Genomic DNA, 56,724 nt, shown 5'->3' on the forward strand with positions numbered 1-56,724 from the left:
AGGCGCGCATTCTACGCTTTCCTCATTTGCTGTCAAGCGTTTATTTTGAAGTTTTTTGAGAGAAACTCGTTTAGCTTCTAACACTTGACACAACACAGTGGCTGGCAGTGCCTGCTACCGCGTTGGAATGGTGCGCATTATAGGGCGGCTTTTTTGTAGGTCAACCTTTAATTTCAATAATTTAGGTTTTCCGCAGAATCCCTGCAGCCGAGCAACAGCGTGCTCGGCCTGCACGCTAGCCAGCGCTACAAAACCTCTGCAGGGCACCTTGCCCACTACCCTGCTAATTGCGCACTATATTGCTCACCCCTCCCTCTCCAAGGAATGCCGCCCTTAAATGAACACCCAGCCCCGCAGCCTGGCCGCCACCCTCTTTCCGATAGGCTTGCTGCTGATTGCCATGGCATCGATCCAGTCAGGCGCTTCCTTGGCCAAAAGCATGTTCCCCATCGTTGGCGCACAAGGCACCACCACCCTGCGGCTGATCTTCGCCAGCATCATCATGCTGCTGATACTGCGCCCCTGGCGGGTTCGCCTGACCGCCAAAACCCTGCGCAACGTCATCATTTATGGCATGGCCCTGGGCGGCATGAATTTCCTCTTTTATATGGCACTGCAAACGGTGCCCATCGGCATTGCCGTGGCCCTTGAGTTCACCGGTCCGCTAGCCGTGGCGCTGCTGTCCTCGCGTCGACCCACCGACTTTCTTTGGATCGCATTGGCCATTGTTGGCTTGCTGCTCTTGCTGCCGGCCGGCCATGGCGGGCAAGCACTTGACCCCGTGGGCGCAGCCTATGCCCTGGGGGCGGGTGTTTGCTGGGCACTGTATATCCTGTTCGGGCAACGCGCCGGCGCCGAGCACGGCATCCAGAGTGCCGCCCTGGGCGTTGTGGTAGCCGCCCTGTTCGTTGCACCTATCGGCATCGCCCATGCCGGCAGCGCACTGCTCACCCCGGCGCTGATTCCCGTAGCGCTCGCCGTTGCAGTGCTGTCCACCGCCCTGCCCTACAGCCTGGAGATGGTTGCCCTGACGCGCATTCCGGCGCGCACTTTCGGCACCCTCATGAGCATCGAGCCTGCATTCGGGGCGCTGTCGGGCCTTTTGTTCCTTGGCGAAGTTCTGACAGTCACCCAATGGCTGGCGATCCTGGCGATCATTGCGGCCTCTGTGGGCACCACGCTGTCGATGCGAAAAGACACCAGCCCACCGATCGCCGCTGACTGATATGAGAAATATTTTCATTTGAGACCGTATTAATGATTGTCGCGATCGGCCCCGCTGATTAAGCTGTCACAGCATCACGATCTTCACGCGTTCTACTGAAGCGAACACTGGCGCTGAGGAAACTCAGGAAGAACCGAAGCGATAACGACAGGGTCTGACATCGGATTCGCCCTGCATATAAGGACAGGAATGAAACGTATTTTTCTCATCCTGGCCATCTTGGCTATTGCTGGATGTGCCGCCACGGCCAAGACCGAGGTCAAGAAGGGCAAAAAGGGCCTGCATATCAATTGCTCCGGCCTTTCATCCTCGTGGGACAAGTGTTACAGCAAGGCTGCAAGCGCTTGCAGCACCCGCGGTTACCGGGTGGTCGCACGGTCTGGTGACAGCGACGAAGAAGACGGTGACTATTTGTTCGGCATCAACCCAGCGGGCTACACCAGCCGCAGCATGATCGTCATCTGCAAATAGCAGCAAGGGCAGCGCATCGGCTGCCCTCTTTGCCGCGCTTTACAGCGGCGCGGTGCGCGCTTCGAGCCAGCCAAGCGCCTCCCCTTTCAACAACGGGGCCAAACGCTCGCGCACGTGGGCATGATAGCCATTGAGCCACTCCAGTTCGCATTGGGTCAGTCGTTCGGGCAGGAGGCAGCGGGTGTCGATCGGGCACAGCGTCAAGGTCTCGAAGTTCAGGAAGTCACCGAAGGCGCTCGTGCCTGCTTCGCGGTTGACCACCAGATTCTCGATGCGTACCCCCCATTGCCCAGGCCTGTAGGTGCCCGGCTCGATCGAGCTGATCATGCCCGCCTGCATGGCCGTATGGGGCGCCGGTGCCGCCTGGTAGGCAATCACTTGCGGCCCCTCATGCACATTGAGGAAATAGCCCACCCCGTGCCCGGTCCCATGCCCGTAGTCGACCTGGTCAGCCCAGATCGGCGCGCGCGCAATGGCATCGAGCAGGGGCGACAGGATGCCACGGGGAAACGTGGCCCGCGACAGGGCGATCATGCCTTTGAGCACGCGGGTACAGTCTTCCTTCTGCGCGTGGCTGGGAACACCCACCGGCACCATGCGAGTGATGTCAGTAGTCCCCCCCAGGTACTGCCCACCCGAATCGATCAGCAACAGCCCGTTGCCTTCGATGCGTGCATGCGACTGCTCGGTGGCGCGGTAATGCGGCATCGCACCATTGGCATTGAAGGCTGCAATGGTCGAAAAGCTCAGCGACACGAAATTCGCCCGCCGTGCACGTGCAGCACTCAATTGCTCGTCCACAGTCAGCTCGGTGACGACCTCTCGACCAAGGTTGGCTTCCAGCCAGGCGAAGAATTCGCACAATGCCGCCCCGTCTTCCTCCATGACCTGACGGATGTAGGGGAGATCAGCGTCACCCTTGCAGGCCTTGCTCAGGGTGGTGGGGTTCAGCCCCTCGACCAGCTCCACACCCACCGGCAAGTTGGCTAACAGGCTGCAGGTGACGCGTGCCGGGTCCACCAGCAGCCGGCTGCCTGCCGCCACGGCAGCCAGCGCCTGCCCTGCTTCGCTGTAGTCGCGCACTTCAACACCGTCGCTCGCCAGTACCTGGCGCAGGTGCGCATCCACCTTGCCTTGGCCAACGAACAGCATGGCCTGCTGCTGGCTGATCAAGGCGAAGGCCAGAAACACCGGGTTGTATGAGACGTCGCTACCGCGCAGATTGAACAGCCAGGCGATGTCATCGAGGGTGGCAATGAAGTGCCAGTCGGCCCCCTTGGCCTGCATGGCCTGGCGCAACTGCGCGAGCTTTTGCGCCCGGCTCGTCGTGGCGTGCGGCTGCAAATGCTGATAGACCGGATTGCCAGGCAGCCCCGGGCGCCCGTCCCACACCTCGCCCAGCAGGTCCTGGTCGGTTACCAGCCGCGCCCCGCGCGCCTTCAGGCGCTCTGCCAATTGCCGCGCCGAGGCCAATGCCATGACGGCACCGTCGACCGCCACGGTGCCGTTGGGCTCAGCGTGCTCTCCCAGCCACTCCAGCGCGCCAGGCTTGCCCGGCGACAGCTTCATCAGCTCGATGCCACTGCCGGCCAATTCATGCTCGGCCTGTTCCCAGTAGCGGCTATCGACCCATAGCCCGGCAAACGCCGAGGTCACCACCAGTGTACCCACCGAGCCATGAAACCCCGACAGCCACTGGCGCCCTTGCCAATAGCCGGGCAGGTATTCGGAGAGATGCGGGTCGGATGAAGGCACCAGCAAGGCATCGACGTGCCTTGCCGCCATGGCCTGGCGCAGACGCATCAGGCGCTGTGGCACGCTGTGTTCAAAGGGGGTCTGCACGTTCATGCGCTCTCCTGCGGCTACATCACGGTTGATCCAATAGGCGGATAATGGAGCAGGCGCCAAAGCCCTGCAATCGCCCAGGCGCGAACCGGAACCGTCCTACACAAGGACCGCCGATCAAGTAGTGCTGAACTTCCCCAGGGTCACGGCTTCACACACTGTACATTCGCCACACACAGGCAGCAGACCATGCCCAGTGCCTGCCCCGCTAAAACTGCAGTCGTGCTGCTCGACACTCGGGAACATACACCCGAGCATGAGCGGGCCGTGCACCTGAAGCTCGCCGAGGGCCTGGGACGCTTGCTGGGCTGCCCCCATGTGCAGCCCACGCGGCTGCCTGTCGCCACCGACAACTACTATTGCATCCCGACCGAAACCCTGACCGACACCGAGCAGGCTGCCAGCCTGGGCATTGTCAGTGAGTCAGATCTATTCGGCGGCTTGGTACCCTGCCCCTACATGGCCACCAAAGCCATTTCCCACCCGCTGCCTGCGGGAGCCTCCGGCCCTGAGGGCTGGACCGATGGCTTCGCCCGCCAGGCCGGCGGCGCCTTGCTGCGCGGTTTTACGGTGTTCAGCAAACCCGATGCCCGCCATGCTGCAGCCTTGCTGTTGCGCGCTGGCCCTGTGCGGGTCAAGCCAGTACGGGCCAGCGCAGGCCGCGGGCACCAGGTGATCACAGAACTGGATCAGCTGACCCCTTTGTTGAACGGTATGGACGACCAGCAGTTGGCGGTATGGGGACTGGTGCTGGAAGAAGACCTGAGCCAAGTGAAGACCTTCAGCGTTGGTCAGGTCAGGGTGGCCGGCCTGACCTGCAGCTACCATGGCACCCAGCAACTCACCCGTGACCATCAGGGCTGCGAGGTGTACGGGGGATCTGACCTGATCGTAGTCCGTGGCGACTATCAGGCCCTGTTGCAACGCCCCCTTGAAGACCACCTGCGGCTGGCCGTGAACCAGGCCATGGTCTACGAACAGGCTGCCGAACGGCATTTTCCGGGCTTTGTGGCGTCGCGGCGCAACTACGATATCGCCCGCGGCACCACTGCCTCCGGCCAGCCATGCAGCGGGGTACTCGAACAATCCTGGCGCCTGGGCGGTGCCAGCAGCGCCGAGCTGCTGGCCCTGCAGGCATTTGCCGACGACCCGGCACTGCAGCAGGTACGTGCGTCCACCCATGAAGTGTTCGGCAGCGCCGACCTGCCCGCGGATGCCACCCTTTTCTACCAAGGAAACGACAGTGAACTCGGACAACTCAGCAAATTTGCGCGGATTCGCGAGCATGGCCATTCAGAGTGAAACCGTCGAACTGCAGGTCGAGAACGACCGCATCGCCGGGACCTTGGTCAGCCCTGGCAGCAAGATGCCAGGTATTCTCTTCGTCCACGGCTGGGGTGGCAGCCAGCAACGTGACCTGGCTCGCGCCCGACACATCACCGGCCTGGGCTGCGTATGCATGACCTTCGACCTGCGCGGCCATGAAAAAACCCAAAGCCAGCGCCTGACCGTTACCCGTGAGCAGAACCTGCAAGACCTGCTGGTGGCTTACGACCGCCTGATCAGCCACCCGGCGGTCGACAGCAACGCCATCGCCATCATCGGCAGCAGCTATGGCGGCTACCTGGCCACCTTGCTGACCCGCGAACGCCCGGTGAAATGGCTGGCCCTGCGGGTGCCGGCCATGTACTGGGACGAAGAATGGGACAGCCCCAAGCAAGCCCTTGATCGTCAGCGCTTGAACGCCTACCGCCAGCGCCCCCTGGGGCCGGCCGACAACCGCGCCCTGGCCGCCTGCGCCGAGTTCGTCGGTGATGTGCTGCTGGTGGAGTCCGAACAGGACGACTATGTCCCGCACAGCACCTTGATGAGCTACCGCTCGGCATTCGTCAGCGCCCACTCACTGACCCACCGCATGGTCGACGGCGCCGACCACGCGTTATCCAGTGAAGAAAGCCAGAAAGCCTACAGCTCGATGCTGGCGGCATGGATCAGCGAAATGGTCATCGGTGCCCGCCTGGACCGCTACCCACACTACGCACCGTGGTACGCCTGACCCTCACCTACCTGGCAATGCAGGCCGCCATCGGCGCTGCGCACCAAGCTGCGCAAGGTCTGGTAGGCCGCAAAATTGACACCCCGTGCCTGGTGCCGGCGCAACAGCTCGAGGAAGGGTTCCTCGTTGAAATACTCGGCCGCCGCCGACCAGGCCTGGCGTGACTGCCATTGCAGGTACTGCAGCACCCGGCTGCCATCGTCGCTTGCCTGAATGCTGACGCCTTGCAGGCCTTCACAGCGCGCTGCCAACACTTCGCTGCGCACCACCAGCGCTTGAGCCAACGCCTGCTGGCACGGGCTCGGCACTTCATATTCGATCATCTGGGTGAACCACAGGGCTTGAGGCTTTGCCGACATCGACAGTCTCCTGGCTACGGGCGCATGCAGCGCGATGCCGAGCAGGGTAAAACCTCAAGTTAAGTCAAGGTCAAGCGGTTTGTGCACGCGCTACGCCGTTACCGCAAAGCGTCGCCGGTACTCACTCGGCGTCAACCCGGTGATGCGCTGAAAGACTTTGCGAAACGCCCCCGGATCCTGATAGCCAACCCCCCAGGCGATCTGCTCGACATTGCGCCGGGTGAACTCCAGCAACCGGCACGCGCGCCCTACGCGCACCTGCTGGCAGTATTCGGTGGGGCGCAACCCGGTGGCGGCTCGAAAACGCCGCAGGAACGTGCGCGCTTCCAACCCCGCGCAGGCCGCCATTGCAGCCAGGTCTGCATGCTGCCCGTCACTGCCCTGCAGCCAATGCTGCACTTTCAGGATGGCTTCGTCGCCATGGTCCAGCCGAGGGTTGAACAACGCCCCGGGCAATGCCGCGGTGACAGGTTCGACTGCCAGATAGCGGGCAGTTTCCCGCGCTACCGTCGCCCCCAGAAAACGTTCGAGCAGCCGCAGCCCCAGGTCGGTCCAGGCCATCAACCCCGCCGAGGTGACAATGTCGCCGTCGTCCAGTACCGGCTGCTGGGTCTGCACGCGCACGTTGGGGAACCGCTGCGCCAGCGCCTGCACGTAGTTCCAGTGGGTACAGGCCGGGCGACCATCCAGCAAGCCACTGGCGGCGATGAAAAACACGCCGATACACACCGACGCCAGCACCGCGCCACGCCCGTGCAACAGGCACAGGGACGGCCGATGCTGTTCCAGCAGGTCGCCATGCGGGGTCGATTCCAGGCTTGGCGGGATGATCAGGACACGCACACCTGCCAAGTCGACAGCCGGGCTGCCAGGGGCCAGCTGCAAGTGACCTGCGACGTCGGCCTGCCAGAAGCTGATGCGCACCTGCGGCAACGCGACAGCACCCAGTTCGGCTGCGACCCGATTGGCCACGGTAAAGAGGTCGCGCAGGCCATACAGGGCAGCCTGCTGTACCCCAGGGTAAAGCAGCAAGCCGATGTCCAGCCTGGCCGTGTTGTCAGTTTTCACCCGCATAGTGTCGTTCACGCCAATCCTCAGGTCGGGCCCCACAGCCTATAACTAACGCCAACCCACGACTACTGCCACAGGAGGCAGCATGAACAAGCACGCGCTGATCATCATCGACATCCAGAACGACTACTTCCCAGGCGGCAAGTGGCCCCTCGATGGGGCTGAGGCAGCGGCCGAAAACGCGGCCCGCGTGCTGGCCGCGGCCCGCACGCGCGGCGACTTGGTGGTGCACGTGCGGCATGAGTTCACCAGCGCCGATGCGCCATTCTTTGCCCCGGGTTCGCCGGGCGCCGCCTTCTACAGCAAGGTCCAGCCGGCTGCAGGCGAGCCGGTGATACTCAAGCACAAGGTCAACGCCTTTCTCGAAACTGGCCTTGAACAAACGCTCCGAACGCATGGCATCGAAGCCGTGACCATCGTTGGCAGCATGAGCCACATGTGCATTGATGCCGCTACCCGGGCAGCCGCCGACCTGGGCTTTGAAGTGACCGTGGTGCACGATGCCTGCGCGACCCTGGCACTGACGTTCGACGGCAAGCAGGTGCCAGCGGCCCAGGTACAGGATGCGACCATGGCAGCGTTGGCCTTTGCCTACGCCAAAGTCGTGAAGACGAGCGAAATGGTGGCCGAACAGGCTTGAGGTGCTCGGGGCGCTTTGCGCCCCATCCCGCCGGCAGATCGCTTGCAAACCACCACGGGGCGACGAACCTGCGGGGCCTCAGATCACCACATTACGCACAAACCGCACCGGCACAGTGCCATCGTTCCGGTAGGCGTACTGGCAATTGCTGGGAAATACCTGGAACTGCCCCACCTGCAGGCGATGTTCTATCCCCTCGATGATCAGGGTAAGTTGCCCTGCGCACACATAGATCTGCTCACTCCAACCCTCGGCATCGGCCTCGCTGGCATAACGCTCGCCCGGCGCCAGCGTCCACTCCCACAGCTCGACCTCGCGCCGCGCCGCGCTGGTGCCCAGCAAAACCGCCCGGCTCTGGGGGTGCTCGCCCGCCCAGGCCAGCTCTTCGATACGCCCTGGATCACGCAGGTCCGGCGCCTGGATCAGCGTACTGAAGGCCACCCCCAACGCCTCGGCGATCAAATCCAGGGTGGTCAGGCTGACATTCTTTTCCCCCGCCTCGATGGCCACCAGCATGCGCCGGCTGACCCCCGAGCGTTCAGCCAGCACCGCCTGGCTCATACCAGCGGCATTGCGCAGGCTGCGAACATTTAGGCTGACGTGTTGCAGCACCGAAGCACGGTGCGCGGATTCTTTGTGCACTATATTGCTCACCGTTGTGTATTGCGCAGTATACTGCCCACTTTGCGGCGATTGTGCGCCGCCTGACGCCGAGTGTGCAAGACCATGATCCAGCCCAGCAGCAAGCCGACCCCCACCGTTACCTTTCGCCTGAGCAAGGCCGAAGTCGTGCTGGTGTTCATTACCATGTTGTGGGGCGGCACCTTTCTGCTTGTCCATAACGTGATGAGTGTCAGCGGCCCGATGTTCTTCGTCGGCCTGCGCTTTGCGGCAGCGGCGTTGTTCGTGGGCGTGGTCTCAGCGCGGGCGCTGCCTGGGCTGACCTTCACCGAGCTCAAGGCCGGCATGCTGATCGGTGTCACGATCATGCTCGGCTATGGTTTGCAGACCATGGGCCTGCAAACCATCAGTAGCAGCCAGTCGGCGTTCATCACTGCGCTGTATGTGCCGTTCGTGCCCCTGTTGCAGTGGCTGGTACTCGGCCGCCGGCCCGGCCTGATGCCCAGCATCGGCATTTGCCTGGCGTTCGCCGGCCTGATGCTGCTGGCCGGCCCGGAAGGCGGCAGCCTGCATTTCAGCGAAGGCGAAATGGTGACCCTGGTCAGCGCTGTGGCGATCGCTGGCGAGATCATCCTGATCAGCCGCTACGCCGGCCAGGTCGATGTGCGTCGGGTCACCGTTGTCCAGTTGGCGACCGCGTCGGTGTTGGCGTTTTTGATGATCGTCCCGACCCAGGAGCGCATTCCCGACTTTTCCTGGCTGCTGCTGGTCAGCGCTATCGGCCTGGGCGCGATGAGTGCGGTAATCCAGGTGGCGATGAACTGGGCGCAGAAGTCGGTCTCGCCCACCCGGGCAACGCTTATTTATGCTGGTGAACCGGTGTGGGCTGGTATCGTCGGGCGTATCGCCGGCGAACGGCTCCCCGGCGTGGCGCTGCTGGGCGGCCTGCTGATCGTGATCGCGGTGGTAGTCAGCGAACTCAAGGTACGGCGGCGCAGCGAAGGCGCCGCTGTGGACGGCCAAGGGGTACCGGGTGAGCGGCAGGCAGGGCTGTGAAGCAGCCAACTGCAGCTATGCTTTGTAAAAAACTGTTATAAAAAAATCACTTGTCACAGTCTATTTGTAGGATTCTGCGACAGCTTGCGTGTTGGTGATCACCCCCCCCGGCACGTATGATCCTTGCAAACTTCTCCAGAATAGGCCGCTATGTCTTTGATAGTGCTATTGCTTCTGCCGTTCGTGGGCAGTTGCCTGGCAGCCGTGCTGCCGCACAACGCACGAAACGCCGAGTCCATCCTTGCCGGGCTCGTAGCCCTGGTCGGTACCGTCCAGGTAGCACTGCTTTACCCTCAGGTCGCCCACGGGGGCGTGATTCGCGAAGAGTTCCTGTGGCTGCCCAGCCTGGGCCTGAACCTGGTGCTGCGCATGGACGGCTTCGCCTGGCTGTTCTCGCTGCTGGTGCTGGGCATCGGCACGCTGGTGTCGCTGTACGCGCGCTACTACATGTCACCCCAAGACCCGGTGCCGCGCTTCTTCGCCTTTTTCCTGGCGTTCATGGGCGCCATGCTGGGCCTGGTGATCTCCGGCAACCTGATCCAGCTGGTGTTCTTCTGGGAGCTCACCAGCCTGTTCTCTTTCCTGCTTATCGGCTACTGGCACCACCGGGCAGACGCCCGCCGCGGCGCCTACATGGCACTGATGGTAACGGGCGCAGGCGGCCTGTGCCTGCTGGTGGGGGCGCTGCTGCTCGGCCATGTGGTCGGCAGCTACGACCTGGACAAGGTCCTGGCTGCCGGCGACACCATCCGCCAGCACGCGCTGTATCCAGTTCTACTGCCCCTCATCCTGATCGGCGCCCTGAGCAAGAGCGCACAGTTCCCCTTCCAGTTCTGGCTGCCCCACGCCATGGCTGCGCCAACGCCGGTATCGGCCTACCTGCACTCCGCAACCATGGTCAAGGCCGGGGTATTCCTGCTGGCCCGCCTGTGGCCAGTGCTCTCCGGCAGCGAGGAGTGGTTCTGGATCGTCGGCGGCGCCGGCGCCATCACGCTGTTGCTCGGCGCCTTCGCCGCCATGTTCCAGAATGACCTGAAGGGCCTTCTGGCCTACTCGACCATCAGCCATCTCGGCCTGATTACCCTGCTGCTCGGCCTGAACAGCCCGCTGGCCGCGGTCGCCGCGGTGTTCCACATCCTCAACCATGCCACCTTCAAAGCCTCGCTGTTCATGGCCGCCGGCATCATCGACCACGAAAGCGGCACCCGCGACATCCGCCGCCTCAGTGGCCTGATCCGCCTGGTGCCGTACACCGCCACCCTGGCCATGGTGGCCAGTGCCTCGATGGCTGGCGTGCCCTTGATGAACGGCTTCCTGTCGAAGGAAATGTTCTTCGCTGAAACAGTGTTCATCAGCTCCACCGCCTGGGTCGAAGCCGCCCTGCCGGTAGTCGCCACCCTCGCCGGCACGTTCAGCGTGGCGTATGCGCTGCGCTTTACCGTCGATGTGTTCTTCGGCCCTACGGCCCAGGACCTGCCGCACACCCCGCATGAACCGCCGCGCTGGATGCGTGCACCGGTAGAGTTGCTGGTACTCACCTGCCTGGTCGTGGGTATTTTCCCCGCACAGTCGGTCGGGCCGCTGCTGGCTGCCGCGGCATTGCCGGTGGTCGGCGGCACCCTGCCGGAATACAGCCTGGCGATCTGGCATGGCTGGAATGCGCCGCTGATCATGAGCCTGCTCGCCATGAGCGGCGGTATCGTCTTGTACATCATGTTGCGCAAGCAACTGCGCCGGGGGCGCTTCCCTTCCCCGCCGGTGATCGAGCGGTTCAACGGCAAGCGCCTGTTCGAATACGGCCAGGTGCAGTTGATGTTGCTTGCCCGGCGCATCGAGCGCCTGCTCACCAGCCGGCGTTTGCAGTCGCAGCTGTTCATGCTGGTGGTCGCCGCATTCCTGGCCGGGCTCACGCCCATGCTCTACAGCGGCCTGAGCTGGGGCGAGCGGCCGAAAATTCCCGGGTCCGGGGTATTCGTCGCGCTGTGGCTGATCGCAATCGCCTGCGCCGTCGGCGCTGCCTACCAGGCCAAGTACCATCGCCTGGCAGCCCTGACCATGGTCAGCGTCTGCGGCCTGATGACCTGCATCACCTTCGTCTGGTTCTCCGCACCCGACCTGGCCCTGACCCAGCTGGTGGTAGAAGTCGTCACCACCGTGCTTATCCTGCTCGGCTTGCGCTGGTTGCCTCGGCGTATCGAAGGCGTCTCGCCATCGCCCGGCAGCCTGGAGCGTGCGCGCATACGCCGCTTGCGCGACCTGCTGCTGGCAGTACTGGTTGGTGGCGGCATGGCCTTGTTGTCGTATGCCATGCTGACGCGGCCGACACCCAATGACATTTCCTCGTTCTACCTCAGCCGCGCACTGCCGCAGGGCGGTGGCACCAATGTGGTCAACGTCATGCTGGTCGACTTCCGCGGTTTCGACACTCTCGGTGAAATCACCGTGCTGGTGGCCGTGGCGCTGACCGTGTTCGCCCTGCTGCGACGCTTCCGCCCACCCAAGGAGAGCATGCAGTTGCCGGCCCAGCAGCGCCAGCTCGCGCCTGACGTGGTCACCGACCTGATCAACCCGCGGCATGCCACCGATACCGCACTGGGCTTCATGATGGTGCCAGCGGTGCTGGTGCGCCTGCTGCTACCTATCGCCCTGCTGGTCTCGATGTACCTGTTCATGCGCGGGCACAACCAGCCAGGGGGCGGTTTTGTCGCTGGCTTGGTAATGTCGGTGGCGTTCATCCTGCAGTACATGGTGGCGGGCACCCAATGGGTCGAGGCGCAGATGAGCCTGCGGCCGCTGCGCTGGATGGGCACCGGCCTGCTTTGCGCAACCCTCACCGGGGGCGGCGCCATGCTGCTCGGCTACCCGTTCCTGACCACCCATACCGCCCACCTGCACTTGCCCTTGCTGGGCGACGTGCACGTGGCCAGTGCACTGTTCTTCGATGTCGGCGTGTACACCGTGGTGGTCGGTTCGACCCTGTTGATCCTCACTGCGCTGGCGCACCAGTCGGTGCGTGCCTACCGCCCGGGTAACCCGGCAAAAACCAACCAAGCAGGAGCCGCCTGATGGAAGAAGTCATTGCAGTCGCCATCGGAGTGCTGGCCGCCTCGGGCGTATGGCTGATCCTGCGCCCGCGTACCTACCAGGTCATCATGGGCCTGTGCCTGCTGTCGTACGGCGTCAACCTGTTCATCTTCAGCATGGGCAGCCTGTTCATCGGCAAAGAGCCGATCATCAAGGACGGCGTGACCCAAGACTTGCTGCATTACACCGACCCGCTGCCGCAAGCCCTGGTGCTGACCGCCATCGTGATCAGCTTTGCCATGACCGCGCTGTTCCTGGTGGTGCTGCTGGCCTCGCGGGGCCTGACCGGGACCGACCACGTCGATGGCCGGGAGCGTGACGAATGAGCGACATGAGTCAACTGATCGTCGCGCCCATCCTGCTACCGCTGGTCACGGCGGCCATGATGCTGCTGCTGGGCGAAAAACACCGCCGCATCAAAGCCCGTCTGAACCTGCTGTCGACCCTCACCGGCCTGGCCATAGCCGTCAGCCTGCTGCTGTGGGTACGCACCCAGGGTCAGGCACAATCGATCGGCGTGTACCTGCCGGGTAACTGGCCAGCGCCATTCGGTATCGTGCTGGTGCTGGACCACTTGTCTGCGCTGCTGCTGACCCTGACCGGGGTCATCGGCTTCAGTGCCCTGTTGTTTGCCCGCGCCCGCTGGGACGGTGCCGGGGCCAGCTTTCACGCACTGTTCCAGATCCAGCTGATGGGCCTGTACGGCGCGTTCCTCACAGCCGATCTGTTCAACCTGTTCGTGTTCTTCGAAGTGCTGCTGGCCGCTTCCTACGGTCTGTTGCTGCATGGTTCGGGGCGCGCGCGCGTGCGTGCCGGCCTGCACTACATCGCCATCAACCTGTTTGCCTCGTCGCTCTTCCTGATTGGCGCGGCGATGCTGTACGGCGTGACCGGCACCCTGAACATGGCTGACCTGGCCCTGAAGATTCCCCTGGTGCCAGAAGCTGACCGTGGCCTGCTGCACGCCGGTGCAGCCATCCTGGCCATGGCCTTCCTGGTCAAGGCCGGCATCTGGCCGCTCAACTTCTGGTTGGTACCGGCCTATGCATCGGCCAGTGCGCCGGTGGCTGCGCTGTTCGCCATCATGACCAAGGTCGGCCTGTACGCCGTGTTGCGCCTGTGGACGCTGCTGTTCTCCGGCCAGGCCGGCGCTTCGGCCCATTTCGGCGGCCAATGGCTGGTGTACGGTGGCCTGGTGACCCTGGCGGTGGCCGCAGTGTGCATTCTCGCAGCACAGCGCCTGGAACGCATGGCAGCGCTGAGCATCCTGGTTTCGGCCGGCACCCTGCTCGGCGCGGTCGGCTTTGCCCAGCCCGCGCTGACCGGTGCGGCACTGTTCTATCTGGTCAACTCGACCCTGGCACTGTGCGCCCTGTTCCTGCTCGCCGAGCTGGTCGAACGCTCGCGCTCGGCCAATGAGGCACCGCTGGACGAAGAAGAAGATCTGATGCCGCCCCCGCTGGAGTCCCTGCACCCCCCCAAAGGTATCAACCTCGATGACGAGCAGAAGGCGGTGATCGGCCAGATCATCCCTTGGACCATGGCTTTCCTGGGCCTGAGTTTCATCGCCTGCGCCTTGCTGATCATCGGCATGCCGCCCCTCTCGGGCTTCGTCGGCAAGCTCAACCTGATCAGCGCCTTGTTCAACCCAAACGGCCTGGGCGGCCCCGTCGAGCAGCCCCTGAGTGCCCCCGGCTGGGGGCTGGTAGCGTTGCTGATACTCTCGGGCATGGCCTCGCTGATTGCCTTCGGCCGGGTTGGCATCCAACGCTTCTGGAAGCCCGAAGAGCGCCCGTCACCCGTACTGCGCCGGTTCGAATGCCTGCCGATCGTCATTCTGCTCGGCCTGTGCATCTTCCTCAGCCTCAAGGCCGAGCCATTGCTGCGCTACACCCAGGACACGGCCGCCAGCCTGCAGGCGCCAGATGCCTATATCGATGCCGTAATGGCCGCCCGGCCGATCCCTGGCCCGACTTCGCCCAGCGCCGAGGTGCTGCCATGAGCCGCATGTTCCCCGCCCCGCTCCTCTCGGTCTCGCTGTTCGGCCTGTGGCTGCTGCTCAACCTCTCGGTCAGCCCCGGTAACCTGCTGCTGGGCGCCGCCCTTGGCGTACTGGCGCCACTGCTGATGGCCCCCTTGCGGCCGCAACACGCACACGTCAAGCGGCCGCTGGTCGTCGCCCGGCTTATCGGCCGGGTCGGCGTCGATGTCATCATGTCCAACCTGCTGGTTGCCCGCGGCGTGCTGCGGGCCGGCAAGCAGCCGCCACGTTCGGCGTTCGTGCATATACCGCTGGCCCTGCGCGACCCGCACGGCCTGGCGGCACTGGCGATGATTACCACGGTGGTGCCTGGCACAGTCTGGTCGGAACTGGCTCTGGACCGCAGCGTATTGCTGCTGCATGTGTTCGACCTGGACGATGAAGCGGCCTTCGTCCAGCACTTCAAGGACACGTATGAACGCCCACTGGTGGAGATTTTCCAATGACAGGCCTGCTCGCCAACGCTGTCCTCGCCAGCCTGTTCATTTTCGCCCTGGCCATGGCCCTGGCGCTGTTCAGGCTGTTCCGTGGCCCGTCTGCCCAGGACCGGATCCTGGCGCTGGACTACCTGTATATCCTGGCCATGCTGACCATGCTGGTGCTGGGTATCCGTTATGCCAGTGACACCTACTTCGAAGGTGCCCTGTTGATTGCGCTGTTCGGCTTCGTCGGCTCGTTTGCCCTGGCCAAGTTCCTGCTGCGCGGTGAGGTGATCGAATGACTGAAACCTTGGTACTGCCATTCTGGCTCGAACTGATCACGGCGGTGCTGCTGATCACCGGCAGCCTGTTCGCCCTGGTAGGTGCAGTGGGCCTGGTGCGCCTGAAAGACTACTTCCAGCGCATGCACCCACCGGCACTGGCCTCGACCATCGGCGCTTGGTGCGTGGCACTGGCCTCGATCATCTATTTTTCGTGGTTGAAGGACGCGGCGGTGCTGCACGCCTGGCTGATCCCCATTCTGCTGTCGATCACTGTGCCGGTGACCACGTTGCTGCTCGCACGGGCAGCGCTGTTCCGCAAGCGGGTGGCGAAAGAGCCAGTGCCTGAAGAGGTCAGCAGCGGCTGCGACAGTGGCAACTGAAGGCCTGCCGCCTCACACCTGGCTCAGGCGCTGCAACTCGCGGCGCACCATGGCGGCGTAAGGTGGCGGGCCGAGCCTGTACAGCTCTGCCGCCACCCAGTTCAACCAGGCACCTTGCAATGCATCGCGCCGGGCCAGCATACGCTGCGCCTCGGCTACGGCAGCCGCATGATGCTGCCGATGAAACTCCGCCCGGCTGGCGGGCGCATCATCAGTTGCAGTCATTCACTGGCCTTGAAGGTGGTCAGCTCGCCCTTGCGCCATTTGGCAACTTTGCCGGTTACCGCTTTCAGCAACTTGCCCAGGCCTTCCTGTATCTGCTGCTGCGCGGCGAATACCAACATGACCCCTTGGCCTTCGCGAAACACGATGCCCTCGCCTTCCGGCACGGAAACGAAAGCGTAATCACCCACGCCATAGACATTCAACTTGATTTCCCGGAAGCGCATTTCCAACTTGCCGCCTTCGCGGCTGGGCAATACGGCAGCGCGGAAATGATCGCCAACTTTCAGTTCCAGGCGCTGTTTATCGTCTACCACCAACGCACTTTCTGTGTCGATTTCGGCCATGTACAGGCCTTCGGGATTCTGTTCGGTTACATAAATGAAGCGGCCCTGGAACAGTTGGGCCAATTTACCGCGCAAGTCGCCGAGTGCGAACAACGCATGGGTATCAAGTGTGCTGACTGCCAATGAAGTAATCCTCAACCGGTTACAACCCGCCCTCACCCAAGCTCGGGGAGGCACGGCCCTGTCTTATCGATAGGCGAAAAGAGTAATAAAGCGATATACGAAATGTCTGTGCCCGCCGACGATGCAGCGCGCAGGAAACTTTACTCTGGTTTGCCAGATTCGCCTTCAACCGAAGGCGTTTGGCCCATTCCCGGCACGGGAAACGTGATGCCTGAGATCACTCGCCAGAAAACACGGCCAAGGCGTGAGCCTGCAAGAAGGCAAACCCTGGTGCGCATTACTGTAGGACAAATATGCCCGAAAACACTGAAACCCGTCGAGAGGCAAACAACATTTTCAGGCGGCGAGCCCTTTCTTCAGTTGTTGCTGCCAGGCAGCCTGGCATTCCAACGCTTCCTCGCGCGTGGCAAAAGCGGTACCGCGCCGCTCACCGTTGACCAGCACCACCCAGCAGACACGCCTGCCCAGTGCCTGCATTGTGGCGGGCACACTTGAACCGATCATCACGGCCACATCGACTCGGCTATGCATCATTCCCTCCGGAATTTAAGTAGCACCCTAACGATATAGCCATGATACGCCTGCGCCCAAGGGGGAAACAGCGCCGCCCGGTACAGCTGTGTTACGCCTGCAGCAACAAAAACGGGGCGACAACAAACGCAAAAAGCCCCAGGGATCGCTCCGTGGGGCTCGGCACTGCGCGAGGGGTTACACCTGGCGCTGGTGGCGGTCGAGCTGCTCGTGGCGCTCTTGGGCTTCGATGCAGTATTTGGTGGTCGGGCTGATCAGCAGACGCTTCAGGCCGATGGGCTCACCACTGTCGTCGCACCAGCCGAAGCTTTCGTCGGCAATACGGTCCAGGGCCATTTCCAGCTGAGGCAGCAGGCGCTGGTCGCGGTCGATGGCATTCACCAGCCAGCTGCGCTCTTCTTCGACCGAAGCCACGTCGGCTGGGTCCGACGGCGTGTCCAGGCCTTCGATGGTGGTGCGGCTGAGCTCGATGCGTTCATGGGTTTCGACTTTCATCGCCTGCAGCAGCTCAGTGAAGAAGGCGAGCTGGTCGGCGTTCATGTAGTCATCGGCCGACATGGCCAGCAACTGTTCCTTGGTCATCGATTTCTCTATGAAAAAATGTGCATTTGGGCGATTCAGGTGCCGCCGACGCCTCGGCATCGGCAACGGAATTCTTCAAGCGCCAATCGGCACTCTTTTACAGGGGGCGGCAGTCTAAGGCGCCACGTCGCGTGGAGCAACTGCAAAAGGCTGCGAATTTGCTTTCCGGCACCAGAATCCGCTGGTCGGTGTCGAGCTGGCAGCTGGGGCCAGCGCCCAGATGGGTTGCGCGCCGAGCGGGTCGGAGCCGCCCAGGCGCGAACAGTTGGTCACACACTTCAATCAACGGTCGTTGAACTGTGCCTCACGCTTGGCAATGAAAGCGGCCATGCCTTCTTTCTGGTCCTCGGTGGCGAAAGCCGCGTGGAATACACGGCGTTCAAACCGCACACCCTCGCTGAGGGTAACTTCAAACGCCCGGTTGACGCTTTCCTTCACCATCATGCTCACCGGAATCGACTTGCTGGCGATGGTCGCCGCAATTTTCAGTGCCTCCTCCACCAGCTCGGCCTGCGGCACGATCCGCGCCACCAGCCCGGCCCGCTCCGCCTCTTCAGCGCCCATCAGGCGACCGGTCAGGCACAGCTCCATCGCCTTGGCCTTGCCCACCGCCCGTGTCAGGCGCTGCGTGCCGCCCATGCCCGGCAGTACGCCAAGGTTGATTTCCGGTTGGCCGAATTTGGCATTGTCGGCGGCGAGGATGAAATCGCACATCATCGCCAGCTCACAGCCGCCGCCCAGGGCAAAGCCGGACACCGCAGCAATGATCGGTTTGCGGCGGTTGGCGATGCGGTCGGCATCGCTGAACAGGTCATCGACGTAGATCTGCGGGTATTGCAGCTCGGCCATTTCCTTGATGTCGGCACCCGCGGCAAACGCCTTCGCCGAGCCGGTCAGCACCACACAGCCGATATTGGCATCGCGCTCCAGCTGATCGAGGGCCTGGTTGATTTCGCCGACGATCTGCGCGTTCAGCGCGTTCAGCGCCTGCGGCCGGTTGAGGGTGATCAGGCCGACCTTGCCGTGGATATCCAACAGGATGGTTTCGAATGCCATGCAATCTGCTCCTTCATAGGTTGCGCGCAATGACCATGCGCTGAATGTCGCTGGTGCCTTCGTAAATCTGGCAAACCCGAACGTCGCGGTAAATCCGCTCCAGGGGGAAGTCGCTCAGATAGCCATAACCGCCCAGGGTCTGCAAGGCGTGCGAACAGACCTTTTCGGCCATTTCCGAGGCAAACAGCTTGGCCATTGATGCTTCCACCAGGGCTGGGCGCCCGGCATCGCGTAGCGCAGCGGCGTGCAACACCATCTGCCGGGCCACCGCGATCTGGGTCGCCATATCAGCCAGGCGGAACGCCACCGCCTGGTGCTCGACCAACGCCTTGCCGAAGCTTTGCCGCTCGTTGGCGTAGTCACGCGCCACTTCAAACGCGGCCCGGGCCATGCCCACCGCCTGGGAAGCAATACCGATACGGCCACCTTCAAGGTTGGCCAGGGCGATCTTGTAGCCCTCACCCTCGGCACCCAGCCGGTTGGCCACAGGCACCCGCACATTGTCGAAGACGATCTGGCAGGTGTCGGAAGCATGCTGGCCGAGTTTGTCCTCTACCCGTGCCACCTGGTAGCCGGGTGAATCGGTGGGCACGATGAAGGCGCTGATGCCGCGCTTGCCGGCATCCGGGTCGGTTACGGCAAACACGATCACTACCCCGGCGTTCTGGCCGGAAGTGATGAATTGCTTACTGCCATTGAGCACGTAATGGTCGCCATCCAGACGGGCGCGGGTCTTCAGGCTGCTGGCGTCAGAACCCGCCTGGGGTTCGGTCAGGGCGAAAGCACCGAGCATCGCGCCGCTGGCCAGCGGCGCCAGGAACTGCGCTTTCTGCTGCTCGCTGCCAAAGTGCAGGATCGGCACGCAGCCCACTGAGTTGTGTACGCTCATGATGGTCGAGCATGCGCCATCACCTGCAGCAATCTCCTCCAGGGCCATGGCATAGGCCACGTAGCCGGTGTCGCTGCCACCCCAGGCTTCCGGCACCAGCATGCCGAACAGGCCCAGCTCGGCCATTTCGTCGATCGCCTCCCTGGGGAAGCGGTGCGCCTTGTCCCACTGTTCTGCAAACGGCTTGAGGCGCTCCTGGGCGAAAGCACGGACCGCGTCGCAAATCTGTTGTTGCTCGTCAGTTACCAGCATGGTTCACCTCAGTACAGGCATTCGACCGCCATGGCCGTGGCTTCGCCACCACCGATGCAGATGGCCGCTATACCCCGGCGCAGGTTGTTCTGGCGCAGGGCCGACAGCAAGGTCACCAGGATGCGTGCCCCGGATGCCCCGATCGGGTGGCCGAGGGCACAGGCGCCACCGTGGATGTTGACCTTGTCATGGGGCAGGTCGAGGTGTTTCATGGCCGCCAGGGTGACTACGGCGAAGGCTTCGTTGACCTCGAACAGGTCGACCTCGGCCAGTTTCCAGCCCGTGCGCACAAGCAGCTTGTCGATAGCACCGATGGGCGCAGTGGGGAACAAGGCCGGGGTATCGGCGAAGGCCGAATGCCCGTGAATCACCGCCAAAGGCTTGAGCCCCCGCTTGTCGGCTTGGGAGCGGCGCATCAGCACCAGCGCCGCAGCCCCATCGGAGATCGAACTGGCGTTGGCCGCGGTCACCGTACCGCCTTCACGGAAGGCCGGCTTGAGCTGCGCAATCTTGTCCAGCCGCGCCTTCGGCGGCTGTTCGTCGTCCTTGATGACGCGCGTTTGCTTACCCTCGGTGACCTCCACCGGAATGATCTCGGCGGCAAAACGGCCACGCTTGATCGCGTCCTGGGCGCGGGTCAGGGAGGCGATGGCAAACTGGTCCTGGGCCTCGCGGCTGAAGCCGTTGGCCTGGGCACAGTCTTCAGCAAAGGTGCCCATCAGGCGGCCCTTGTCGTAGGCATCTTCCAGGCCATCCATGAACATGTGGTCGATGATCTTGCCATGGCCCATGCGGTAACCACCGCGGGCCTTGTCCAGCAGGTAGGGGGCGTTGGTCATGCTTTCCATGCCACCGGCCACCACCACCTCGGCGGTGCCGGCCAGCAGCAGGTCATGGGCCATGATCGCGGCCTGCATGCCCGAACCGCACATCTTGTTCAGGGTGGTGCAGGTGGTGTGCTTGTCCAACCCGGCACCCAGCGCCGCCTGACGCGCTGGGGCCTGGCCCTGGCCGGCCGGCAGGACGCAGCCGAACAGCACCTGCTCGACACTGGCGGCATCGATGCCGGCGCGCTCGACTGCGCCACGGATGGCGGCACTGCCCAGTTGCGGCGCGGTCAGGCTCTTGAGGTCGCCTTGCAGGCCGCCCATGGGCGTGCGCACGGCGCTGACGATCACAATCGGGTCATTGCTGAGGGTCATGGTCATCCTCCTTATTTGGCAGCCATGCGCAACGCACCGTCGAGGCGGATCACCTCACCGTTGAGCATGCTGTTCTCGATGATGTGCCGCGCCAGCGCGGCATATTCCTGCGGGCGACCCAGGCGTGGCGGGAACGGCACCCCAGCGGCGAGGGAAGCGCGTACTTCTTCGCTCATGCCGGCCATCATCGGTGTTTCGAAGATGCCCGGGGCGATCGTCATCACACGGATACCGAAGCGGGCCAGTTCGCGGGCTACCGGCAAGGTCAGGCTGGCTATGGCGCCCTTGGACGCGGCATAGGCCGCCTGGCCGATCTGGCCATCATACGCCGCGATGGAGGCGGTGTTGATGATCACGCCACGCTCGCCATCCTCGCCGGCAACGCCTTCAGCCATGGCGGCGGCAGCCAGGCGCAGCAGGTTGAAGCTGCCGACCAGGTTGACGTTGATCACCTTGGCGAAGCTGGCCAGGCCATGCGGCCCCTGTTTGCCCAGCACTTTCTCGGCGCCTACGATACCGGCGCAGTTGATCAGCCCGTGGAGGCTACCGAACGCACTGACGGTTGCATCGACTGCTGCCTGGGCAGCCTGCTCGTCGCTGATGTCAGCCACCGCGAAACGGGCATGCTCGCCCAGTTCACGCGCCTTGGCCTCAACGGCCTGGGCATTGAGGTCAACCAGCATGACCTTCGCACCCGCCTCCACCAGCATCTGCGCAGTGGCAGCGCCCAGCCCGGATGCCGCGCCGCTGACGATGAAGTGTTTGTTCGCTATTTGCATGGTCGGTTTTCCTTTCAGGCGCTGGCAGGGGTGGCCTGCGGCGCTTGTTGTTTGGCGACTTCCTGGTTACGCAGGATGAAGCGTTGCAGCTTGCCGCTCGGGGTCTTGGGCAGGTCGCTGACGAATTCGATTTCGCGGGGGTAGGCGTGCGCGTACAGGCGCTGACGCACATGCTGACGCAATGCCTCTTCAAGTTCGGGGGTGCCGTGATAGCCGCTGGCCAACACCACGAACGCCTTGATCAACTCGGTGCGCTCCGGATCCGGCTTGCCGATCACCGCAGCCTCGATCACTGCCGGGTGTTCGATCAACGCGCTTTCCACGTCGAAAGGGCCAACACGGTAACCAGAGGTGGTGATCACATCGTCACTACGCCCGACGAAGCTGATGCTGCCGTTGCGGTTCAACTCGACGGTATCGCCGCTCAGGTAGTACTTGCCGACGAAGGCCTTGGTCGGCAAACCCTGGTAGCCAGCGAACCAGCATAGCGGCGACCGCTCGCGGTCGACCGCGAGAATGCCTGGCTCGCCGGCCGGCAGCTCGCGCCCCTGCTCGTCCAGCACCACGATCCGATGGCCCGGGATGGCGAAGCCGGCCGATCCCGGGTGCACCGGGTGCTGCAGGCCATGATGGTTGCACAGCACCATGCCCAGTTCGGTCTGCCCGTAGTGGTCGTGGATGGTCACCCCCAATTCGTCGGCAAACCAGCGAATCACTTCCGGGTTCAGCGGCTCACCGGCACTGCTGACAACGCGCAGGCGGCCTTTGACCGGTGCCGCGAAGGTATCGCCGGCCGCGATCAGCAAACGGTAAGCGGTGGGCGACCCGGCCAGGTTGGTGATGCCCAGCGATTCGATCACCCGCACACAGCTTTCGACACTGAACGGGCCATCGTAGAAGGTGGTGGCATGCCCCAGGGACAGCGGCCCGGTGACGGCGTAGTACAAGCCATAGGCCCAGCCGGGGTCGGCCAGGTTCCAGAAGTTGTCTTCGCGGCGCAGGTCGATGGCATCGCGCATGTAGCCCTGGAAGGCGACGATGGCACGCAACGGTACTTCCAGCGGCTTGGCCGGGCCGGTGGTACCGGACGTGAACATCAGCAGGAACGGGTCGTCGCCCGAGCGCATCACGGGCTCGCATTCAGGCGCGGCGCCGGCCAGGCACTGCTGGAAATCCAGTTCGCCACTGCGGGCGTTCACCGTGATGACCGTCGGGCAGGCGTGTACATCGTCCAGCTTGCCCCGGTTGACGCTGTCTGTGACAACGACACGGGCGCGGGACTGTTCAAGACGGTGCTCGATGGCCTTGGGCCCGAAGGCGGTGAACAAGGGCTGGTACACCGCCCCGATGCGCCAGGTGGCCAGGATGCTGACCAGCAACTCGGGGGTGCGTGGCAACAGCCCCGCCACCCTGTCGCCCGCCTGCACGCCTTGCGCCTTGAGCACATTGGCGAACCGGGCGGCCAGCATGTGCAATTGCTCGAAGCTGTAGCGGGCAGTGTGGCCATCGCGATCGACATGCAGCAGTGCCACCTTGCCATGGCCTAGGTGGCGGTCACAGCACTCGACACAGGCGTTAAGGGTTTCGAGGTTGCCGTGCAGTGCCCCAGCTACGGTGTTGCCAAGCTCGAACAGGCGGACAGCCTCGGCGTAATCACGCATCGTCGGACTCCTGGTTTGTTGTTTTTGGAGTTAACCATCGGTCCGACGATGTTCGCGCCGCGCGTCACCCGCGGCAATGGCCAAAGCTGTCAATCTGGGTGACCGGTTTGGCCGTGCGCAGGCCGTGCAATGCGCTCGCGCGCTACCCTGCGGCGGGTCAAGCTCTGTTCAGGCGTTCCCGGGTCAAGCGCAGGGCCAAGGCTTCCAGCGCCTCCTGGCGGTCGCGCATCAGTGTTCGGGCCTGGGCGTCGTAGGCACCACTGCCCAACTGCTGCATACGCTCTTCCAGCGCCTCCATGGCCTGCTCGAATTGCTGCTGGATCAGGGCGAAGTCCTGTGGGTGTTCGGCGCGCAACACCTCAATCCAGAAGTCCCGCTGGCTGATGTAGCGCGTGATGTCTTCACTCGCCTCCCCTGCCAGCACTGCATTGCAGGCACGCTCCAGGTCGGCTTCAGAGACCACGGCCAACGCACCGAACAGCATGTACCGTGGCTGGCCGATCAGGTTCAAGCGTTCAGCCAGCCCTGTGCGGTAGGCCAGGCTGACCTCGACTTCCTCTTCGGCATGATCGCCGCGCTGCCAACGGCCATCCGCGTAGCGGCTGTTGATGTCCGCCCTGGCCACTGCCAGTACGGTGTCAAGGCGGTACAGGCGCCGTGCCAGCACCAGCCGCGCATCACGGGTAGCCACAGGCTCACCGCCCTGGGTGGCGTGCAGTACCTGGTACCGGACCTCCAGGTTGCTGAAGCAATTGGCGAGATTGTCGGCGCACGCACGTGGTTCGTCGGCCAGCGCGAACAAGGCTTCGCGCAGGTCGCGGTCCACCGACAGCGCCTCGACCAGGGGCCACACCCTGGCGCCCAGTTGTTCAGGCGCAAGGCGGAACTCGGCACTCTGGGTCATCCCCACCAGCAGTTCGAAGAATGCATCACTGCCAGGTTCACTGCGCAAGGCCTGCCACAGCTCGCGGCCTAGGGCCTGGTCAGCCTCTGCGCGCGTGCCCAGCCATGCGTGCATGGCCTGCTCTTGTGCACCTTCGCCAAGCATGAGCGGGACGGGCACGATTTCAGGTGCATAGAGTTGCTCGCGCAACGCAGTGGGCAGCGCGTTGCCTTCCACGTCCACGACTTGCCTCACCGCGGCCGGGGCGTCGAGCAATGCCTGGGGCAGCTCGGCAATCTGGTTGTCGCGCAGATCGGCATACTCCAGGCGCGCGCACCATTGCAGGCCTGAAGGCATGCTGGTCAGCCCGGTACGCCGCAAGCGCAGCCGCTGCAGCCGGTGCAGCCCCGATACATCCAACTGTAGAGCGCCCAGCGGGTTGTCGTTCAGGTCCAGCCGGCGCAAATTGACGCAGCGCAACAACGCAGCCACTTGCCCCGCGCTGGGGCGGATGCGGTTGTTGCGCAGTATCAGCTGGTTCAGCTCGGGCATCTCTTCAAGGCCCTCGGGTAGCTCACGCAGGGCATTGTCGCTCAGGTCGAGCGTGCGCAGGTGCCGGAAGCAGCCCAGGAAACCAGGGGGCAGCGCAGGAACGTGCAAACCTGCCAGTGTCAGTTCCGCCACATGGCCGAAGCTGCTGCCCTGCGGCAACGTCGGCAACTCCCCTACCGCCATGTCAGCCACGTGCAGCCGCAGGCCGACCGGGTTGTTTTGCGCATCGAACACCCGCTCACCTTCCAGCCGCCAGGCGCGGAGCAATGCAGAGGCCAACCGCCGGCGCGCATGCCGGGCCGGGCCCATGACGCGGAACACCCAGCGCTGCAGCTCTTCGTTCAGGCGCCGGAACTCCTGTTCCTGCAGCAACAGGCTGTCGAAGGGCGAGCCGTCGATCTCTGCCATGATCCCCAGGTAACGCTCGACATCGTCATCACTGAACGACGGGTAAAGCCCACGCAGGCGGTTGCGCAACATCTGCTCGATCGACGATGCGGAAGGTAGCCTGCTGGCGCCGCCGCCGAGCAGGTAACCCAGGCGCCCGTCAGGCAAGCGTCGCATCGAGGTGCCCAGCGCCCGCGCTTCACGCCACCCAAGCAGCTTCAGCAGGTCCGAGGAACGCTCGGGTATCGCGCCTTGCAGGGCCAGGCGCAAGCTGTCGGCAGCAGCCCCACCCGTGGTACCCAGGCGCTGGCGAGACGCGCTCGGCAGGCACGCCGCCAGGACCTCGAACAGCCCAGCGGGTTCTGCCACCTCCCGTTCGGCAGGCAGGCCCTGTTCGTCATACAGGGTGAAGGCCCCGTCGCGCCAGACCATGACCAGCGTCTGCTGGCTGCCCGCCTGGGGAAGCAACCGTTCCTGCAAAGGGCCGAACACTGACCGGTCCCGCAACTCCAGGTTGAACATGCTTTGCGCAAACCCCTGCCGACGCAGCAGGGCAAACGCCAGCGCGACCGCATCGGGGTGATAGCTGCAGCGCAGGTAGAACACCTCGCGCGCCCTTGTCAGGCGGGCCAGTTGCAACGAGGCACGGGCCTGTTGCGCCAAGCCCAGGGGGAGCCGGCCAGTGCTTTCCATCTGCGCCCGCATGGCATCGCTGGCGTGGCTCAGCACGTCGAGCGTGTAGGCGTGCGGCAAGCCGGGATAGTCGCGCGTCAGCAGGCTCTGCAAATTGTCTGCACCGAGGTGGCAACACGAGAAGTACTCGAACATCCCTTCGCGCAGGCTCTGCGCATGCAACGCGATCTGCGCGAGCTGGGCAGGCAGCGTATCCGCCTCGATATCCAGCTCATGCACGCACCACTGCAACAGCTCGGTATCGTTCACGGTGGTATCGAGCTGCTGGAAAAACGTTACGATCCTGGCCTCCACCGCAAACCGCTCGAGGGTGTCGCGCAGTTGAACCGGAAGGGGCCGCTCCTCAACCAGCAAACCGCGCAGAAAAGCCTCGTCGACATCGGCCACTTTCAGTATCTGCGTCAATCGCTCTGGGGCAAGTGACTGTGCGGCCGGCCACAATCGCGCCAGCAGACGTGCAGTGCCCTGCCATTCCAATGGCCGTTCGGTCACCAGGCGCCAGGCGCGCTCGCCATTGGTTTGCAAGGCTGGCCCGTAAACATCGGGACCCTCCCGGTGCAACAACCGCCAGGTACCGTTGCGATCCTCGCGCACGCTGTACAATGCCTCATCGCAACGCCACCAATGGCCGCTGCCATCGGTCAACAGACCGTTCTCCAGCGTGGTCAATGGCGCTGCTGGCAGCGCCTGGCGGTAAGGGGCCAGGTCATCGTGCCACAAGCGTGCCTGGCCCGCCTCGTTGGTCACCGGGTGCAGTTGCCCGACAAAGGCGCTGTGCAAGGCATAGGCCCCGCCAAGCACAACGCCGTTGACCGCCAGCGAGGTGGCCACCTGCATCATGTGCTGCAAGGCTTCGTGCTGATGGCCCTGGCTCCAGTCACTGAAACCTTCGAACACCTGCCCCAGCAGTTGCCTTGCCATGTCGGCCATCAACAGCGTGCCAACCACCGGCACGAACAACCCGGCCAGGTTGAGCAACACCTCGCCGACACCCTCCAGGGCACGCAACCGCTCAGCCGCAGCATCGCTATCAGCCTGTTCGGTGGGCACCGCCAGGTATTGGGCATCGGCCTTGATGCGCTGAATGTGCCAGGCGGCCATCTGCTCGAAGATGGGCGTCGACGTCGAGAGCCTGCGCGGTTGCAGATCAGGTTCGTCGTCTTGCAGGCGTGTGGCGAGCAACGCCTGGTAGCCGGCACGCTCGCTGAGCGCAATCCGCCGTGCAAACGCGCTGCGGTAATGGGGAGCAGCCATTGCCGCGACCAATGCGCGGTTGGCAGTGGGCCAATCAGGGTAGTACTGCAGTGGCCGAGCCTGATCATCTGGCAGGTACAACAGCACCCCCTTGAGCAGCAGCAACCTCCCTGTCCCACCGACGGCAATCGACCACGAGTCGAGCAATTCGATGACCAAGGCGCCGTCCACCCGGCAACCCAGCACCTGCAGCCCGCCCACCCGAACATAATGGCTGCCGGGGTTCGTCGGGGTGTCGCCACGACCCAGTTGGCGCAGCATGCGCACTTCATTGATCTTGAGCTGCCCCTTGAGGGTGGCAATTTCTGTAGCCAGCGCCAGTTCCAGGCGCTTGTCCAAGGCCAGGTCGCGTTCAAAGGCCGCGTTCATGATCGCGGCCAGATGCCCCTGGTAGGCCTTGCCGACATCGGCTTCCCGGCAGGCGGCCACGACCGCGTCGATAGTTGCAGGCAGGGCTTGTTCTTCACGCTCGGGCGCAATGGGCGGCCGTACCAGCGCGGTCTGCTCGAAGAACGACTCCCTGGGCTTGAAGTTCTGTAACAGCTTTTCCAGCGCGGGCACCCTGACGAAGTACGATTCGAACTGGCGGATGCCGCCAAGGTCCACACGCAGGCGCCGGCGCTCTTCACGCCAGGTCAGCCGATCAAGCGGTACACCAAGGCCCAGGGCGCCGTTCAGGCGCGCCTCGGCAAACGCCATCAGTGGCTGCAGGTGTTCGGTAACACTGCTGAGTGTGCGCTGGCTGGCAAGGTGCGCATCCAGTGCAGACTGCAGCGCAGCAAGGCCAACAGGGCTGGCCTTGCTTAGCCAGGCAGGCAAGCGGTTGGCAATGAAGCGCTCTACCGGGTGTTGGAGCCAGGGTTGTACAGGTTGCGAGGGCATGTCAGTGTTCCTTGACGGGGATCATGACCCCCGACTGTGCCGCCTTCGCCAGCGGCGATGGCAGCAGGAAACGATCGCCTGCCGCCAACGCCCGGCAGTCACCCCGAAGCGCGCTCAGTCCTGCTGCCTGACCCCGTGGGCAGGTCCATCGCCTCGCGGGTCAAACGCAACAGCAACGCCTCGATCGCCGCCTTGCGCTCTTCCGCCAGCCTGTCGAAATCGCGCAGGTAGGCGCCTTCATTGGCCGCCTCCGCGCCCAGCCCCTCCATGCGGCCCCAGAAAGGCGCTTCCACGGCATTGAACGCTGCTGGTTGTTCGCGCCGCAGGTACTCCTGCCAGAAATCACGTTGCGCGATGAAGCGGGGCAACTGCTCGGTAGCCTCCGCTTCACGCACCGTTGCAGCCGCTGCAGCCAGTTGCTGCCGGCTGACGGCGGCGATGGTCTCGAACTGCATCGTTCTCGGCTGCCCTGGCAGGTCCAGCTCCTCAGCCAGGCCGGTGCGATACGCCAGGCTGACCTCGACTTCATCGACATGCTGCCCTTGCGCCAGGCGCGCCTTCACATCCTCTCGGGCCAGGCGCTCCACCTGTTCCAGACGAAACAGCTGCCTGGCCACACGCAAGCGGGTGATCCGTGCGGCCACGGGTTCCACCTGTTGCAATGACTGGCGCAGATACAAGCGCACTTCCAAGGCACTGAAACAGCTCGCGACGCTGTCGGCACAGGTTCGCGGGTCGGCAGCCAGGTTGAACAGTTCTTCGCGCAACACCGTGTCGCTCTGCATCGCCTCCAGCATGCGCCACACACGCCGCCCCAGGTCATCGGGAATGACCTGATAATCGCGCGTGTCGGTCAGCTCCGTCAGCAACCGGAAGAATGCATCGCTGCCTTCTTCACGCTGAACGCCATCCCACCGGGCCTCACTGAAACCCCGCTGCGGCGCCGCGACCAACGCCAGCCAACGCTCGCGTGCGGTGGCGATGGCCAGCAAAGGCTCGTCAACGGCAGCCTCCACTGCACCTGCGGCAAGCATGCGCTGCCTGACGGCATTCGACAGCGGGTTACCCGATAACTGCACCGCCCGCCGCAACCCCTCAGGCGCCTCCAGCAGCGGCTCTGGCAGTGCACCGATATGGTTGTCGCGCAAATCCGCGAGCTCCAGCAACCGGCAGCGGTGCAACTGCGCAGGTACCGTCTGCAAGTTGGCGCCGCGCATGTGCAGCTCGCGCAGGCGCCCCAAGGTGTCCAACTGCAGCGCAATGGCGCCCAGGGGGTTGTGATTCAGATCGAGGACACGCAGGCGCGTCAGGCTGCCGAGGGTTGCAACACCCGCCGCCGTCATGCGGATCTGGTTGCCAGCCAGGCTGAGGTTGGTCAGGTGCGACAGGTGCCTGAGGTCGGCGGGCACCTCGCTCAGGCGATTGCCACTCATGTTCAACCAGCGCAGTTGGGTGAAACAGCGCAGGAAGCTGGCCGGCACATGCTCCACGGCCAGGTCGCTGAGTATCAGTTCAGCAAGATGGTTGAAATCGGTGCCCGCCGGCAGCTCCGGCAGGCTGCGCAAGGGTACGCCCGTCAGGCTCAGGCGCATGCCCTGGGACACGCCGTGCTGGTCGACGATCCGCTCGCCGATCAGGCGCCAGCTGCGTCGCAGTTCGCCTGCAGCAGACAGCCGCGCCGCCTGGCTGGCACTGTTGCGGGTACCCTCCACCCACCGTGTCAACGCGTCGCTGAACCTGCGGTACTGTTGTTCCTGCAGCAACAGATTGCAGAACGCCGAACCTGGCCGCTCCAGCAGCAGCTCCAGAAAGGTCTCCACTTCCTCTTCATTGAAACCTGGATAGAGGCTTCGAATGCGGGTACGCAACACGCGCTGGCTGAAGTTACCCGCTGCGCCCCTGCCGCTGAGCACGTAGCCGACCCGGCCATCGGGCAGGCGCCGAACAGGGTTCGGCGGCACGCCAACGTCACTGGCACCCAGTAATTTCAACAGCGCAGCACGCCCCTGCGGTAGCCACCGTTGCAGGGCCAGGCGCAGTGCACTGTACGCTTGGTCGCCCTGCCAATCCAGGCGTTGCCTGTCTGCCGTGGGCAGGCAGGCCAGCAGCGCTTCGTAGAATTCAAGCGGCCGCTGCGCGCTGGCCTGTAGCTCGGTACCGGCCACGTCATACAGGCGGTAGTGGCCCTCCTGCCGGACCATCACCACGTTGGCGGCGGTTTGTTCCGGCCCAGGCAGCTGCGCCAGCCTACGCCCCGCAAGCGACCCCTCACGCAGTTCCACCTGCGCTGTTGCCGGCCACTTGGCGTGCTCGCGCAACAGGCAGAACACCAACTCGTCCAGGCCGGGGTGGTGGCTGCCAGCCAGAAACAGCCCTTCACGCATGCGCGTCAGCCTGGCCACCTGCAACAGCTCGCGGGCCTGCTGCGCCACCGCCAACGGCAGGCGCGCCTGGGTGCGCAGGATGACCCGCTGCTCGGTCGAGATATGCCGCAGAACCTCCAACACGTAGGCCGCTGGCAAGCCCGGAAAATCGCGGCGTATGAGCCAGGCCTGGGCGTCTGCCTCCAGATAGCGGCCGCCCAGGTAGTCCAGCAGCCGGGGGCGCAGGCTGGCCGCATGCCGGGTAACCTGCAACACCTGCTCATCCCGCGGCAGCGCTTGCAGGCCAAGGGCGTCCAGGCACCATTGCCACAGCTGACCGTCCGCACTGCCCACCTGGGCGAAGAAACGCTCGATTCTTTCACCTGCAGCAAAGCGCTCCAACGTGTCACGTAACGCCACCGGCATCGGTCGCTTCTCCACCAGCAAACCGCGCAAATACTCCTCGGATACGTCGGCAACCCTGAGCACCTGCGCAACCCGCGCCGAGCCCAATGATGATGATGCAGGCCACAGGCGCTGCAGCAGCCCTTGGGCCCCTTGCCATTCCAGCGGCCGTTCGCCGGCCAGTTGCCAGGAGGCTTCAGCGTTCCACTCCAGGGCAGGGCCGAAGGCCTTGTCATCGGTGACGTCCTGCAAGCGCCAAGGGCCATGCTCACCCTGCGCCCGTACCCGCCAGTAGCTACCGTCGTGGTACCACCAGTGCCGAACCCCATCGCTCAGCAAGCCATTGTCCAGTTCGCGCAGCGTTCCGCTCGGCCGCGCGCTCTGGTAACGCGTCAGGTCGTTAGACCAAAGCCGTTGCTGCCCTGCATCGTTGGTGACGGGCTCCAGGCCATCGACAAAAGTACTGCGCACGAAGCCACGCGCCACCACCGTGGCGCCGCCGGCAACCGCGGCCGTTACCGCCAGGTTCTCCGCCACCCCCAGCAAATGCTCGATAGCCTCATGCTGATGGCCCAGGCTCCAGTGCCTGGCCCCTTCGTAAACCTCCGACAAGGTCTGCACGACCATGTCGGCAAGCAGCAATGCGCCAACCGTCGGCACGAACAACCCCGCCAGGTTGAGCAGTGCCAGCCCTGCCGACGCCAACGCGTGCTCACGTGCCAGCGTCTGGCTGGAATCGGCATCAGCGGTGGGCACCGCCAGGAACCGTGCATCCTCGCGAATCCGTTGCAACTGCTGTACCGCCAGGCCTTCGAACTGACCCTGCGGCAGGTTGGCGAAGGTCGGCTCCAGATCAGGTTCCTCATCGGCCAGCCGCTTGGCCAGGGTGGCGACGAACCCTGCCCGCTCATGCAAGGCAATGCGTTCCACCAGCGCCGCATACCGAGCGGGATCCTTGAACATCTCGACCAGCTCGAAGTTCACCACACGCCAGGAAACCAAGTGCCGGAAGGCAGCGTGGGCATCGTCCGACAGCACCAGTTGCACACTGCCGGCATACCGCTGGTTGCCGTTGGCAACCTCAACCACCAGTGCCCCGTGCACCGTGCAACCCAGCACCTGCAACGGGCCGCAGCGCACAGTGCGGCCGTTTGAAAGGGCAGTTCTGCGGCCTGCCACTATATCGCGCACTATCTGTACATCCTCTGCCGCCAGAAGCCCGCGTGTGGCGGCTATCTCCAGTTGCAAGGCCAAGGTTCGGCGCAAGCTGGTGGCCAGAGTTTGCTCAAAGGCAGGGGTGAACAACCGGGCCAGGTGTTCCTGGTAGCGTGCGCCCACATCGGTACTGCGGCAGGCCTCTACAATCCGTGCCGCATCATCGAGGGCCACACGTTCCGGCACGTCGGTAGCGGGGTCTGCGGGGTATACCAGTGCCGTCTCCAGATAAAAGGATTCGCCGCTGGCAAAGTTTTGCATCAACCTCTGCAACGCCGGCACCCTCACGAAGTAGGACTCATCCGTGGGCAATTTTCCTGGCTCGACCTTGAACCTGCGCCGCTGCTCGCGCCATTCCAAGCGGTCAAGATCCAGCAGCGCGCCGCCCTCCCGGTGAAGGCCCTGGGTCAGCAAGCGGCGGGCAAACGCATCGATCGGCTGCAACTGCCGGAGTACAGCCGACATTTCAGCCTGGCTTGTGAGGTAGGCGCTATAGGCATCGCGCAGCGCCATGATTTGTGAGGCGCTGGCCCGCCTCAACCAATCAGGCAGTATCTGGCTGATGAAATCATCCGTCGCGCGTTCGAGCTTGGGGTGCAGGGGTGCCTGTGGCATGAAGGGGTGCTCCTTTGGCTGGAAACCCCCGACGCTGACGCATTGGCGCTGTGTGCAGCAGACGGAATCAGTTGCCAGCGTGGCGAGCCTGGACCACCGCGCGGTATTGCCCCGGGTTGCAGCCGAACCACTTGCGAAAGGCCTTGTAGAACGAACTGGCATCGGCAAAACCCAGCCGTTCGGCGATCTCGCCCATGGCTGGCTCGGCGCCGACCAGCCAGGTGGTGGCAAGCTCGCGCCGCACACTGTCCTTGAGCCCCTGGTAGGTCTGCCCCTCTTCAGCCAGGCGCCTGCGCAGCGTAGAAGCAGACAGGCACAGCGTTTGCGCCAAGTGCTCCAGCGCTGGCCATTGTGCAGGTGCCTGGCGCAGCAGATCGGTACGAATGCGCCGCGCCAGGCTGGACGGGTCACGGTAACGCACCAGGATGTTGGCGGGCGCTTCGGCGAGAAAACGCTGCAATTCCTGCTCGCTGCGCCGCACCGCCAGGCCAAGGCAATCGGCGGGGATGATCATGCGCGTACGCGGGCGGCCGAACTGCAGGCTTTCGGAAAACATCACCCGGTAATCATCACAGAACGGTGGCTCGGCGCAGCGCAGGTCGATCGCCAGGATGGGGATGCGCCGCCCGGCCAGCCAGCAGGCCACGCCATGCACGATCATCCAGAAGGTGAAGTAGGTGAAGGCACGGCGCGGCTCCGCGCGCGGTTCGTTGATAACGATCTCGGCCAGGCCCGGTTGGCGCACCAGGCACGGCTGCAGGTCTTCGAGCATCAGTGCCAGAAAGCCCAGGGCCGTTTCCAGGCCTTGCCCCAGGGTTGGCTGAGCCATGCTCGCACGGCACATGAACGCCAGGCTGCCAGTGCGCAGCCCGCGAGGGTCCATGGCAAAGAACTCGTCATTGCAGCGCCGGGCCAGCAAGCGCCACAGGCGCGCATAGGATTGCGCGGCAACGCGCGCCTCGGGCAGCTCGAGGCAACTGGCATCGATGCCGGCACGCGCCAGCAGGGCGGCATTGGCTTCGCCCGCTGGGCAGGTCTGCATCAGCGCCTCACGCACCAGTTGCATGGAGATCGTATCTTTCGTGCTCATCGGTTGTTCCGGGCCCAGTCACCGGCCATCTTAGGCCGCTGGCGCGAAAACACCAGCCCTTGGTCACACCGCGCAACTGCCATGGCCGGCCGTCACTGCGGCAATTGCACCTGTGGCTTGGCCTCGGCGAAGATCGCCCAGCTGGACATGAACAGCGGCGCGATCAACGGCCCGATAACGAAGCCGTTGAGCCCGAACACCGTCAACCCACCCAATGTGGATACCAGGATCAGGTAGTCCGGCATGCGCGTGTCCTTGCCTACCAGAATCGGCCGGAGCAGGTTATCCACCAGGCCGATCACCAGCACCCCGAACGCGGTCAGGATGATGCCCGGCAATATCGCCCCGGTCAGCAGGAAGTAGACGGCCACGGGTGCCCAGACAATGCCCGCGCCCACCGCCGGCAGCAGCGACAGCAACGCCATCAGCACCCCCCAGACCAGGGCACTGGGAATATCCAGCACCCAGAAGATGAAGCCACCCAACGCACCTTGGGTCACGGCCACCAGCACGTTGCCCTTGACCGTTGCCCGCACCACCCGGTTGAACTTCAGTTGCAAGCGGCGTTTCTGGTGCTCGGGCAGCGGCACTGCCAGGCGCACACGGCGGGCCACATCGGCGCCTTCACGCAGGAAGAAGAACAGCAGGTACATCATGATGCCAAAGCCGATCAGGAACTCGAACGTACCTTGGCCAAAGCTGAAGGCCTGGCTGGCCAGCACCTGGCTGCCCTGGGTCGCCCACTTGGTGATCTTGTCGCGCAAACCATCGAGGTTGCCCACGCCCAGGTGGTCCAGCCCGTTTTGCGCGAACGCCGGCAGCATGTCCTTGCCCCGTTCGACGTAACCGGCAATGTCCAGCTGCCCGCTTTCGATCCGTTGGTACAGGGTCGCGCCTTCCTGCACCAGCAGCAGGCTGGTGATGATCACCGGCAGCACCGCCACCAGCAGGCAGATCATGGTCGTGGTGATCGCTGCCAGGTTGCGCCGGCGACCAAAACGCATCACCAGGTTGCGCTGCAGCGGGGCAAACAGGATAGCCAGCACAACCGCCCAGAATATCGCGCCGTAGTACGGCAGCAGGATCCACACGAAAGCGATGGTCACCAGCGCCAGGAGTACCGCGAGGGCTTTGTTCTGTAGGGCAGTTTCATTCATTGCAGGTCCTCGAATGGCGTATGCGATATTAGTTCGCGCCGCTTGGCCAAAAGTGCCGCTACATCCGTTGATATATATCAAAACATGCACCAGCCCCGTGCCTTAGCATCCGCGCCCTTTGCCCCGGTGCGCACCATGACCCTGATCAGCAAGCCCGAACTCCTGGCCCCTGCCGGCTCCCTCAAGACCATGCGCTATGCCTTCGCCTATGGCGCCGACGCGGTCTATGCCGGCCAGCCGCGCTACAGCTTGCGGGTGCGCAACAACGAGTTCGACCACACCAACCTGGCACTGGGCATTGCCCAGGCCCACGCGCTGGGCAAGCGCTTCTACGTCGTGGTCAACATCGCCCCGCACAACGCCAAGCTGAAGACATTCCTCAAGGACCTGGCACCGGTGATCGCCATGGCGCCAGACGCGCTGATCATGTCAGACCCCGGCCTGATCATGCTGGTGCGCCAGCATTTTCCGGACATGCCGGTGCACCTGTCGGTACAGGCCAACACGGTAAACTGGGCCAGCGTACAGTTCTGGCAAGGCATGGGCCTTGGCCGGGTGATCCTGTCACGCGAGTTGTCACTGGAAGAAATCGGCGAAATCCGCCAACAGGTGCCGGGCATGGAGCTGGAAGTGTTCGTGCATGGCGCCCTGTGCATGGCCTACTCCGGCCGCTGCCTGTTGTCGGGTTACCTCAACAAGCGTGATGCCAACCAGGGCACCTGCACCAACGCCTGCCGCTGGAAGTACGATGCCACGCCCGCCACCGAGAACGCCGTGGGCGACATCGTTCGCCAAGTGCAGCCCACCCTGGGCCTGGGCGCCCCTACCGACCAGGTGTTCCTACTGCAGGAAAGCAACCGGCCCGGTAGCGAAATGCCGGCGTTCGAAGATGAGCACGGGACCTACATCATGAATGCCAAGGACCTGCGCGCCATCCAGCACGTGGAACGTCTGGTCGGCATGGGCGTGCATTCGCTGAAGATCGAGGGCCGCACCAAGTCGCATTTCTACTGCGCCCGCGCCGTGCAGGCGTACCGCCAGGCAGTCGATGACGCAGTGGCCGGGCGCCCCTTCGACCGCGCGCTGATGGACAACCTGGAGTCGCTGGCACAACGGGGCTACACCGAAGGTTTTCTGCGCCGCCACGTGCACGACGAGTACCAGAACTACCAGCGTGGCAACTCGGTGTCCGAGCGCCAGCAGTTCGTTGGCGAGCTGACCGGGGTGCGCGTCGACGGCCTGGCCGAGGTCAAGGTGAAGAACCGCTTCAGGGTGGGCGACCACCTCGAGCTGATGACCCCGCGCGGCAACTACCATTTCGACTTGCAGCGCCTGTGCAACGGTCAGCGGCAGGCCATCGGGGTAGCGCCGGGTGATGGCCACGTGGTCTATTTGCCGGTTCCGGAACAGGTCGCCCTCGACCACGCGTTGCTGATGCGTGACCTTGCCCCCGAAGCAGCCACCCGCTGAGAATCCTGTACTATGGACCGGTTTGCTCTGAAGGAGTGTTGCGACATGCTGCGTAAACATCTGTTGACCCTGGGCCTGCTGGCCATGAGCGGCCTGGCCCAGGCTGGCGACACCATCGACGTGTACCGCGACCCTAACTGCGGCTGCTGCAAGGCCTGGATCAGCCACCTGCGCGATAACGGTTTCACCGTCAACGACCATGTCGAACCGAACATGAGCTCGGTCAAGCAGCGCCTGGGCGTGGCCCCACGCCTGGCTTCGTGCCATACCGGTGTGATCGACGGCAAGTTCGTCGAAGGCCACGTGCCGGCCGAACAGGTACGCCTGTTGAGCCAGCGCAACGACCTCAAGGGCTTGGCCGTGCCGGGCATGCCGATGGGCTCACCGGGCATGGAAATGGGCGACCACAAGGATGCCTACCAAGTGATCGGGGTGACCCAGGGCGGCCAGGACACCGTGGTCGCCAACTACTGATGCTCGGCCTGTGGGCGCTGTTTTTCAGTGCCTTTGGCGCCGCCACCCTGCTGCCGCTGCAATCGGAAGCCGTGCTGGTCGGGCTGTTGCTGGGCCAGCCCGAGGCCTGGGCCACCCTGCTGCTGGTCGCCACCTTGGGCAACGTGCTCGGTTCGGTGGTGAACTGGCTGTTGGGCCGGGCCATCGAGCACCTGCGCGACAAGCGCTGGTTCCCCTTCAGCACCGCGCAGTTGGCGCGTGCGCAGCAGCGCTACCAGCGCTGGGGACAATGGTCGCTGCTGCTCAGCTGGATGCCGGTGATTGGCGACCCCTTGACGCTGATTGCCGGGATCATGCGTGAACCGTTCTGGCGCTTCCTGCTGCTGGTGAGCGTGGCCAAAGCAGGGCGCTATGCAGTGCTCACCATGATCACCCTGGGCTGGTTTCACGCTCGGTAACACCTTTCGCCCTCCCCTGGGTCCATGGGCTGTTACAGTGCTTTTTTCCTACAAGGTTCTACAGGGAGTTCTCCCATGCTGCGCGCAACAGCTCTGGCCTTGGCGTGCCTGGCCGGCGGTTCGGCCGTCGCTGCCGAATCGCCCACCTTCGGCCCCCAGCTCGAAGGTTTCCGCTACCCGCATCCGCTCCAGCATTTCGACTTCAAGTCCCAGGGCCAGGCCCTGCAGATGGGCTACATGGACGTGCCTGCACAAGGCCAGGCCAACGGCCACAGCGTGGTGTTGATGCACGGCAAGAACTTCTGCGCCGCTACCTGGGAAACCACCATCGAGGCGCTGAGCAAGGCCGGCTACCGAGTGATCGCCGTCGACCAGGTCGGCTTCTGCACGTCCAGCAAACCGGCGCACTATCAGTACAGCTTCCAGCAGCTGGCAGACAATACCCATGCCCTGCTGGAGCGCCTGGGGGTCAAGCGTGCCAGCGTGCTCGGCCACTCAACAGGCGGTATGCTCGCCACCCGCTACGCGCTGATGTACCCGCAGCAGGTCGAGCGGCTGGCGATGGTCAACCCGATCGGCCTGGAAGACTGGAAGGCGCTTGGCGTGCCCTACCGTACCGTGGACCAGTGGTATGCCCGCGAGCTGAAGCTCAATGCCGAGGGTGTACGCGAGTATGAGCGCAAAACGTATTACGCGGGCCGCTGGAAGCCGGAATACGAGCGCTGGGTGCAGATGCTGGTGGGGCTAAACCAGGGCCCCGGGCATGAAGCGGTGGCGTGGAACTCGGCATTGATCTACGACATGATTTTCACCCAGCCGGTGTACCACGAGTTCAAGGACCTGCAGATGCCCACCTTGCTGTTGATCGGCGACAAGGACAGCACGGCGATCGGCAGTGATATCGCGCCGCCGCAGGTCAAGGCCAGGCTGGGCAAGTACGCCGAACTGGGGCCGCAGGTGACCAAGCTGATCCCCAAGGGCGAGCTGATCACCTTCGAAGGCATGGGGCACGCGCCGCAGATCGAAGAGCCGGTCAGGTTCAACCGCACGCTGATCGAATGGTTGGGGCGCTGAGCGCTGAGCGGCTGTCGGGCTTAGCCCCCTCCAAACCGCTGCAGTTGCATCTCCCGTAGCCGGCTCAGGGTGCGTTGAAAAGGGAACGCCAGGTAACCCTGGGTGTAGAGGGCATCCAGCGGTACGTGCGCTTCCAGGTACAATGCCACCCGGCGGTCATAACACTCGTCGACCAGGGCAATGAACCGGCGCACCGCGTCGTCCTTGGGCGACAAGGCGGGTAGCTGGCGATCGCCCGCCGCTACCCGCAGCGCCGCATCCTCGGTGCCACGGGCAATGCGCCCCGCCCGCTGTTCACCGCCCAGCGCCGGCACTGCCGATAACACAATGGCTGCAAAACGGTCGCACAAAGCCATGAAATCCACGGCTGCCAGGGGTTGCTCGCACAGGTCGGCAAAACGGCACCAGATGGCGTGGTCATTGCGGCGCACCACCTGGACTTGCCGGGTGCCGATCGGCAACGGCCGGTCGGTGCCGCCATCGTCGGGGCCAAGCTGGCGGAACACCTCGCCCAGCCGGCTGGCCTGCCCCGCCTCTACCACCCAGTAGCGCTGCTGCGCTGCGCCGGGGTGCAGGCGGTGATCCTGCCCGCCAGCCACCGGCAGCACCTGCATGTGGCGCTGGATTGCGGCGATAGCCGGCAGGAAGCGCTCGCGGTTGAAACCGTCGCGGTACAGTTGCTCGGGTGGCTGGTTGGACGTGGCGACAACCACCACACCCTCGTCGAACAGCACCTGGAACAGCCGGCCAAGAATGATCGCATCGCCAATGTCGTTGACGAACAGTTCGTCGAAGCACAACACCCGGATCTGGCCGGCGAGCTCCCGGGCCAGCGCTTGCAATGGGTCGGCAGTGCCGTTCAGCTGAAACAGGCGCTGGTGCACCCACGCCATGAAATGGTGGAAATGCTGGCGTCGGCTGGGCACGGTCAGGCAGCGATGGAACTGGTCCATCAGCCAGGTCTTGCCACGGCCGACCGGCCCCCATAGGTAAATACCCTGGGCCGGGCGGCCCTGTTCAAGGGCCTGAAAACAGCCCTGCAAGGCGTCAACGGCGCGCGCCTGGGCAGGGTCGGCGACATAGCCCTGGGTAGCCAGGGCTTGCTGGTAAAGGAATTGCGGGGTCATGGCCATGCCGCATTCTACACGGCCAAGGGCGCGCCAGGTTCAGGGCTCCTTGCTCAGGCCGACCTTGAGCAGCGCGCCATCCTTGTCATCGGTGAGTACGTACACATACCCATCCGGCCCCACCCGTACATCGCGGATGCGCGCTTTCAGATCACCGAGCAGGCGCTCTTCATGCACCACCTTGTCACCCTTCAATTGCAAGCGGATCAGTTCCTGCGTGGCCAGCGCACCAATGAACAGGTTGTGGTCCCACGCCTTGAAGGTGGGGCTGTCGTAGAACGCCATCCCGCTGATGCCCGGCGACTTCTCCCAGACATGGTGTGGGTCGACCATACCCTTGACATGCTTGCCCTTGGCCTCGGGAATCGGCAGCAGCGAATAATTGATGCCATGGGTGGCGACCGGCCAACCGTAGTTCTTGCCGGCCTCGGGAATGTTGATTTCATCACCACCGCGCGGGCCGTGTTCGTGGGTCCACAGCTTGCCAGTCCAGGGGTTGAGCGCAGCACCTTGCTGGTTGCGGTGGCCATACGACCAGATTTCCGGCCGCACATTGTCCCTGCCGACAAACGGGTTGTCCTTGGGCACCTTGCCATCCGGCCAGATTCGCACGACCTTGCCCTGCAGTTTGTCCAGGTCCTGCGCGGTAGCGCGCTGGTTGTTCTCGCCCAGGGCGATGAACAGGTAGCCATCGCGGTCGAACACAAGCCGCGAGCCGAAATGGTTACCCACCGACAGCTTGGGCTGCTGGCGGAAGATCACGTTGAAGTTCTCCAGCCGGGCGCGGTCTTCGGACAATTGCCCGCGGCCGACCGCCGTGCCGGCCTTGCCGTCACTGCCCTCCTCGGCGAAGGACAGGTAGACCGTGCGGTCTTTGGCAAAGTCTGGCGACAACGCCACATCCAGCAGGCCACCCTGGCCCTCGGCCCACACTTTCGGCACGCCATTGATGGGCGGGCCGACCTTGCCCTCGGCGTTGACCAGGCGCAGGTTGCCGGCACGCTCGGTGACCAGCATGTCCTTGCCACCCGGCAGGAAAGCCAGTGCCCATGGGTTGCGCAGGCCATCGGCCACGGTGCTGACGGTCAGGCTGCCTTCTTCACTGGGAAACTGCTGTTCGGACGCGGCCTGGGCCAGCAGGGGCAGCAGCGCAGCGGCGGTCAGGGTGGCTAGCCAGGGTGCTCGGAGCATGCACAATTCCTTTCAAGTGGGCTTATGGCGCACGCGGGTTGTCGCGCGCTGGCCGGGACGGTTCCAGGTTCGGGGTTTGCTGCTGGCGACGCAGGTTGTCGCCATTGCCGATGCCGCGGTTGTCCAGCGTGGGCACACGCTGTTGCGGCTCGGTAGACGGGCCGCGCACCGGCGGGGTGGCCGGCAGGCTGCCTTGGCGGCTGTTGGGGTTGGCGCGCTGAATCGGGCTGTTGTACGGGTTGCGGTAGTCGGCAGCGAGCTGCAACGGTGGCTGCGGAGCCGCGTGCACGGGCAGGCACAAGGCCAGGCCAAGGGCCAGCGTGGGCAATGTCGGACTCATGCTTCACCTCCTGTAGGAAAACGCGGCGCCTGCTGGCTTTGATAGCCTGAGGCGCCAGGGGTTCGCGGCCAGATGTGTGAAAGCAGGTGGAGTTGCATCCTGATGTTTCAGCAGGCGCCGTGGGGGCCGCTGGCGGCCCCGCCCTCATTGGCCGGTATCGACCTTGTGCCGAGCGGCATACAGGCACAGCATCTCCATCGCCAGGGTTGCCCCGGCCAGTGCGGTAATGTCGGCATGGTCGTAAGCCGGTGCCACTTCCACCAAGTCCATGCCTACCAGGTTGATGCCGCGCAGCCCGCCGAGAATCTCCAGTGCCTGCACCGTGCTCAAGCCACCACACACCGGCGTGCCGGTGCCAGGCGCGTAGGCCGGGTCCAGGCAGTCGATATCGAAGGTCAGGTACACCGGGCGCTCGCCCACGCGCTGGCGAATCGCCGCAATGACCGCCTCGGTGCCCTGCCGGTGCACCTGCCGGGCGTCCAGGATGGCGAAGCCCTGGCTGTCGTCGTTAGTGGTCCGCAGGCCGATCTGCACCGAGTGGGCGGGGTCGACCAGGCCTTCACGGGCGGCATCCCAGAACATGGTGCCATGGTCGATGCGTTTGCCCTCCTCGTCCGGCCAGGTGTCGCTGTGCGCATCGAAATGCACCAGCGCCAGCGGGCCATGGTGGCGGGCATGGGCCTTCAACAGTGGGTAACTGATGAAATGGTCGCCGCCCAGGGTGAGCATCGCGCAGCCGGCTTGCAGAATGCGTTCGGCATGGGCTTCGATGCTGCCGGGTACCGACTGCGGCGTGCCGCTGTCGAAGGCGCAGTCGCCATAGTCGATCACCGCCAGGTGGTCGAAGGGGTCGAACGCCCACGGCCAGTGGCGGGCCCAGGCCTGCTGCACCGAGGCGGCACGAATGGCCCTGGGGCCGAAGCGTGCGCCGGGCCGGTTACTGGTGGCGGTATCGAACGGTACGCCGCTGACCACCACATCCACCCCACGCAGGTCGCGGCTGTAGCGGCGGCGAGCAAAACTGGTGATGCCGGCATAGGTACTTTCGGCGGCAGTGCCATACAGGCTGTCGCGGGTAATGGCCTGGTCGTTGTTCAAGGCTTGCTCCACGGTCGGGCTCCTCGGTCTGCAGGGTTATTGGCGGCTGCGAAAGGCAGTCCACAGGCGGTTGCGCTGGCGCAGGTCGGCCAGGGCCATGCTGCGGTCGGCGAACAGCCGCTGACGAACTTCGGCCGGTGGGTAGATATCCGGGTCGGTGCGCACGGCTTCATCCACCAGCGGCGTGGCGGCCTGGTTGGCGTTGGCGAAAAACAGCGTGTTGGTCAGCGCCGCCACCGACTCAGGCTTGAGCATGAAGGCGATGAACGCCCGCGCCGCCTCCGGGTGCGGTGCATCCTTGGGGATGGCCAGGTTGTCTTGCCACACCAGCGTGCCCTCGCGGGGGATGCGGTAGATCAGCTCGAACGGCTTGCCGGCACGCCGGGCCTGGTCGGCGGCCATGGCGGCATCGCCGTTGTAGGTCAGCGCCAGGCACACGCTGCCGTTGGCCAGGTCGCTGATCTGCCGGCCATTGGCAACGTAGCTGATCGACGGCTGCAATTGGCCCAGCAGCTTCTGGGCAGCTGCCAGGTCGTCCTTGCTCTGGCTGTACGGGTCCTTGCCCAGGTAGTTCAGGGCCACGCCGATCACTTCCTGCGGCGAGTCCGGCATGGCGATACCGCAGTCTTTCAGGCGGCTGGCGTACTCGGGCTTGAACAGCAGGTCGAGGCTGTCCAGCGGTACCTCCCCCAGGCGCTGGGTGCCCCAAGTGTAAGGCACCGCGTAACGGTTGCCGGGGTCGGCCTCGGCGAGCTTGGCCAGCAGGTCGCGGTCGAGGTTGGCATAGCCAGGCATGGCCTGAGCCTGCAACGGCTGCAGGGCATTGGCCTTCAGCGCCCGCGCCAGCACCGTGGCGGACGGCACGACAACGTCGTAACCGCTGCCCCCGGTAAGCAGCTTGGTTTCCAGCACTTCGGTGGTATCGAAGGTGTCGTAGCGGACCTTGTAGCCGGTCTCCTGCTCGAAGCGCCGGAGGGTCTGCGGGGCGACATAGTCGGCCCAGCTGTAAAGGTTCACGACTTTCTCTTCGGCTTGCAGCGGCAAGGCCAGTACCAGCGACAACAGGCACAACGATGAACGCATGACAGACACCTCGGCAAATGGGTGGATGCCGCGAGCATGTCAGCCGGGTTACATTGAAGAAATGGCAAGTTTGCAAAGCTGACATTCACCAGGAGCAATGCAATGCTCGGACAAGTGCATGACCCCGACCTGCACCTGCTGCGGCTGTTCGTCACTGTAGCCGAGGCCGGTGGCTTCAGCGCTGCACAGGGGCTGCTGGGCTTGAGCCAGCCCACCATCAGCCAACGCATGGCCCAGCTGGAAACGCGCCTGGGCTACCGCCTGTGCAGCCGGGGCAAGGGAGGGTTCCGGCTGACCGAGAAAGGCCGGATGCTGTTGGAAGCCACGCGCGCGCTGCTGCTGAACATCGAGCAGTTCCGCCAGCAGGCCAACGGTGTTGCCGGGCGACTGCTGGGCACCGTGCGCATCGGCCTGGCGGAAAACCAGGACAAGCAGGTGAGCCTCAAGCTGGCGGCGGCGATCGCGGCATTTCGCCGCCGCGTCGAGTCGGTGCAACTGGAACTGATCAGTGCGCCACCGGCGGAGCTGGAGCGGTTGTTGCTGGAGCAGCGGCTGGACTACGCCATCAGCTATTTTTCCGGTAAACAGGCGGCGTTCGACTATCAGCCCTTGTTCGAGGAACGGCAGCGGCTGTATTGCGGGAAAGGGCATCCCTTGTTCGGCATGCCGCAGGTGCCGCGCCAGCGTTTGCTGGAGCAGGACCAAGTGCGCCACCCGTACCGTTTCATCGAAGGCGACGAGCCGTTCCAGAGCAGGCACGGCATGGCGGTGGCAGAACAGATCGAGAGCGTGCTGACGTTCATTCTGTCGGGCAGGCACATTGGTTATCTGCCGTGTCACAGCGCCCTGGCCTGGGAGGCCGAAGGGCAGCTGTGGGCACTAGACCCGGGGCTGGATTTTGTCGTGCCGTTTACCCTGGCCCGGCACCGGGCGCAGGTGGCCGGCGAGGCACAGCAGGCATTCGCCGAAGATGTATTGGCGGCCTTCGCCTGAAAGCCAAGCACGGTGCCTGTAGGAGCGGCCTTGCGTCGCGAAGGGCCGCAAAGCGGCCCCGGCAAGCAATACTGAATGCTCAACCCAAAGGGCCCCAGGCGCCCGGGCTCAGTAAGCCAAGCTCCAGGTCAGCGTATAGGTGCGCCCGCGCCCCTGGTAGTCGTACAGGTACGCCGGCCCGTAGGTCGGCGAATAGAAGAGCGTCGCGCGCTGCCCCCAGACCGTACTGTACTGCTTGTCCAGCAGGTTCTGGATACCCGCGCTGAAGGTGCCGAAACCGGTGTCCTGGCTGGCCAGCAGGTCGAAGGTGGTGTAGCCGTCGATCTCATGGTCGGCATCGTCCTTCAGGCTGAATGCATGGTTGGCCTGCAACCGCGCGCTGCGGCCGTCACCCTTCCAGCCAACGAAACCGGTGGCCTTCGACAACGACGCATAGCGGGCATCGCGTTTGATCCAGCCGCCGTCGACCGCCTCTTCCTCGGAGCGGGTCAGGTGAAGCGTGCCGCCCGCTTCCCAACCACTCTGGAAGTGGCGGGTCAATGCCCCTTCAAAGCCGAAGTCACGGCTCTTCTGCTCTTCGACATTGATGGTCAGCGTTTGCGAGTCGACGTTGATGATCTTGTCCGACCAGATGTAGTACAGCGCTGCCTGGGCGTCCCAGTCCAGGTCGGCATAGCGCCAGCCCAGCTCCACCTGACGGCTCTTGATCCCGGCCAGGGGGTTGTCTGCCACGCTCAGGCCCGGCTTGCCATAGTACTTGGCCGGGTCTGGCAAGTCGAAGCCTTCGCCATAGTTGGCCCACGCCTGATGGCCATTCTTGAAGTCGTAAATGGCGCCGACGTTGAACAGGTTGACCTGGTAATCGTTACTGCCGCCGGGCACGCCCTTGAAGTCGCTGACATCCACGTCCATCTGCTGGCGCCGGGCGCCGCCAGACAAGGTCAGGTTGTCGGTGGCGCGCCAGTCCAGCTGGCCATACAGCGAAACGCCATCCACCCGATAGCTCGGGTAACGTGCGGCCTTGCTCTCCTTCTCCAGGTCCAGGCCACCGGATTCGGACGAGGTCCGTGCGTTGAAGGTGGTCTGCTCGGCACTGAAGCGCTCGCGGTCCAGGTCCACGCCATAGGTCAGCTTGAGCGTGTCCCATTGCTTGGCGAACAACCCCTTGAGGCTGGAAACCTCAAAGTTCTGCTGCGAGGCAGCAAAATACACCCCCCGCGAGCCTGTAGGGGTGGCCCGGTTGTAGTACGGGAACGGGTAGAAGTTGTCGTCTTCCTTGCGGTACGACGCTTGCAGGTAGAAGTCCTGGCCGAGCACGTCGCTGTGGTGGTAGTTGGCGTTGAGCAGCAGGCGCCGGGTGCGCGGCTCCAGGCCGGCTGAATAACCGCTGCGCAGCTCGGCGTCTTCCAGGTCGGAGGGCGCGTTGTAGTTCAGGTTGGGGAAGTAGATGCCGGTGCTGCCGTGGTTGCCCGAGTCGTAATACTGGGCCAGCAGGTCAAGGCTTTGCTGCTCGTTCAACTGCATGCCCAAGCTGCCGAGCACATCGACCGTGCGGTTGTACTGCAGGTCGGTCTGGGTGTTGTCGATGAATATCTGCTCGCCGGCCCCGTCGTAGAACGCTTCGTTCTGCTCGCCGGAGATACCCAGGCGGGCATTGACCCGCTCGTTGCCGCCGCTGATCGACTGGGCAAAGCGGGTGGCCAGGTCGTCGCTGTTGTTGAAGCCGCTGCTGGCACCCAACTGGGTCTCAAAACGGGCCGGCCCGGGTTCGCCCTTCTTGGTGACGATGTTGATGATACCGCCGGTGGCGCCCCCGCCGTAGATGGCGCTGGCACCAGACAGCACTTCGACGCGCTCGACATTGAACGGCGAAATGCTGTCGAACTGGCGTGACAGCCCCCGCGAGCTGTTCTGGCTGACCCCGTCGATCATCACCAGCACATTGCGCCCACGCATGTTCTGGCCGTAGTTGGTGCGCCCTTCCGGTGCCAGGTCCAGGCCCGGCACCAGCTTGCCGATGGCTTCCTTCAGGCTGACGCCACTGTCGATCTGTTCGCGCAGTTGCTGTTGGTCGACCACCCACACGGTCCCGGGGATTTCGCTGATTGCCGTACTGGTACGCGAAGCCACACTGACTTCGATCGGCTTGAGGTTGACCGCCTGCGGCGCAGCCTCGGCCTTGCGCAGGGTCACCGTGCGGGCATCGCTGAATTGCCAGCCCATGCCACTACCGGCCAGCAATTGTTGCAGCGCCTGCTCGACACTGTAGCTGCCGCGCAGGGCCGGGCCGGCCAGGCCGGCGACATCGCCGGTGGTGTACAGCAAGTGCAGGCCGGCCTGGTCGGCAAACGAGGTCAGGGCTTGGTCCAGCGGCTGCGCAGGCAGGTCGAGCTGAACCTGCCGGGCCTGCAGCTGGGCGTTTTCGGCGGTGGTCGAAGCAGCCGCATGCAGCGGGCCGGTCAGCATGGCCAGGGCACTGCAAGACAACAGGGCATGGTGAAGTGAACCGCGGCGGCGGGGCAAAGGCTTGGGCATCAGAGACACGTAGGCGCTTCCTGGCAAGTCGTAAATGAGAATGAGTTGCTGATCAGTCCCACTACGACGATCTGGCTTGCAGGAACTTGCAGTGGCCACTGCAAATTTTTTCTGCGCTGGCCGCTCAATGCACCACGGCCAACCAAGGCAGGTAGGTCACCTTCAGCCCATACCGCTGCTCCAGGGTGCGCAACAGCGCCTGCGGCTCATCCAGGTCGAAGACCCCACTCACCTCCATCGCCGCCAGCTTGCTGTCGGACAGCACGATGCGCCCGTGCCGGTAACGCTCCAGCTCTTGCAGCACCTGCCCCAACGGCTTGCCATTGAAGATCAGCTTGCCGCGCTGCCAGGCCAACTGGGCACCGGCATCCGCCGCTACTGCCAACGGCTGCTCGCCGACCTTGGCCTCGCCCCGTGCCAGTACCACGTGCCCATCACGGCGCACGCTGAAGGTGGCGGCACGGCCCTGCACCGCTGCACCGGCCGTGTCCACCACGAACGGCCGGGCATCATCGGCCATTTCGAACAGTGCCTCACCTGCAGCCAGCACCACGCGCCGCTCATGCTCGCTGAATACCACACGCAAGGCGCTGGCACTGTTCAGGGTGACCCGCGTGCCATCGGCCAACGTCACGACCTGCCGCTCACCCACGCCAGTGTGGTAATCGGCCAACAACACCGGCGCCTGCTGCCAGGCGACCAGGGCAGTGACCAGCAATACCCCGCAGGCCGCTACGCCCGCCTGCTGCAGCCACCGGCGGCAATGGCGCAGGGCCTGGCCAATGTACTTGGCCACCATGCTTTCCGACACGCCAAGGCGTTGTGCGACCTGCTTCTGGGTCAGGCCGTCGACGCGGTTCAGCAACAAGGCCTGGCGGGCCTTGCAGGGCAACTGCAACAGCGCCTGATCGAGCAGTTGCAAGCGCTCACGCGCCAGCAACACCGCCTCGGGCGCTGGCGCTGGGCAGGCTAGCTCGCCTGCCCCGTCGCAATCATCGTGGCTGGCCGCGATGCGTTGCTCGCGGCGCAGGGCGTCGATGGCCAGGTTACCCGCCACGCGGAAGATGAAACTGCGCGCGTGCAGCACCGGCAACGCCTGCTCGTCGATGTTCACCAGCTTGAGGTAGGTTTCCTGCGCGACGTCGGCGGCACGCTGGCGGTCGCTCATGCGCCGGGTCAGGAACTGCAGCAAGTCGTCGTAGTGCTCCTGGAAACTCGCCAGCAGGCCCGACACAGGTGAAGTCAGCATGGGTTTGGGAACGACCAGTAAGAGAAGTTATCGGCTGTTAATGAGAAACAGTATCTTTCATCTGACCCAACACTTTCAACGCCGGCGCGCATTTGCCACACTGACGGCTCGTTCACTTAGGCAAGGTCGTACCCATGGTTGCCCGACTGCACCGCTACACCCGCCTGCTCATCGCCCTGTGCCTGACCAGCAGCCTGGCGGCCTGCGCGCTCCTGCAGCCACGCGACCCGCTGAACATCAGCGTAATCGGCATCGAACCGCTGCCGGGGCAGGAACTGGAGCTGCGCATGGCCGTGAAAATGCGGGTGCAGAACCCCAACGAAGAGGCAATCGACTACAACGGCATCGCCCTCGACCTGGAGGTGAACGGCCAGCCACTGGCTGCCGGGGTCAGTGATCAGCAGGGGCACATTGGCCGCTACGACGAGGCAGTGATCGTGGTGCCGGTGAGCATCACGGCGTTCTCTTTCCTGCGCCAGGCCTATGGGCTGGGCCAGGTGGGTACCCTGCAGGGCCTGCCCTACAAGCTACGCGGCAAGCTGGCCAGCGGGCCACTGGGCACCGTGCGCTTCACCGACGAGGGCAAGCTGGACCTGCCCAAAGGGACCACCTGGTAACCAGCGGGCGCTCAGCGGTTGGCGCTGGCTGCTGCCATCAGCTTGTTGACTTCGCTGCGGACCATGCTGGCGTATTCGGGCGGCGACATGCCCTCCAGCTCAGCGCGCACCCACTCGGCCCACTTGCCTTTGCGCCGTGGCTTCTCGGCGATCAGCCGGGCGGCTTCGCCCTTGGCCTTGCCCAGGTTGGTCTGCCACATTTCGAACAGCCGGGCCTTCTCTGCCTCGATCTGCGCCCGTTCCTCGAAGCTCATGTTGGCCAGATTGAAACTCATGCATCACCTGCTAGACCGTAAATGGCGGCTATCTTACACCAACGCGCCAACCTCACGCCGACGCAACTTTTCCGGCGCGCAAGTATCCATTGTTCAAACCACCCATCGACGAGGACACTTTAATGGCCCGGAAAAAAGCCACGCTGGCCGACAGCGATCAAATCAAGGACCAGGTCTTCAGTGAGTTGCAGGCGCTGATCGAAGAATCGGAGAAGCTGCTCAACGACAGCGCTGCCCTGGTTGGCGAAGAAGCCGACAGCCTCCGCGCGCAGGTCAGCCTGAAGCTGAAACAGGCACGCCAGGCCGCCGCAAACATGCGTGACAAGGCGCAGCCCATGGTCAACGCCACGCAGGACTACATCGGTGGCCACCCGTGGCAAACCGTGGCCATTTCCGCCGGCCTCGGCCTGGTGGTGGGCCTGCTGCTGGGCCGGCGCAACTGACCGAGCGGCCGCGCCGGCGGCACGCTTCAGGCGGCTTGCGCCAGCGGAATCCCGCTGTGGAAGCGCAGCTCCTGGTCGGGTGACTGGATAAGCTCCGCTTCCGCCGCGCGCACCAGTTCAATGCGGCGGGCAATGTCCGCCGCATCCCCATAGTGGTGCGCCAGTTTCAGGTAGCCTTGGTAATGGCGCGCCTCGCTTTTCAGCAGGCCATGGTAGAAACGGCCCAGCTCTTCATCCAGGTGCGGCACCAACGCGGCAAAGCGCTCGCAGCTGCGCGCTTCGATGAACGCCCCGACCACCAGCGTATCCACCAGCTTGACCGGCTCATGGGCGCGCACCAGCCGGCGCAGCCCCGATGCGTAGCGCCCCGCCGACACCGGCCGCAGCGGTACGCCACGGCGTTTCATCAGGCGCAGCACCTGCTCGTGGTGCACCAGCTCCTCGCGCGCCAGGCGCGACATCATGTTGATCAGGTCAAGGTGGGTGTTGTACTTGGCGATCAGGCTCAGGGCTGTGCTGGCGGCCTTGAATTCGCAGTTCTTGTGGTCGATCAGCAAGGTTTCCTGGTCGGCCAGTGCTGCTTCGATCCAGGCGTCTGGCGTCGGGCAGCCCAGGAAGGCATCGATTTCGGGGGTCAGGGACATGAGCATGCAACCACACGGAACAGGCAGGGCTGGCGATTATACCGGCGGTGGCGGTCGGCGCCAGTGGCTATGCTTGATGTGTATCAAGCACCCGCGCGGGCAGCGGGGACTATAGTCAGGCATTGGTCGCCCCCCTTTGACTGGAGTTAACGCCCATGCAAGCCATCCGCAGCATTCTCGTGGTGCTCGACCCCGAACACGCCCACAGCCGGGCACTGACCCGGGCCAAGCTGATTGCAGGCGTCACCGGCGCGCGCCTGCACCTGCTGATGTGCGACAAACGGCATGACCACAGCGCGCTGTTGAGCGTGCTGAGCCGCCAACTGCACGACGACGGTTATGACAATGTCTCCCACGAAGAGGCCTGGCGCGATAACCTGCACGACACCATCATCTACGTGCAGCAGGCCGAAGGCTGTGAGCTGGTAATCAAGGAACACCGCCCCGACAACCCGCTGAAAAAGGCCCTGCTCACCCCCGGTGACTGGAAACTGCTGCGCCAATGCCCGTGTGCCGTGCTGATGGTCAAGAGCGAGCGGCCGTGGACTGGCGGCAGGATTCTGGCCGCGGTGGACGTTGGCAACCAGGACGAGGATCACCGCCGCCTGCACGCCAGCATCATCGACCATGGCCATGACATCGCCGCGCTGGCCAAGGGCGAGCTGCATGTCATCAGCGCACACCCGTCGCCCATGCTGTCCGCGGCCGACCCGGTCTACCAGTTGAGCGAAACCATCGAGGCACGCTACCGTAAAGCGTGCGAGGCGTTCCAGGCCGAGTACGGCATCAGCGAGGAACGCCTGCACGTGGCTGAAGGACCGGCAGATGTGCTTATCCCCCATACCGAGCAGCGGTTGGATGCGGTGGTGACCGTGATCGGTACGGTGTGCCGCACAGGGATTACCGGGGCGTTGATTGGCAATACTGCAGAGGTGGTACTCGATGAGCTGAAGGGCGACGTGCTGGTGCTCAAGCTTGAAGAGACCAGCACCAAGCTGGCCGAACGGGTCCGGGGTTGACGCCCCCTGCAGGCGGGCCACAGCGGCGCGCCTGCAGGGGGCCGCAGGTACCCGTCAGCCCAATGCTTCACGCACTTTCGGGTCCAGCCCCTCCCCGTCGTTGGCTGCAATCCACTCCAGCAACTGCCTGCGCATGGCCGGCGTCCAGAAGCTGTGCAGATGCTGGCGTACCCCTTGCACGGCCAGCGCTCGGTTAGGCTCGCTGTCGAAGTAATGGGCAATCTGGTTGGCCATCTTGACCAGGCTGGCGCTGCTCATTGGCGTACCTCGGCTTTCTCCGCTGTGCGGCGCTCCTGCAGCAGGCGCCGCTGTTCGTCACTGAAGTCCTGATAGCGCTGCTGCCATTGCGAAGGCTGGAACACTTTGACCACCTCCACCGCCGTGACCTTGTACTCGGGGCAGTTGGTGGCCCAGTCGGAGTTGTCGGTGGTGATCACGTTGGCCCCCGACTCGGGGAAGTGGAACGTGGTGTACACCACCCCCGCGGCCACCCGCGCACTGACCTTGGCGCGCAGCACCGTCTGCCCGGCACGGCTGCCAATGCCGACCCAGTCGCCGTCCTGGATACCCCGGCTTTCGGCATCGGTAGGGTGGATTTCCAGGCGGTCGGCGTCGTGCCAGGCCACGTTGCCGGTGCGCCGCGTCTGCGCGCCGACGTTGTACTGGCTGAGGATGCGCCCGGTGGTCAGCAACAACGGGTAACGGCTGTTGACCTTTTCGTCGGTCGGCACATAGCCGGTGAGCATGAAGCGGCCCTTGCCCCGCACGAACTGGTCGATGTGCATGGTTGGCGTGCCATCCGGCGCCGCCTCGTTGCAGGGCCATTGCAGGCTGCCATGGCGTTCGATTTCGGCGTAGCTGACCCGGCGGAAGGTTGGGGTCAGGCGGGCGATTTCATCCATGATCTCGGACGGGTGGCGGTAGTGCATCGGGTAGCCCAGGGCGTCGGCCAAGGCGATGGTAGCTTCCCAGTCAGCCTTGCCGGCCAGCGGTTCCATGACCTTGCGCACCCGTGAAATTCGCCGCTCGGCGTTGGTGAAGGTGCCGTCTTTTTCCAGGAACGAACTGCCCGGCAGGAACACATGGGCGAACTTGGCGGTTTCGTTGAGGAAGATGTCCTGCACCACCACGCACTCCATCGCGAGCAAGGCTGCGGTGACGTGCTGGGTGTTGGGGTCACTTTGGGCAATGTCTTCACCCTGGCAATACAGCGCCTTGAAGCTGCCGTCCAGCGCTGCCTCGAACATGTTGGGAATACGCAGGCCCGGGTCGGGCTGCAAGGTCACGCCCCAGGCCTGCTCGAACTCTTCACGCACCGCCTGGTTGGAAATATGCCGGTAACCGGGCAATTCATGGGGGAACGACCCCATGTCGCACGAACCTTGCACGTTGTTCTGGCCGCGCAGTGGATTGACCCCTACCCCTTCCCGGCCGATGTTGCCGGTGGCCATGGCCAGGTTGGCGATGGCCATCACCGCGGTGCTGCCCTGGCTGTGCTCGGTCACGCCAAGGCCGTAATAGATGGCCGCATTACCGCCGGTGGCGTACAGCCGGGCGGCGGCGCGGATCTGCTCTGGCGCGACGCCACACACCGGGCCAAGCACTTGCGGGGCGTTCTCGGCACGGCTGACGAAGTCGCGCCAGCGGGCGAAGTCTTCGGTTTCGCACCGGGCATCGATGAAGCCCTGGGCCAGCAGGCCCTCGGTGACGATTACATGGGCCAAGGCGTTGAGCATGGCCACGTTGGTACCAGGGCGCAGTTGCAGGTGCAGCTCGGCACGGGCGTGCGTCGCGTCGACCAGGTCGATACGCCGTGGGTCGATCACGATCAGCCGCGCGCCCTGGCGCAGGCGGCGCTTTAGCTGCGAGCCGAACACCGGGTGGGCGTCGGTAGGGTTGGCACCGATCACCAGTATCACGTCGGCCTGCATCACCGAGTCGAAGCTTTGCGTACCTGCCGACTCGCCGAGGGTCTGCTTCAGGCCATAACCGGTCGGTGAATGGCAGACCCGGGCACAGGTGTCGACGTTGTTGTTGCCGAACGCCGTACGCACCAGCTTCTGCACCAGGTACGCCTCTTCGTTGGTGCAGCGGCTGGAGGTAATGCCGCCAATGGAGTCACGCCCATACTTGAGCTGGATACGGCGCAATTCGCTGGCGGCGTAGTTCACCGCCTCGTCCCAGCTGACCTCTTGCCACGGGTCCTCCAGGCGCTTGCGGATCATCGGTTTGGTGATGCGGTCCGGGTGGGTCGCGTAGCCCCAGGCGAAACGCCCTTTGACGCAGGCGTGGCCATGGTTGGCACCGCCGTTCTTGTCCGGGACCATGCGCACTAGCTTGTCCCCTTTCATTTCTGCGCGGAACGAGCAACCCACACCGCAGTAGGCACAGGTGGTGACCACCGAACGCTCGGGCTGGCCCAGTTGCACCAGGCTTTTTTCCGTCAGGGTCGCGGTTGGGCAGGCCTGCACACAGGCGCCGCACGACACGCACTCCGAAGCCAGGAAATTGTCCCCGCCGGCCGCCGCCACCCGCGACTCGAAACCACGCCCGGTGATGGTCAGGGCGAAGGTGCCCTGGATGTCCTCGCAGGCGCGCACGCAGCGGCTGCAGACAATGCACTTGCTCGGTTCATAGTCGAAATACGGGTTGGAAACGTCCTTTTTCTCAGCCAGGTGGTTGGCGCCGTCATAGCCATAGCGCACCTCGCGCAGGCCAACCTGCCCGGCCACGGTCTGCAGCTCGCAGTTGCCGTTGGCCGAACAGGTGAGGCAGTCCAGCGGGTGGTCGGAGATGTACAGCTCCATCACGTTGCGGCGCAAGCCGGCCAGGCGCGGGGTTTCGGTGCGCACCACCATGCCTTCGCTGACCGGCGTGGTGCACGACGCCGGGTAGCCGCGCATGCCTTCGATTTCCACCATGCACATGCGGCACGAGCCAAAGGCTTCAAGGCTGTCGGTGGCACACAGTTTGGGGATGCTGGTGCCGAGCATGGCCGCGGCGCGCATCACCGAGGTGCCAGCTGGCACACTGATGGCACGGCCGTCGATGCTCAGGCTGACCTGCACGTCGCTGTCGCGAGCCGGGGTGCCCAGGTCGGTTTGCGGGTCGAAGAAGTTGATCACTGTGCGGCCTCCGTGGTGGTCAGCCCGAAATCGGCGGGGAAGTACTTGAGGGCGCTGGCGACCGGGTAGGCGGTCATGCCACCCATGGCGCACAGCGAACCGTACTGCATGGTGTCGCACAGGTCGCGCAGCAACAGGGCGTGGTCATGGCGCTCGCCCGTTTCGCTGCTGGCGATCAAGCGGTCGACCACCTCCATGCCCCGTGTCGAGCCGATGCGGCACGGGGTGCACTTGCCGCACGACTCCTCGGCGCAGAACTGCAAGGCAAAACGCGCCATGCTGGCCATGTTCAGGGTGTCGTCGGCGACCACCACACCGCCATGGCCGAGCATCGCGCCCATGGCGGCGAAGGCTTCATAGTCCAGCGGCGTGTCGAAGTGGCTGGGTGGCACCCAGGCGCCAAGCGGGCCGCCGACCTGCGCAGCTTTCAGCGGCCGGCCGCTGGCCGTGCCGCCCCCGTAGCCCTCTACCAGCTCGCGCAGGGTCAGGCCAAAAGCCCGCTCCACCAGGCCGCCGTGGCGCACATTGCCGGCCAGCTGGAACGGCATGGTCCCCAGTGAGCGGCCCATGCCGAAGTCACGGTAGAACGCCGCGCCCTTGGCCAGGATGATCGGCACCGAGGCCAGGGTGAGCACGTTGTGCACCAGTGTGGGCAAGCCGAACAGGCCTTGCAGCGCGGGCAATGGCGGCTTGGCGCGGACGATGCCGCGCTTGCCCTCGATCGATTCGAGCAGTGCGGTTTCTTCACCACAGATGTAGGCGCCGGCCCCCACCCGTACCTGCAGCTCGAAAGCCCGGCCGCTACCGGCTACGTTGGCCCCCAGGTAACCGGCCGCACGGGCGATGGCAAACGCCTGCTCGAGCACACGGATGGCATCGGGGTATTCCGAGCGCACATAGATGTAGCCCATGTCGGCGCCCACGGCGAGGCCGGCAATGATCATGCCCTCGATCAGCAGGAACGGGTCGCCCTCCATCAGCATGCGGTCGGCAAAGGTGCCGGAGTCGCCCTCGTCGGCATTGCACACCACGTACTTCTGGCCTGCGCCAGCGTCCCGTACGGTGCGCCACTTGATACCCGCCGGGAAGGCCGCACCACCGCGGCCGCGCAAGCCGGAGTCCAGTACGGCAGCGACCACTTCGGCGCCGTCCAGCGCTACCGCGGCTTCAAGGCCGGCGAAACCGCCGTGCGCCCGGTAGTCATCCAGCGACAACGGCCGGGTAATGCCGGCGCGGGCAAACAGCAGCCGTTGCTGGGTCTTGAGGTAGGGGATGGCCTCGACCGGCCCAAGCGCCAGCGGGTGCTGGGCGGGCTCACCAGCCAGGGCATCGAGCAGCGCCGGCACGTCTTGTGCGGTAACCGGGCCAAAGCCGAGGCGGCCTTGCGCACTGTCGCACTCGACCAGCGGCTCCAGCCAGTACAGCCCACGCGAGCTGGTGCGCTGGATCTCCAGCGGCAACTGGCGCCGCTCGGCTTCGCGCTGGAAGGCCTCGGCGACCTGGTCGGCGCCCACGGCGCGGGCGACCGAATCACAGGCAATGAACAGCTTCAGCATGCTGCATCCTCCTGGCAGGCATTGACCAAGGCGCGCAAGCGCTCGGGGGTGAGCCGTGCATGCACCTGGCCGTCGAGTTCCAGCGCGGGTGAGCAGGCGCAGGCGCCCAGGCAATACACCGGGCGCAGGCTGATGGCGCCGTCGGCACTGGTGCCATGGTCGTCGAGTGCCAGCTGTTCACGCAGCTGCGCCGCGAGTGCCTCGGCGCCACGGCTCTGGCACGACTCGGCGCGGCACAGGCGCAAGGTATGGCGTGCCGGCGGCGCAGTGCGGAAATCATGATAGAAACTGATTACCCCACGCACCTCGGCCAGGCTGAGGTTGAGGGCGTGGGCCAGTTCGGGAACGGCGGCATCGGGGATGTAGCCCAGGTCATGCTGGATAGCATGCAGCATCGGCAACAGGGCGCCGGGGGTGTCTTTGTCGCGCGCCAGAATGCGCTGGATAACGGGCAGGTGGAGCAATTGATCAGGCATACAGCGGACCTCGGCATCACGGACCCTGCCTGTTTTGTTGTAATGGCAGGTATCCAGCGTGTTCTGCTGCGGCACGCCGGCAACGTCACGGTTGCGCGATGGCGGCGGCCTCCTCGCTGACGGCCGCGCATCTGCGTGCGCTGGTCCGACGGCATCCTGCAAGCATGGCACTTATGCCGCCGAAGGGTTGCGTACGTGCGACCAGGCGCATTCTGAAACCGACGCTGGTCAGCCCCGGCCGTGGGCCTTGAGCTTGAGTTTCTCGGTATCGACGCGGACGAAGACCGAGTCCGCCGTCACGGTCAGCACGTCGCCAGCCCAGACTTCACAGATCACCCGGCTCTTGCGCCCTACTTCACCTTCTACCCGGGCCTTGAGCAGCAATTCGATGCCCATCGGGGTGGGTTTCAGGTAGGTCAGGTTGAGCGTCCCGGTCACGCAGTCGATGCGCGGCAGGCTGCCCGGCGCGCGGCCTTCGTGCCGGTAGTGGTAGGCCATGGCGGTCCAGTTGGAATGGCAATCCACCAGCATCGCCAGCAGGCCGCCGTACACCAGGCCTGGCCAACCGCTGAAGGTGCTGTCCGGGGCATGCCTGCAGACCAGGTGGATACCATCGGCATGCCAATGGCTTTGCAGGTGCAACCCGCTGGGGTGGGAGCAACCGCAGCCGTAGCAGGTACCGTCTGGTGCCGCCATGGCCTGGAGGGAAAGGGACTGGTCGTTCATACGCTTCCTGTGCTGATGAAAAAGGGGGCGCGCAACGCCCCCATTAAAGCAGAAACATCAGGCGGCCTGCGCAACCACGC

General features: G+C 64.3%; 52 protein-coding genes (1 of these 52 only partly in view). 20 read left to right on the forward strand and 32 right to left on the reverse strand.

What is annotated here, in order from left to right; translation table 11 throughout:
* Positions 1-337: 337 nt before the first annotated feature.
* Both rhtA and B3361_RS17955 read left to right on the forward strand, forming a co-directional pair.
* Positions 338-1,225: a threonine/homoserine exporter RhtA gene (rhtA, locus tag B3361_RS17950; protein WP_054906201.1), complete on the forward strand. Its 888-nt coding sequence runs from the start codon at positions 338-340 to the stop codon at positions 1,223-1,225.
* 189 nt (positions 1,226-1,414) lie between these two features.
* Positions 1,415-1,696 (forward strand): hypothetical protein, encoded by a 282-nt coding sequence (locus B3361_RS17955; RefSeq protein WP_009684158.1) that lies wholly within the window; start codon positions 1,415-1,417, stop codon positions 1,694-1,696.
* Positions 1,697-1,735: 39 nt separating this feature from the next.
* On the opposite strand, the gene B3361_RS17960 is transcribed toward B3361_RS17955, so the two are convergent.
* Positions 1,736-3,544, reverse strand: a complete 1,809-nt coding sequence (locus tag B3361_RS17960; RefSeq protein ID WP_054906202.1) for an aminopeptidase P family protein — start codon at positions 3,542-3,544, stop codon at positions 1,736-1,738.
* Positions 3,545-3,730: 186 nt separating this feature from the next.
* Between B3361_RS17960 and B3361_RS17965 the strand changes: the two genes are divergently transcribed.
* Together B3361_RS17965 and B3361_RS17970 are read left to right on the forward strand one after the other, a co-directional pair.
* The gene (locus tag B3361_RS17965; protein WP_286920302.1) at positions 3,731-4,843 is read left to right on the forward strand and encodes a DUF3182 family protein; all 1,113 of its coding nucleotides are present in this window, start codon (positions 3,731-3,733) and stop codon (positions 4,841-4,843) included.
* A complete protein-coding gene (locus B3361_RS17970; RefSeq protein ID WP_054906204.1) occupies positions 4,827-5,597 on the forward strand; it encodes an alpha/beta hydrolase family protein in 771 nt (256 codons plus the stop codon). The genes B3361_RS17965 and B3361_RS17970 overlap by 17 nt, the downstream gene beginning before the upstream one ends.
* Here B3361_RS17970 and B3361_RS17975 read toward each other — a convergent pair.
* Positions 5,576-5,956: an antibiotic biosynthesis monooxygenase gene (locus B3361_RS17975; RefSeq protein ID WP_054906205.1), complete on the reverse strand. Its 381-nt coding sequence runs from the start codon at positions 5,954-5,956 to the stop codon at positions 5,576-5,578. The genes B3361_RS17970 and B3361_RS17975 overlap by 22 nt on opposite strands.
* A 90-nt stretch (positions 5,957-6,046) precedes the next feature.
* Positions 6,047-7,030 (reverse strand): GlxA family transcriptional regulator, encoded by a 984-nt coding sequence (locus tag B3361_RS17980; protein WP_054906206.1) that lies wholly within the window; start codon positions 7,028-7,030, stop codon positions 6,047-6,049.
* 82 nt (positions 7,031-7,112) lie between these two features.
* Between B3361_RS17980 and B3361_RS17985 the strand changes: the two genes are divergently transcribed.
* A complete protein-coding gene (locus B3361_RS17985; protein ID WP_054906207.1) occupies positions 7,113-7,667 on the forward strand; it encodes a cysteine hydrolase family protein in 555 nt (184 codons plus the stop codon).
* Between the two features lie 78 nt (positions 7,668-7,745).
* Here B3361_RS17985 and B3361_RS17990 read toward each other — a convergent pair whose 3' ends face one another.
* Positions 7,746-8,309 (reverse strand): helix-turn-helix domain-containing protein, encoded by a 564-nt coding sequence (locus tag B3361_RS17990; protein ID WP_054906208.1) that lies wholly within the window; start codon positions 8,307-8,309, stop codon positions 7,746-7,748.
* An 84-nt stretch (positions 8,310-8,393) separates the two neighbouring features.
* Between B3361_RS17990 and B3361_RS17995 the strand changes: the two genes are divergently transcribed.
* The 7 genes from B3361_RS17995 to B3361_RS18025 all read left to right on the forward strand — a co-directional run bounded on the left by B3361_RS17995 (position 8,394) and on the right by B3361_RS18025 (position 15,552).
* Positions 8,394-9,344 (forward strand): DMT family transporter, encoded by a 951-nt coding sequence (locus B3361_RS17995; RefSeq protein WP_054906209.1) that lies wholly within the window; start codon positions 8,394-8,396, stop codon positions 9,342-9,344.
* Between the two features lie 150 nt (positions 9,345-9,494).
* Positions 9,495-12,410 (forward strand): monovalent cation/H+ antiporter subunit A, encoded by a 2,916-nt coding sequence (locus B3361_RS18000; RefSeq protein WP_154211276.1) that lies wholly within the window; start codon positions 9,495-9,497, stop codon positions 12,408-12,410.
* Positions 12,410-12,754 carry a Na+/H+ antiporter subunit C gene (locus tag B3361_RS18005; RefSeq protein WP_003250128.1) on the forward strand — a complete coding sequence of 115 codons (345 nt, stop codon included), beginning with the start codon at positions 12,410-12,412 and terminating at the stop codon, positions 12,752-12,754. Before B3361_RS18000 ends, B3361_RS18005 begins: the two co-directional genes overlap by 1 nt.
* Complete coding sequence (locus tag B3361_RS18010; protein WP_054904893.1) at positions 12,751-14,430, forward strand: monovalent cation/H+ antiporter subunit D; 1,680 nt, start codon at positions 12,751-12,753, stop codon at positions 14,428-14,430. The genes B3361_RS18005 and B3361_RS18010 overlap by 4 nt, the downstream gene beginning before the upstream one ends.
* On the forward strand, positions 14,427-14,915 hold the full coding sequence (locus tag B3361_RS18015) for a Na+/H+ antiporter subunit E (protein WP_054904894.1): 489 nt from the start codon (positions 14,427-14,429) through the stop codon (positions 14,913-14,915). The genes B3361_RS18010 and B3361_RS18015 overlap by 4 nt, the downstream gene beginning before the upstream one ends.
* A complete protein-coding gene (locus B3361_RS18020; RefSeq protein ID WP_054904895.1) occupies positions 14,912-15,190 on the forward strand; it encodes a K+/H+ antiporter subunit F in 279 nt (92 codons plus the stop codon). Before B3361_RS18015 ends, B3361_RS18020 begins: the two co-directional genes overlap by 4 nt.
* Positions 15,187-15,552: a Na+/H+ antiporter subunit G gene (locus B3361_RS18025; protein ID WP_009684171.1), complete on the forward strand. Its 366-nt coding sequence runs from the start codon at positions 15,187-15,189 to the stop codon at positions 15,550-15,552. The genes B3361_RS18020 and B3361_RS18025 overlap by 4 nt, the downstream gene beginning before the upstream one ends.
* 12 nt (positions 15,553-15,564) lie before the next feature.
* Here the strand turns inward: B3361_RS18025 and B3361_RS18030 are convergent, their stop codons facing one another.
* The 13 genes from B3361_RS18030 to B3361_RS18090 all read right to left on the reverse strand — a co-directional run bounded on the left by B3361_RS18030 (position 15,565) and on the right by B3361_RS18090 (position 34,692).
* Positions 15,565-15,777, reverse strand: coding sequence for a hypothetical protein (locus B3361_RS18030; protein WP_029885263.1), 213 nt, complete (start codon positions 15,775-15,777; stop codon positions 15,565-15,567).
* Entirely contained in the window at positions 15,774-16,244 is a 471-nt protein-coding gene (locus tag B3361_RS18035) for a hypothetical protein (RefSeq protein ID WP_033744322.1), read from the reverse strand. Before B3361_RS18035 ends, B3361_RS18030 begins: the two co-directional genes overlap by 4 nt.
* Before the next feature lie 336 nt (positions 16,245-16,580).
* On the reverse strand, positions 16,581-16,775 hold the full coding sequence (locus B3361_RS18040) for a hypothetical protein (protein ID WP_054904896.1): 195 nt from the start codon (positions 16,773-16,775) through the stop codon (positions 16,581-16,583).
* Between the two features lie 177 nt (positions 16,776-16,952).
* Positions 16,953-17,357, reverse strand: coding sequence for a TraR/DksA family transcriptional regulator (locus B3361_RS18045; protein WP_003250099.1), 405 nt, complete (start codon positions 17,355-17,357; stop codon positions 16,953-16,955).
* A gap of 282 nt (positions 17,358-17,639) precedes the next feature.
* Positions 17,640-18,413 (reverse strand): enoyl-CoA hydratase, encoded by a 774-nt coding sequence (locus B3361_RS18050; protein WP_054904897.1) that lies wholly within the window; start codon positions 18,411-18,413, stop codon positions 17,640-17,642.
* Between the two features lie 13 nt (positions 18,414-18,426).
* Positions 18,427-19,554, reverse strand: a complete 1,128-nt coding sequence (locus B3361_RS18055) for an acyl-CoA dehydrogenase (RefSeq protein WP_054904898.1) — start codon at positions 19,552-19,554, stop codon at positions 18,427-18,429.
* 8 nt (positions 19,555-19,562) lie between these two features.
* Positions 19,563-20,756 (reverse strand): acetyl-CoA C-acyltransferase, encoded by a 1,194-nt coding sequence (locus B3361_RS18060; RefSeq protein WP_009684177.1) that lies wholly within the window; start codon positions 20,754-20,756, stop codon positions 19,563-19,565.
* Positions 20,757-20,767: 11 nt separating this feature from the next.
* On the reverse strand, positions 20,768-21,535 hold the full coding sequence (locus B3361_RS18065) for an SDR family NAD(P)-dependent oxidoreductase (RefSeq protein WP_054904899.1): 768 nt from the start codon (positions 21,533-21,535) through the stop codon (positions 20,768-20,770).
* Positions 21,536-21,549: 14 nt separating this feature from the next.
* Entirely contained in the window at positions 21,550-23,196 is a 1,647-nt protein-coding gene (locus B3361_RS18070) for an AMP-binding protein (protein WP_054904900.1), read from the reverse strand.
* 157 nt (positions 23,197-23,353) lie between these two features.
* Positions 23,354-27,847 carry an NEL-type E3 ubiquitin ligase domain-containing protein gene (locus B3361_RS18075; protein WP_054904901.1) on the reverse strand — a complete coding sequence of 1,498 codons (4,494 nt, stop codon included), beginning with the start codon at positions 27,845-27,847 and terminating at the stop codon, positions 23,354-23,356.
* Between the two features lie 98 nt (positions 27,848-27,945).
* Positions 27,946-32,445 carry an NEL-type E3 ubiquitin ligase domain-containing protein gene (locus B3361_RS18080; RefSeq protein WP_054904902.1) on the reverse strand — a complete coding sequence of 1,500 codons (4,500 nt, stop codon included), beginning with the start codon at positions 32,443-32,445 and terminating at the stop codon, positions 27,946-27,948.
* 67 nt (positions 32,446-32,512) lie between these two features.
* The gene (locus B3361_RS18085) at positions 32,513-33,535 is read right to left on the reverse strand and encodes an AraC family transcriptional regulator (RefSeq protein ID WP_054904903.1); all 1,023 of its coding nucleotides are present in this window, start codon (positions 33,533-33,535) and stop codon (positions 32,513-32,515) included.
* 92 nt (positions 33,536-33,627) lie between these two features.
* Complete coding sequence (locus tag B3361_RS18090) at positions 33,628-34,692, reverse strand: AI-2E family transporter (RefSeq protein WP_286920303.1); 1,065 nt, start codon at positions 34,690-34,692, stop codon at positions 33,628-33,630.
* Positions 34,693-34,827: 135 nt separating this feature from the next.
* Here B3361_RS18090 and yegQ point away from each other — a divergent pair, with 135 nt between their 5' ends.
* From yegQ to B3361_RS18110, 4 genes are all read left to right on the forward strand, one after another.
* A complete protein-coding gene (gene yegQ, locus B3361_RS18095; protein ID WP_054904904.1) occupies positions 34,828-36,162 on the forward strand; it encodes a tRNA 5-hydroxyuridine modification protein YegQ in 1,335 nt (444 codons plus the stop codon).
* A gap of 45 nt (positions 36,163-36,207) precedes the next feature.
* Positions 36,208-36,636 (forward strand): DUF411 domain-containing protein, encoded by a 429-nt coding sequence (locus B3361_RS18100; protein WP_054904905.1) that lies wholly within the window; start codon positions 36,208-36,210, stop codon positions 36,634-36,636.
* Positions 36,636-37,073 carry a YqaA family protein gene (locus B3361_RS18105; protein WP_009684188.1) on the forward strand — a complete coding sequence of 146 codons (438 nt, stop codon included), beginning with the start codon at positions 36,636-36,638 and terminating at the stop codon, positions 37,071-37,073. Before B3361_RS18100 ends, B3361_RS18105 begins: the two co-directional genes overlap by 1 nt.
* A gap of 75 nt (positions 37,074-37,148) precedes the next feature.
* Entirely contained in the window at positions 37,149-38,147 is a 999-nt protein-coding gene (locus B3361_RS18110; RefSeq protein ID WP_009684189.1) for an alpha/beta fold hydrolase, read from the forward strand.
* Positions 38,148-38,167: 20 nt separating this feature from the next.
* Here B3361_RS18110 and zapE read toward each other — a convergent pair whose 3' ends face one another.
* From zapE to B3361_RS18135, 5 genes are all read right to left on the reverse strand, one after another.
* Complete coding sequence (zapE, locus tag B3361_RS18115; protein WP_054904906.1) at positions 38,168-39,280, reverse strand: cell division protein ZapE; 1,113 nt, start codon at positions 39,278-39,280, stop codon at positions 38,168-38,170.
* Positions 39,281-39,313: 33 nt separating this feature from the next.
* A complete protein-coding gene (locus B3361_RS18120) occupies positions 39,314-40,465 on the reverse strand; it encodes a PQQ-dependent sugar dehydrogenase (protein ID WP_029885276.1) in 1,152 nt (383 codons plus the stop codon).
* Positions 40,466-40,487: 22 nt separating this feature from the next.
* Positions 40,488-40,805: a hypothetical protein gene (locus tag B3361_RS18125; RefSeq protein ID WP_009684192.1), complete on the reverse strand. Its 318-nt coding sequence runs from the start codon at positions 40,803-40,805 to the stop codon at positions 40,488-40,490.
* Positions 40,806-40,949: 144 nt separating this feature from the next.
* A complete protein-coding gene (gene speB / locus B3361_RS18130) occupies positions 40,950-41,915 on the reverse strand; it encodes an agmatinase (RefSeq protein ID WP_054904907.1) in 966 nt (321 codons plus the stop codon).
* A 24-nt stretch (positions 41,916-41,939) separates the two neighbouring features.
* A complete protein-coding gene (locus B3361_RS18135) occupies positions 41,940-42,986 on the reverse strand; it encodes an extracellular solute-binding protein (protein WP_054904908.1) in 1,047 nt (348 codons plus the stop codon).
* Between the two features lie 102 nt (positions 42,987-43,088).
* Between B3361_RS18135 and B3361_RS18140 the strand changes: the two genes are divergently transcribed.
* Complete coding sequence (locus tag B3361_RS18140) at positions 43,089-43,979, forward strand: LysR family transcriptional regulator (protein ID WP_054904909.1); 891 nt, start codon at positions 43,089-43,091, stop codon at positions 43,977-43,979.
* Positions 43,980-44,087: 108 nt separating this feature from the next.
* Here B3361_RS18140 and B3361_RS18145 read toward each other — a convergent pair whose 3' ends face one another.
* Both B3361_RS18145 and B3361_RS18150 read right to left on the reverse strand, forming a co-directional pair.
* Positions 44,088-46,514: a TonB-dependent receptor gene (locus B3361_RS18145; protein ID WP_054904910.1), complete on the reverse strand. Its 2,427-nt coding sequence runs from the start codon at positions 46,512-46,514 to the stop codon at positions 44,088-44,090.
* A gap of 124 nt (positions 46,515-46,638) precedes the next feature.
* On the reverse strand, positions 46,639-47,763 hold the full coding sequence (locus B3361_RS18150) for a sigma-70 family RNA polymerase sigma factor (RefSeq protein WP_054904911.1): 1,125 nt from the start codon (positions 47,761-47,763) through the stop codon (positions 46,639-46,641).
* Between the two features lie 134 nt (positions 47,764-47,897).
* Here B3361_RS18150 and B3361_RS18155 point away from each other — a divergent pair, with 134 nt between their 5' ends.
* Positions 47,898-48,380, forward strand: coding sequence for an LEA type 2 family protein (locus B3361_RS18155; protein ID WP_009684200.1), 483 nt, complete (start codon positions 47,898-47,900; stop codon positions 48,378-48,380).
* Positions 48,381-48,391: 11 nt separating this feature from the next.
* Here the strand turns inward: B3361_RS18155 and B3361_RS18160 are convergent, their stop codons facing one another.
* Positions 48,392-48,655 carry a hypothetical protein gene (locus tag B3361_RS18160; RefSeq protein WP_009684201.1) on the reverse strand — a complete coding sequence of 88 codons (264 nt, stop codon included), beginning with the start codon at positions 48,653-48,655 and terminating at the stop codon, positions 48,392-48,394.
* 122 nt (positions 48,656-48,777) lie between these two features.
* Here B3361_RS18160 and B3361_RS18165 point away from each other — a divergent pair, with 122 nt between their 5' ends.
* Positions 48,778-49,098 (forward strand): DUF883 family protein, encoded by a 321-nt coding sequence (locus tag B3361_RS18165; RefSeq protein WP_047149846.1) that lies wholly within the window; start codon positions 48,778-48,780, stop codon positions 49,096-49,098.
* A 26-nt stretch (positions 49,099-49,124) separates the two neighbouring features.
* Here B3361_RS18165 and B3361_RS18170 read toward each other — a convergent pair whose 3' ends face one another.
* Positions 49,125-49,742 (reverse strand): tRNA-(ms[2]io[6]A)-hydroxylase, encoded by a 618-nt coding sequence (locus B3361_RS18170; protein WP_009684203.1) that lies wholly within the window; start codon positions 49,740-49,742, stop codon positions 49,125-49,127.
* 155 nt (positions 49,743-49,897) lie between these two features.
* Here B3361_RS18170 and B3361_RS18175 point away from each other — a divergent pair, with 155 nt between their 5' ends.
* The gene (locus B3361_RS18175) at positions 49,898-50,761 is read left to right on the forward strand and encodes a universal stress protein (protein ID WP_054904912.1); all 864 of its coding nucleotides are present in this window, start codon (positions 49,898-49,900) and stop codon (positions 50,759-50,761) included.
* A 54-nt stretch (positions 50,762-50,815) separates the two neighbouring features.
* On the opposite strand, the gene B3361_RS18180 is transcribed toward B3361_RS18175, so the two are convergent.
* The 6 genes from B3361_RS18180 to B3361_RS18205 all read right to left on the reverse strand — a co-directional run.
* Positions 50,816-51,019: a formate dehydrogenase subunit delta gene (locus B3361_RS18180; protein ID WP_054904913.1), complete on the reverse strand. Its 204-nt coding sequence runs from the start codon at positions 51,017-51,019 to the stop codon at positions 50,816-50,818.
* Positions 51,016-53,886 (reverse strand): formate dehydrogenase subunit alpha, encoded by a 2,871-nt coding sequence (gene fdhF, locus B3361_RS18185; RefSeq protein WP_286920304.1) that lies wholly within the window; start codon positions 53,884-53,886, stop codon positions 51,016-51,018. The genes B3361_RS18180 and fdhF overlap by 4 nt, the downstream gene beginning before the upstream one ends.
* Complete coding sequence (locus B3361_RS18190) at positions 53,883-55,442, reverse strand: formate dehydrogenase beta subunit (protein ID WP_054904915.1); 1,560 nt, start codon at positions 55,440-55,442, stop codon at positions 53,883-53,885. Before B3361_RS18190 ends, fdhF begins: the two co-directional genes overlap by 4 nt.
* Positions 55,436-55,918, reverse strand: a complete 483-nt coding sequence (locus B3361_RS18195; RefSeq protein WP_054904922.1) for a formate dehydrogenase subunit gamma — start codon at positions 55,916-55,918, stop codon at positions 55,436-55,438. Before B3361_RS18195 ends, B3361_RS18190 begins: the two co-directional genes overlap by 7 nt.
* Before the next feature lie 228 nt (positions 55,919-56,146).
* The gene (locus tag B3361_RS18200; protein ID WP_054904916.1) at positions 56,147-56,644 is read right to left on the reverse strand and encodes a PaaI family thioesterase; all 498 of its coding nucleotides are present in this window, start codon (positions 56,642-56,644) and stop codon (positions 56,147-56,149) included.
* 57 nt (positions 56,645-56,701) lie between these two features.
* Positions 56,702-56,724: the 3' end of an amino acid permease gene (locus B3361_RS18205; protein ID WP_154211273.1), read on the reverse strand. The gene runs 1,360 nt beyond the window's last position; 23 of the gene's 1,383 nt are visible here — the last part of the coding sequence; its start codon lies off the right edge, out of view; the stop codon is at positions 56,702-56,704.

The sequence above is a fragment of the Pseudomonas sp. UBA6699 genome (assembly GCF_002454615.1).
Taxonomy (GTDB): Bacteria; Pseudomonadota; Gammaproteobacteria; order Pseudomonadales; family Pseudomonadaceae; genus Aquipseudomonas; species Aquipseudomonas juntendi.

Bases quoted from the DNA above. Each gene is read 5' to 3' on its own strand.
- B3361_RS17980 (WP_054906206.1), bottom strand. From the start codon at position 7,030: ATGCGGGTGAAAACTGACAACACGGCCAGGCTGGACATCGGCTTGCTG.
- B3361_RS18165 (WP_047149846.1), top strand. From the start codon at position 48,778: ATGGCCCGGAAAAAAGCCACGCTGGCCGACAGCGATCAAATCAAGGAC.
- B3361_RS18045 (WP_003250099.1), bottom strand. From the start codon at position 17,357: ATGACCAAGGAACAGTTGCTGGCCATGTCGGCCGATGACTACATGAAC.
- B3361_RS18200 (WP_054904916.1), bottom strand. From the start codon at position 56,644: ATGAACGACCAGTCCCTTTCCCTCCAGGCCATGGCGGCACCAGACGGT.
- rhtA (WP_054906201.1), top strand. From the start codon at position 338: ATGAACACCCAGCCCCGCAGCCTGGCCGCCACCCTCTTTCCGATAGGC.
- B3361_RS17960 (WP_054906202.1), bottom strand. From the start codon at position 3,544: ATGAACGTGCAGACCCCCTTTGAACACAGCGTGCCACAGCGCCTGATG.
- zapE (WP_054904906.1), bottom strand. From the start codon at position 39,280: ATGGCCATGACCCCGCAATTCCTTTACCAGCAAGCCCTGGCTACCCAG.
- B3361_RS18015 (WP_054904894.1), top strand. From the start codon at position 14,427: ATGAGCCGCATGTTCCCCGCCCCGCTCCTCTCGGTCTCGCTGTTCGGC.
- B3361_RS18085 (WP_054904903.1), bottom strand. From the start codon at position 33,535: ATGAGCACGAAAGATACGATCTCCATGCAACTGGTGCGTGAGGCGCTG.
- B3361_RS17965 (WP_286920302.1), top strand. From the start codon at position 3,731: ATGCCCAGTGCCTGCCCCGCTAAAACTGCAGTCGTGCTGCTCGACACT.
- B3361_RS18105 (WP_009684188.1), top strand. From the start codon at position 36,636: ATGCTCGGCCTGTGGGCGCTGTTTTTCAGTGCCTTTGGCGCCGCCACC.
- B3361_RS18100 (WP_054904905.1), top strand. From the start codon at position 36,208: ATGCTGCGTAAACATCTGTTGACCCTGGGCCTGCTGGCCATGAGCGGC.
- B3361_RS18010 (WP_054904893.1), top strand. From the start codon at position 12,751: ATGAGCGACATGAGTCAACTGATCGTCGCGCCCATCCTGCTACCGCTG.
- B3361_RS18170 (WP_009684203.1), bottom strand. From the start codon at position 49,742: ATGTCCCTGACCCCCGAAATCGATGCCTTCCTGGGCTGCCCGACGCCA.
- B3361_RS18000 (WP_154211276.1), top strand. From the start codon at position 9,495: ATGTCTTTGATAGTGCTATTGCTTCTGCCGTTCGTGGGCAGTTGCCTG.
- B3361_RS18090 (WP_286920303.1), bottom strand. From the start codon at position 34,692: ATGAATGAAACTGCCCTACAGAACAAAGCCCTCGCGGTACTCCTGGCG.
- B3361_RS18145 (WP_054904910.1), bottom strand. From the start codon at position 46,514: ATGCCCAAGCCTTTGCCCCGCCGCCGCGGTTCACTTCACCATGCCCTG.
- B3361_RS17985 (WP_054906207.1), top strand. From the start codon at position 7,113: ATGAACAAGCACGCGCTGATCATCATCGACATCCAGAACGACTACTTC.
- B3361_RS18075 (WP_054904901.1), bottom strand. From the start codon at position 27,847: ATGCCCTCGCAACCTGTACAACCCTGGCTCCAACACCCGGTAGAGCGC.
- B3361_RS18180 (WP_054904913.1), bottom strand. From the start codon at position 51,019: ATGAGCAGCGCCAGCCTGGTCAAGATGGCCAACCAGATTGCCCATTAC.
- B3361_RS18020 (WP_054904895.1), top strand. From the start codon at position 14,912: ATGACAGGCCTGCTCGCCAACGCTGTCCTCGCCAGCCTGTTCATTTTC.
- B3361_RS18140 (WP_054904909.1), top strand. From the start codon at position 43,089: ATGCTCGGACAAGTGCATGACCCCGACCTGCACCTGCTGCGGCTGTTC.
- yegQ (WP_054904904.1), top strand. From the start codon at position 34,828: ATGACCCTGATCAGCAAGCCCGAACTCCTGGCCCCTGCCGGCTCCCTC.
- B3361_RS18055 (WP_054904898.1), bottom strand. From the start codon at position 19,554: ATGCTGGTAACTGACGAGCAACAACAGATTTGCGACGCGGTCCGTGCT.
- B3361_RS18065 (WP_054904899.1), bottom strand. From the start codon at position 21,535: ATGCAAATAGCGAACAAACACTTCATCGTCAGCGGCGCGGCATCCGGG.
- B3361_RS17975 (WP_054906205.1), bottom strand. From the start codon at position 5,956: ATGTCGGCAAAGCCTCAAGCCCTGTGGTTCACCCAGATGATCGAATAT.
- B3361_RS18125 (WP_009684192.1), bottom strand. From the start codon at position 40,805: ATGAGTCCGACATTGCCCACGCTGGCCCTTGGCCTGGCCTTGTGCCTG.
- B3361_RS18030 (WP_029885263.1), bottom strand. From the start codon at position 15,777: ATGACTGCAACTGATGATGCGCCCGCCAGCCGGGCGGAGTTTCATCGG.
- B3361_RS17970 (WP_054906204.1), top strand. From the start codon at position 4,827: ATGGCCATTCAGAGTGAAACCGTCGAACTGCAGGTCGAGAACGACCGC.
- B3361_RS18025 (WP_009684171.1), top strand. From the start codon at position 15,187: ATGACTGAAACCTTGGTACTGCCATTCTGGCTCGAACTGATCACGGCG.
- B3361_RS18135 (WP_054904908.1), bottom strand. From the start codon at position 42,986: ATGCGTTCATCGTTGTGCCTGTTGTCGCTGGTACTGGCCTTGCCGCTG.
- B3361_RS18060 (WP_009684177.1), bottom strand. From the start codon at position 20,756: ATGACCCTCAGCAATGACCCGATTGTGATCGTCAGCGCCGTGCGCACG.
- B3361_RS17955 (WP_009684158.1), top strand. From the start codon at position 1,415: ATGAAACGTATTTTTCTCATCCTGGCCATCTTGGCTATTGCTGGATGT.
- B3361_RS18005 (WP_003250128.1), top strand. From the start codon at position 12,410: ATGGAAGAAGTCATTGCAGTCGCCATCGGAGTGCTGGCCGCCTCGGGC.
- B3361_RS18155 (WP_009684200.1), top strand. From the start codon at position 47,898: ATGGTTGCCCGACTGCACCGCTACACCCGCCTGCTCATCGCCCTGTGC.
- B3361_RS18150 (WP_054904911.1), bottom strand. From the start codon at position 47,763: ATGCTGACTTCACCTGTGTCGGGCCTGCTGGCGAGTTTCCAGGAGCAC.
- B3361_RS18110 (WP_009684189.1), top strand. From the start codon at position 37,149: ATGCTGCGCGCAACAGCTCTGGCCTTGGCGTGCCTGGCCGGCGGTTCG.
- B3361_RS18175 (WP_054904912.1), top strand. From the start codon at position 49,898: ATGCAAGCCATCCGCAGCATTCTCGTGGTGCTCGACCCCGAACACGCC.
- B3361_RS18080 (WP_054904902.1), bottom strand. From the start codon at position 32,445: ATGCCACAGGCACCCCTGCACCCCAAGCTCGAACGCGCGACGGATGAT.
- B3361_RS18190 (WP_054904915.1), bottom strand. From the start codon at position 55,442: ATGCTGAAGCTGTTCATTGCCTGTGATTCGGTCGCCCGCGCCGTGGGC.
- B3361_RS18050 (WP_054904897.1), bottom strand. From the start codon at position 18,413: ATGGCATTCGAAACCATCCTGTTGGATATCCACGGCAAGGTCGGCCTG.
- B3361_RS18040 (WP_054904896.1), bottom strand. From the start codon at position 16,775: ATGCATAGCCGAGTCGATGTGGCCGTGATGATCGGTTCAAGTGTGCCC.
- B3361_RS18160 (WP_009684201.1), bottom strand. From the start codon at position 48,655: ATGAGTTTCAATCTGGCCAACATGAGCTTCGAGGAACGGGCGCAGATC.
- B3361_RS18195 (WP_054904922.1), bottom strand. From the start codon at position 55,918: ATGCCTGATCAATTGCTCCACCTGCCCGTTATCCAGCGCATTCTGGCG.
- B3361_RS18070 (WP_054904900.1), bottom strand. From the start codon at position 23,196: ATGCGTGATTACGCCGAGGCTGTCCGCCTGTTCGAGCTTGGCAACACC.
- B3361_RS18120 (WP_029885276.1), bottom strand. From the start codon at position 40,465: ATGCTCCGAGCACCCTGGCTAGCCACCCTGACCGCCGCTGCGCTGCTG.
- B3361_RS17995 (WP_054906209.1), top strand. From the start codon at position 8,394: ATGATCCAGCCCAGCAGCAAGCCGACCCCCACCGTTACCTTTCGCCTG.